Origin of the sequence: Phyllobacterium sp. SYP-B3895 (genome assembly GCF_009647635.1) — a bacterium.
GTDB lineage: Bacteria > Pseudomonadota > Alphaproteobacteria > Rhizobiales > Rhizobiaceae > Phyllobacterium > Phyllobacterium pellucidum.
In genome coordinates this window covers 226451-284121 of record NZ_WJIG01000004.1, presented here as the reverse complement: position 1 = coordinate 284121, position 57671 = coordinate 226451, and the positions used below count along the sequence as shown (strand labels likewise).

56 protein-coding genes (2 of these 56 running past the window's edge) are annotated in these 57671 nt (G+C 58.9%); 39 read left to right on the top strand and 17 right to left on the bottom strand.

What is annotated here, in order from left to right:
* Window positions 1–27, bottom strand: the start of a protein-coding gene (locus tag GF108_RS19055) for an SDR family oxidoreductase (RefSeq protein ID WP_153669925.1). Its footprint begins 762 nt before the window's first position; 27 of the gene's 789 nt are visible here — the first part of the coding sequence; it begins with the start codon at window positions 25–27; its stop codon lies off the left edge, out of view.
* 242 nt (window positions 28–269) lie between these two features.
* Here GF108_RS19055 and GF108_RS19050 point away from each other — a divergent pair, with 242 nt between their 5' ends.
* From GF108_RS19050 to GF108_RS18980, 14 genes are all read left to right on the top strand, one after another.
* A complete protein-coding gene (locus GF108_RS19050) occupies window positions 270–1499 on the top strand; it encodes a sugar ABC transporter substrate-binding protein (protein ID WP_153669923.1) in 1230 nt (409 codons plus the stop codon).
* A gap of 73 nt (window positions 1500–1572) precedes the next feature.
* Window positions 1573–2442, top strand: a complete 870-nt coding sequence (locus GF108_RS19045) for a carbohydrate ABC transporter permease (RefSeq protein ID WP_153669921.1) — start codon at window positions 1573–1575, stop codon at window positions 2440–2442.
* Window positions 2436–3263: a carbohydrate ABC transporter permease gene (locus GF108_RS19040; protein ID WP_370462257.1), complete on the top strand. Its 828-nt coding sequence runs from the start codon at window positions 2436–2438 to the stop codon at window positions 3261–3263. Before GF108_RS19045 ends, GF108_RS19040 begins: the two co-directional genes overlap by 7 nt.
* A 14-nt stretch (window positions 3264–3277) precedes the next feature.
* Complete coding sequence (locus GF108_RS19035; RefSeq protein WP_370462231.1) at window positions 3278–3646, top strand: RidA family protein; 369 nt, start codon at window positions 3278–3280, stop codon at window positions 3644–3646.
* 21 nt (window positions 3647–3667) lie between these two features.
* Window positions 3668–5137, top strand: coding sequence for a M81 family metallopeptidase (locus tag GF108_RS19030; protein ID WP_153669915.1), 1470 nt, complete (start codon window positions 3668–3670; stop codon window positions 5135–5137).
* Window positions 5138–5539: 402 nt separating this feature from the next.
* Window positions 5540–6283: an FCD domain-containing protein gene (locus GF108_RS19020; protein WP_036814732.1), complete on the top strand. Its 744-nt coding sequence runs from the start codon at window positions 5540–5542 to the stop codon at window positions 6281–6283.
* Complete coding sequence (locus GF108_RS19015; RefSeq protein ID WP_153669913.1) at window positions 6280–7467, top strand: PLP-dependent transferase; 1188 nt, start codon at window positions 6280–6282, stop codon at window positions 7465–7467. Before GF108_RS19020 ends, GF108_RS19015 begins: the two co-directional genes overlap by 4 nt.
* Window positions 7468–7516: 49 nt before the next feature.
* Window positions 7517–8788, top strand: coding sequence for a sugar ABC transporter substrate-binding protein (locus GF108_RS19010; protein ID WP_172982677.1), 1272 nt, complete (start codon window positions 7517–7519; stop codon window positions 8786–8788).
* Window positions 8789–8902: 114 nt separating this feature from the next.
* Window positions 8903–9835 carry a carbohydrate ABC transporter permease gene (locus GF108_RS19005; protein ID WP_172982696.1) on the top strand — a complete coding sequence of 311 codons (933 nt, stop codon included), beginning with the start codon at window positions 8903–8905 and terminating at the stop codon, window positions 9833–9835.
* Window positions 9835–10683, top strand: a complete 849-nt coding sequence (locus GF108_RS19000; protein ID WP_153669907.1) for a carbohydrate ABC transporter permease — start codon at window positions 9835–9837, stop codon at window positions 10681–10683. The genes GF108_RS19005 and GF108_RS19000 overlap by 1 nt, the downstream gene beginning before the upstream one ends.
* A gap of 15 nt (window positions 10684–10698) precedes the next feature.
* The gene (locus GF108_RS18995) at window positions 10699–11769 is read left to right on the top strand and encodes an ABC transporter ATP-binding protein (RefSeq protein WP_153669905.1); all 1071 of its coding nucleotides are present in this window, start codon (window positions 10699–10701) and stop codon (window positions 11767–11769) included.
* Between the two features lie 178 nt (window positions 11770–11947).
* Window positions 11948–12718 carry an amino acid ABC transporter substrate-binding protein gene (locus GF108_RS18990; RefSeq protein ID WP_153669903.1) on the top strand — a complete coding sequence of 257 codons (771 nt, stop codon included), beginning with the start codon at window positions 11948–11950 and terminating at the stop codon, window positions 12716–12718.
* Between the two features lie 99 nt (window positions 12719–12817).
* A complete protein-coding gene (locus tag GF108_RS18985; RefSeq protein WP_153669901.1) occupies window positions 12818–13498 on the top strand; it encodes an amino acid ABC transporter permease in 681 nt (226 codons plus the stop codon).
* A 2-nt stretch (window positions 13499–13500) separates the two neighbouring features.
* Window positions 13501–14274, top strand: coding sequence for an amino acid ABC transporter ATP-binding protein (locus GF108_RS18980; RefSeq protein ID WP_027232213.1), 774 nt, complete (start codon window positions 13501–13503; stop codon window positions 14272–14274).
* A 124-nt stretch (window positions 14275–14398) separates the two neighbouring features.
* Here GF108_RS18980 and GF108_RS18975 read toward each other — a convergent pair whose 3' ends face one another.
* The 4 genes from GF108_RS18975 to GF108_RS18960 all read right to left on the bottom strand — a co-directional run bounded on the left by GF108_RS18975 (window position 14399) and on the right by GF108_RS18960 (window position 18366).
* Entirely contained in the window at window positions 14399–15565 is a 1167-nt protein-coding gene (locus GF108_RS18975; protein ID WP_153669899.1) for a diphosphate--fructose-6-phosphate 1-phosphotransferase, read from the bottom strand.
* 65 nt (window positions 15566–15630) lie between these two features.
* Entirely contained in the window at window positions 15631–16527 is an 897-nt protein-coding gene (locus GF108_RS18970) for an NAD(P)-dependent oxidoreductase (protein ID WP_153669897.1), read from the bottom strand.
* 52 nt (window positions 16528–16579) lie between these two features.
* Window positions 16580–17581 carry an ABC transporter permease gene (locus tag GF108_RS18965; RefSeq protein ID WP_153669895.1) on the bottom strand — a complete coding sequence of 334 codons (1002 nt, stop codon included), beginning with the start codon at window positions 17579–17581 and terminating at the stop codon, window positions 16580–16582.
* 41 nt (window positions 17582–17622) lie between these two features.
* Complete coding sequence (locus GF108_RS18960) at window positions 17623–18366, bottom strand: ATP-binding cassette domain-containing protein (RefSeq protein ID WP_027232209.1); 744 nt, start codon at window positions 18364–18366, stop codon at window positions 17623–17625.
* A 498-nt stretch (window positions 18367–18864) separates the two neighbouring features.
* Here GF108_RS18960 and GF108_RS18955 point away from each other — a divergent pair, with 498 nt between their 5' ends.
* A complete protein-coding gene (locus tag GF108_RS18955) occupies window positions 18865–19854 on the top strand; it encodes a substrate-binding domain-containing protein (RefSeq protein WP_153669891.1) in 990 nt (329 codons plus the stop codon).
* A 111-nt stretch (window positions 19855–19965) separates the two neighbouring features.
* Here GF108_RS18955 and GF108_RS18950 read toward each other — a convergent pair whose 3' ends face one another.
* The 3 genes from GF108_RS18950 to GF108_RS18940 all read right to left on the bottom strand — a co-directional run bounded on the left by GF108_RS18950 (window position 19966) and on the right by GF108_RS18940 (window position 22936).
* Window positions 19966–20592, bottom strand: a complete 627-nt coding sequence (locus GF108_RS18950) for a hypothetical protein (RefSeq protein ID WP_153669890.1) — start codon at window positions 20590–20592, stop codon at window positions 19966–19968.
* Window positions 20593–20626: 34 nt separating this feature from the next.
* The gene (locus GF108_RS18945) at window positions 20627–22021 is read right to left on the bottom strand and encodes a selenium-binding family protein (RefSeq protein ID WP_153669888.1); all 1395 of its coding nucleotides are present in this window, start codon (window positions 22019–22021) and stop codon (window positions 20627–20629) included.
* Window positions 22022–22174: 153 nt separating this feature from the next.
* On the bottom strand, window positions 22175–22936 hold the full coding sequence (locus GF108_RS18940; protein ID WP_153669886.1) for an ABC transporter substrate-binding protein: 762 nt from the start codon (window positions 22934–22936) through the stop codon (window positions 22175–22177).
* A gap of 232 nt (window positions 22937–23168) precedes the next feature.
* On the opposite strand from GF108_RS18940, the gene GF108_RS18935 reads away from it, so the two are divergent.
* Window positions 23169–23372, top strand: a complete 204-nt coding sequence (locus GF108_RS18935; protein WP_027232204.1) for a hypothetical protein — start codon at window positions 23169–23171, stop codon at window positions 23370–23372.
* 171 nt (window positions 23373–23543) lie between these two features.
* Here the strand turns inward: GF108_RS18935 and GF108_RS18930 are convergent, their stop codons facing one another.
* From GF108_RS18930 to GF108_RS18920, 3 genes are all read right to left on the bottom strand, one after another.
* The gene (locus GF108_RS18930; RefSeq protein ID WP_153669884.1) at window positions 23544–25208 is read right to left on the bottom strand and encodes a dihydroxyacetone kinase subunit DhaK; all 1665 of its coding nucleotides are present in this window, start codon (window positions 25206–25208) and stop codon (window positions 23544–23546) included.
* A gap of 198 nt (window positions 25209–25406) precedes the next feature.
* Window positions 25407–25616: a DUF982 domain-containing protein gene (locus GF108_RS22790; RefSeq protein ID WP_370462256.1), complete on the bottom strand. Its 210-nt coding sequence runs from the start codon at window positions 25614–25616 to the stop codon at window positions 25407–25409.
* A gap of 379 nt (window positions 25617–25995) precedes the next feature.
* On the bottom strand, window positions 25996–27003 hold the full coding sequence (locus GF108_RS18920) for an AI-2E family transporter (protein ID WP_027232201.1): 1008 nt from the start codon (window positions 27001–27003) through the stop codon (window positions 25996–25998).
* A 282-nt stretch (window positions 27004–27285) separates the two neighbouring features.
* Here GF108_RS18920 and GF108_RS18915 point away from each other — a divergent pair, with 282 nt between their 5' ends.
* Together GF108_RS18915 and GF108_RS18910 are read left to right on the top strand one after the other, a co-directional pair.
* On the top strand, window positions 27286–27855 hold the full coding sequence (locus GF108_RS18915) for an ATP-binding protein (RefSeq protein WP_153669882.1): 570 nt from the start codon (window positions 27286–27288) through the stop codon (window positions 27853–27855).
* Window positions 27856–28075: 220 nt separating this feature from the next.
* Window positions 28076–28942 (top strand): class I SAM-dependent methyltransferase, encoded by an 867-nt coding sequence (locus tag GF108_RS18910; protein ID WP_153669880.1) that lies wholly within the window; start codon window positions 28076–28078, stop codon window positions 28940–28942.
* A 3-nt stretch (window positions 28943–28945) separates the two neighbouring features.
* Here GF108_RS18910 and GF108_RS18905 read toward each other — a convergent pair whose 3' ends face one another.
* Entirely contained in the window at window positions 28946–30538 is a 1593-nt protein-coding gene (locus GF108_RS18905; RefSeq protein WP_153669878.1) for an acyl-CoA synthetase, read from the bottom strand.
* Between the two features lie 18 nt (window positions 30539–30556).
* Complete coding sequence (locus GF108_RS18900; RefSeq protein WP_153670276.1) at window positions 30557–31405, bottom strand: IclR family transcriptional regulator; 849 nt, start codon at window positions 31403–31405, stop codon at window positions 30557–30559.
* A 206-nt stretch (window positions 31406–31611) separates the two neighbouring features.
* Between GF108_RS18900 and GF108_RS18895 the strand changes: the two genes are divergently transcribed.
* A complete protein-coding gene (locus tag GF108_RS18895) occupies window positions 31612–32466 on the top strand; it encodes a PCC domain-containing protein (RefSeq protein WP_153669876.1) in 855 nt (284 codons plus the stop codon).
* A gap of 16 nt (window positions 32467–32482) precedes the next feature.
* Here GF108_RS18895 and GF108_RS18890 read toward each other — a convergent pair whose 3' ends face one another.
* The gene (locus GF108_RS18890) at window positions 32483–33535 is read right to left on the bottom strand and encodes a LacI family transcriptional regulator (RefSeq protein ID WP_153669875.1); all 1053 of its coding nucleotides are present in this window, start codon (window positions 33533–33535) and stop codon (window positions 32483–32485) included.
* 300 nt (window positions 33536–33835) lie between these two features.
* On the opposite strand from GF108_RS18890, the gene GF108_RS18885 reads away from it, so the two are divergent.
* The 8 genes from GF108_RS18885 to GF108_RS18850 all read left to right on the top strand — a co-directional run bounded on the left by GF108_RS18885 (window position 33836) and on the right by GF108_RS18850 (window position 43384).
* Window positions 33836–35080, top strand: a complete 1245-nt coding sequence (locus GF108_RS18885) for an ABC transporter substrate-binding protein (RefSeq protein WP_153669873.1) — start codon at window positions 33836–33838, stop codon at window positions 35078–35080.
* Window positions 35081–35144: 64 nt separating this feature from the next.
* Window positions 35145–36050 (top strand): carbohydrate ABC transporter permease, encoded by a 906-nt coding sequence (locus tag GF108_RS18880; RefSeq protein WP_153669871.1) that lies wholly within the window; start codon window positions 35145–35147, stop codon window positions 36048–36050.
* Window positions 36047–36943 carry a carbohydrate ABC transporter permease gene (locus GF108_RS18875; RefSeq protein WP_153669870.1) on the top strand — a complete coding sequence of 299 codons (897 nt, stop codon included), beginning with the start codon at window positions 36047–36049 and terminating at the stop codon, window positions 36941–36943. Before GF108_RS18880 ends, GF108_RS18875 begins: the two co-directional genes overlap by 4 nt.
* Complete coding sequence (locus tag GF108_RS18870) at window positions 36940–38037, top strand: ABC transporter ATP-binding protein (protein WP_153669869.1); 1098 nt, start codon at window positions 36940–36942, stop codon at window positions 38035–38037. Before GF108_RS18875 ends, GF108_RS18870 begins: the two co-directional genes overlap by 4 nt.
* A gap of 27 nt (window positions 38038–38064) precedes the next feature.
* A complete protein-coding gene (locus GF108_RS18865) occupies window positions 38065–38811 on the top strand; it encodes a sugar phosphate isomerase/epimerase family protein (protein ID WP_370462230.1) in 747 nt (248 codons plus the stop codon).
* A 13-nt stretch (window positions 38812–38824) separates the two neighbouring features.
* A complete protein-coding gene (locus GF108_RS18860) occupies window positions 38825–39964 on the top strand; it encodes a Gfo/Idh/MocA family protein (RefSeq protein WP_153669868.1) in 1140 nt (379 codons plus the stop codon).
* Between the two features lie 79 nt (window positions 39965–40043).
* Window positions 40044–42365 (top strand): Tex family protein, encoded by a 2322-nt coding sequence (locus GF108_RS18855; RefSeq protein WP_370462229.1) that lies wholly within the window; start codon window positions 40044–40046, stop codon window positions 42363–42365.
* Between the two features lie 32 nt (window positions 42366–42397).
* The gene (locus tag GF108_RS18850; RefSeq protein WP_153669867.1) at window positions 42398–43384 is read left to right on the top strand and encodes an aldo/keto reductase; all 987 of its coding nucleotides are present in this window, start codon (window positions 42398–42400) and stop codon (window positions 43382–43384) included.
* A gap of 4 nt (window positions 43385–43388) precedes the next feature.
* Here GF108_RS18850 and GF108_RS18845 read toward each other — a convergent pair whose 3' ends face one another.
* Window positions 43389–44309 carry a sugar phosphate isomerase/epimerase gene (locus GF108_RS18845; protein ID WP_153669866.1) on the bottom strand — a complete coding sequence of 307 codons (921 nt, stop codon included), beginning with the start codon at window positions 44307–44309 and terminating at the stop codon, window positions 43389–43391.
* Window positions 44310–44504: 195 nt separating this feature from the next.
* On the opposite strand from GF108_RS18845, the gene GF108_RS18840 reads away from it, so the two are divergent.
* Window positions 44505–45227 (top strand): glutathione S-transferase, encoded by a 723-nt coding sequence (locus GF108_RS18840; RefSeq protein WP_153669865.1) that lies wholly within the window; start codon window positions 44505–44507, stop codon window positions 45225–45227.
* Between the two features lie 105 nt (window positions 45228–45332).
* Complete coding sequence (ggt, locus tag GF108_RS18835) at window positions 45333–47060, top strand: gamma-glutamyltransferase (protein WP_246664057.1); 1728 nt, start codon at window positions 45333–45335, stop codon at window positions 47058–47060.
* Between the two features lie 25 nt (window positions 47061–47085).
* Here the strand turns inward: ggt and GF108_RS18830 are convergent, their stop codons facing one another.
* Together GF108_RS18830 and gcvA are read right to left on the bottom strand one after the other, a co-directional pair.
* A complete protein-coding gene (locus GF108_RS18830; protein WP_153669862.1) occupies window positions 47086–48261 on the bottom strand; it encodes an aminotransferase in 1176 nt (391 codons plus the stop codon).
* 8 nt (window positions 48262–48269) lie between these two features.
* Window positions 48270–49313, bottom strand: coding sequence for a transcriptional regulator GcvA (gene gcvA, locus GF108_RS18825; protein WP_153669860.1), 1044 nt, complete (start codon window positions 49311–49313; stop codon window positions 48270–48272).
* A 214-nt stretch (window positions 49314–49527) separates the two neighbouring features.
* Here gcvA and speB point away from each other — a divergent pair, with 214 nt between their 5' ends.
* The 10 genes from speB to GF108_RS18775 form a co-directional block, all read left to right on the top strand.
* The gene (gene speB, locus GF108_RS18820) at window positions 49528–50589 is read left to right on the top strand and encodes an agmatinase (RefSeq protein ID WP_153669858.1); all 1062 of its coding nucleotides are present in this window, start codon (window positions 49528–49530) and stop codon (window positions 50587–50589) included.
* An 88-nt stretch (window positions 50590–50677) separates the two neighbouring features.
* A complete protein-coding gene (locus GF108_RS18815) occupies window positions 50678–51487 on the top strand; it encodes a transporter substrate-binding domain-containing protein (RefSeq protein ID WP_153669856.1) in 810 nt (269 codons plus the stop codon).
* 2 nt (window positions 51488–51489) lie between these two features.
* Window positions 51490–52158 (top strand): amino acid ABC transporter permease, encoded by a 669-nt coding sequence (locus GF108_RS18810; RefSeq protein ID WP_370462228.1) that lies wholly within the window; start codon window positions 51490–51492, stop codon window positions 52156–52158.
* A complete protein-coding gene (locus GF108_RS18805) occupies window positions 52155–52805 on the top strand; it encodes an amino acid ABC transporter permease (protein WP_027232179.1) in 651 nt (216 codons plus the stop codon). Before GF108_RS18810 ends, GF108_RS18805 begins: the two co-directional genes overlap by 4 nt.
* A gap of 73 nt (window positions 52806–52878) precedes the next feature.
* Window positions 52879–53967 (top strand): ABC transporter substrate-binding protein, encoded by a 1089-nt coding sequence (locus GF108_RS18800; protein WP_153669854.1) that lies wholly within the window; start codon window positions 52879–52881, stop codon window positions 53965–53967.
* A gap of 64 nt (window positions 53968–54031) precedes the next feature.
* Window positions 54032–55069 carry an ABC transporter ATP-binding protein gene (locus GF108_RS18795; protein WP_153669853.1) on the top strand — a complete coding sequence of 346 codons (1038 nt, stop codon included), beginning with the start codon at window positions 54032–54034 and terminating at the stop codon, window positions 55067–55069.
* Window positions 55066–55920: an ABC transporter permease gene (locus GF108_RS18790; protein ID WP_153669852.1), complete on the top strand. Its 855-nt coding sequence runs from the start codon at window positions 55066–55068 to the stop codon at window positions 55918–55920. The genes GF108_RS18795 and GF108_RS18790 overlap by 4 nt, the downstream gene beginning before the upstream one ends.
* Window positions 55917–56717, top strand: a complete 801-nt coding sequence (locus tag GF108_RS18785; protein ID WP_027232175.1) for an ABC transporter permease — start codon at window positions 55917–55919, stop codon at window positions 56715–56717. The genes GF108_RS18790 and GF108_RS18785 overlap by 4 nt, the downstream gene beginning before the upstream one ends.
* Complete coding sequence (locus tag GF108_RS18780) at window positions 56714–57493, top strand: carbon-nitrogen hydrolase family protein (RefSeq protein WP_153669851.1); 780 nt, start codon at window positions 56714–56716, stop codon at window positions 57491–57493. The genes GF108_RS18785 and GF108_RS18780 overlap by 4 nt, the downstream gene beginning before the upstream one ends.
* Window positions 57490–57671 carry the start of an FAD-binding oxidoreductase gene (locus GF108_RS18775; RefSeq protein ID WP_153669850.1) on the top strand. The gene runs 931 nt beyond the window's last position, so 182 of the gene's 1113 nt are visible here — the first part of the coding sequence; its start codon is at window positions 57490–57492; the stop codon falls past the right edge of the window. Before GF108_RS18780 ends, GF108_RS18775 begins: the two co-directional genes overlap by 4 nt.

The window sequence follows — 57671 nt, the reverse complement described above, 5'->3', positions numbered from 1 at the left end:
GAAGTCGTCGACACTTGCTGAAGTCATGCACCGGCCTATGAATCTGGACTAATTTGCGATCTGCTCGCTCCGCCCCAGCTAAGAACCGTGCGTGAAAAAAAGCAACACAAAAATCTTGCTTATGCGCAAAAATCCCACTTGCATGAAATTAAATTACATTTGAAGATGACGCCGCCGAAGAGCAAGCTGACGGAACGGTTGGAGCAAAAGTCCGAACAGCGTTGCAACGAGAAAGCGCTGCCGCGTGTAGCTTTAAAAAGGGGTTACCAATGACGATCAGACAAAAAATCTGCCTTCTTGCTGGAGCGAGCCTGATTGCTTTCAGCACCAGTGCACTTGCCGAGACGACGGTGCGCGTTACCATCGCCGAATACAGCAAGGGCACAGGCCCTTACTTCGAAGAGGCTGCAAAGGCATTCGAAGCAGCAAATCCGGACACGAAAATCCAGATCGAAGTCGTTCCGTGGGACAACCTGCAGCAGAAGTTGACGACGGACATTTCCGCAGGCGCAAATGCGGACCTTTCCATCATCGGCACGCGCTGGCTGCTCGACTACGTCAAGGAAGGCATCGCCGCACCGCTCGACGAACACATTACGCCCGACTTCAAGGCCCGCTTCATTGACACGTTTCTGTCGCCCTCGGTGATGAACGGCAAGGTCTACGGCCTGCCGATCGCCGCCTCGGCACGCGCGATGTATTACAATAAGGATATCTTCACAAAGGCCGGCATCGATACACCGCCGGCGACATGGGCGGATTTCAAGACGGACGCGGAAAAGATCAAGAAGCTCGGCGGCGAAACTTATGGTTTTGGCCTGCAGGGCAAGGAAATCGAGACCGATGTCTATTTTTACTACGGCATGTGGTCGAACGGCGGCGAGATCGTCAAGGACGGCAAGTCGGGTCTCGACTCCCAGGCGGCGATCGATACGGCGAAGCTCTACAAGAGCTTTATCGACGAAGGCCTGACGCAGCCTGGCGTTACCTCTTACTCGCGTGAAGACGTGCAGAACCTTTTCAAGCAAGGCAAGGTTGCAACCGTTATCACTGCACCGTTCCTTTCCAACCAGATCAAGACGGAAGCACCGAACCTGAAATATGGCGTCGCGCCTATCCCGGCCGGGCCAAGCGGCGACAAGGGCACCTATGGCGTGACCGACTCCATCGTGCTCTTTGAAAATTCCAAAAACAAGGAAGCTGCCTGGAAATTCCTCGACTTCATTTTCACCAAGGAGCAGCGCACCAAGTTCGACAAGGTAGAGGGCTTCCTGCCGGTCAATGCCGAAGAAGCAAAAGACCCTTACTTTGCCGACAATGCGGATCTGAAAGTCTTCACCTCGCTTCTGCCGAACGCCCGGTTCGCGCCGGTCATTCCAGGCTGGGAAGACATTGCGCAGACGACCTCCAATGCGATCCAGAAGATCTATCTCGGCCAGGGCGATCCCGAAGCAACACTCAAAGAGGCCGCTGCGAAGGTCAACGAGACGCTGAAGTAAGTCTGCTCTGGGAGGCGGGTCAAACCGCCTCCCGATTTCCCTTCACGCTCAACGCTCGAGGAATTCAAAGCCGATGCAACGGGCTACAGCACCCTATGTCCTGATCTTGCCGAGCTTCATCCTGGCCGCCGCCATCATCCTTTGGCCGCTCAAGGAAATCATCTCGCTGTCGCTGCACGATGTGAACCGCTTCGGCATGATCCGTGATTTCATCGGCCTGCAGCATTTCCGCGTTCTGTTCGCCGATCCCGATTTTATCGCAGCGACCTGGCGCACGCTTTTCTGGACAGCATCCGTGGTTATTGGAACGCTGGTCATATCGGTGCCTATCGCCCTTATTCTCAACGAGGATTTTTACGGCCGCGGTATCGCGCGCATATTGATTATGTTGCCTTGGGCGATCTCTCTGACGATGACGGCTATCGTCTGGCGCTGGGCACTCAACGGTGAAAGCGGAATGCTCAATTCGGCCTTGCGCGGCCTTGGCCTGATCGACACCAATATCCAGTGGCTGGCGGAAGCTTCGACGGCATTCCCGATGCAGATATTTATCGGCATCCTCGTTTCTATACCTTTCACGGTAACCATATTCCTTGGCGGCCTGTCCTCGGTGCCCGACGATCTCTATGAGGCTGCGGCAACGGAGGGTGCGGGGAGCTGGGATCAGTTTCGCTTGATCACGCTGCCGCTCTTGCGCCCCTTCATCAACATCGCTTTCGTCCTCAACACGATCTATGTGTTCAATTCGTTTCCGATCATCTGGGCGACAACGCAGGGCGGTCCGGCCAATTCAACCGATATCCTTGTTACCTACCTTTACAAGACCGGCTTTCGTGTCGGCAAACTCGGCGAGGCCGCGGCCGTTTCCCTGATCATGTTCGCAATCCTTCTGGTCTTTACGATTATCTATGTCCGGCTGGCGATGCGGGAGGCGAAATCATGAGCGCGAAACTCAAACGCTCCACTCTCTTCTGGATTTTGCTGTCGCCGATCGTCGTCGTGATCCTCTTCCCATACGCCGTGATGACGATCAGTTCGCTGAAATCCGCCACCGAAGTGCTGACGCCCAACTGGTGGCCGACCGAACTGCACTGGCAGAATTTTCCTGAAATGTGGCGGACCTCCGGCATAGCGCCGGCCCTCGCCAATTCGCTCTACGTTTCGGCGCTGTCAACGGCTTTGACGATCCTTGTCTCGATCCCGGCAGCCTATGCCCTGAGCCGCTACCAGTTTGCCGGGCGCGACGCCTTCCGCCAGTTCCTGCTGGTCTCGCAAATGCTTTCGCCGATCGTGCTGGTCATCGGCCTGTTTCGCCTCGTTGCCGGCGCCGGCATGATCGACAGCCTCAATGTGCTTGTCGTCATCTATACGGCGTTCAACATCGCCTTCTGCGTGTGGATGTTGCAGAGCTATTTTTCGACCATACCGCGCGATCTTGAGGAGGCCGCGTGGATGGAGGGTGCCAGCCGCTGGCGCACGCTTATCAGCGTGTTCCTGCCGCTCGCGGTGCCGGCGATGGTGGTCACGGCGATCTTCACCTTCATCAATGCGTGGAACGAGTTCGTCATCGCACTGACGATGTTGCGGACCGAGGGCAGCTACACTTTGCCGATCCGCGTTTTCTCGCTTGTCGCGGGCCGCTATACTGTCGACTGGCACTATGTCATGGCAGCCGCTTTCGTCGCTTCCGTTCCGGTTGCGGTCCTCTTTGCCTGGCTGCAACGCTATCTGGTGCGGGGCCTCTCGATCGGCGCCGTCAAATAACAGAAAGGATTTTCATGATGACGAAGCATCACTTCGGCACGTCCCACGTTCCGCTTTCACCTGCAGTGCGGGCAGGCGACTTTATTTACATTTCGGGCCAGGTACCGGTCGGGAGCGATGGCACTGTCATCGTTGGCGGTATTGAAGCACAGACGAAGCAGGTCATGGACAACGTCCAGTCGGCGCTTGCCCTTGCTGGCGCGGAGCTTTCGGATGTGGTCAAGACCTTCGTCATTCTTGAAGACGCCCGCGAGTTCGCCGCGTTCAACAAGACCTATGCCACCTACTTTCCGAAAGACCCGCCGGCGCGGACGACCATTGAATCGCGCTTGATGATCGACATCAAAATCGAAATCGAGGCGATCGCCTACAAGCCGCTCTGACACACTGAATACAGGCCCATCATGCGCATCTTTACCGCGTCGTTCGCGACCGAAACCAACACGTTCTCACCGGTACCGACAGACCGCGCCAGCTTCGAAATGGCGTTTTACGCCGCGCCGGGAGATCATCCTGAAACCCCGACGCTTTGCTCGGCACCCATGGTCGTGCTGCGCAAGCGGGCGCGCGAGGAAGGCTTCGAGCTTATCGAGGGCACGGCGACCTGGGCCGAGCCGGGCGGACTCTTGCAGCGCAAGGCCTATGAGGAGTTGCGCGACGAAATCCTCGGCCAGCTCCGCGCGGCGCTGCCTGTCGATGGTGTTATCCTCGGATTGCACGGAGCCATGGTGGCCCAGGGCTATGACGACTGCGAAGGCGACCTCCTCGAACAAATCCGCACCATCGTCGGTGCTGACGTGCTGATCGCCTCGGAATTGGATCCCCACAGCCATCTTACGGCCAAACGTGTCGATAACGCCGACATTCTCGCGGCCTTTCTCGAGTTTCCGCACACCGATTTCTACGAACGCGGCGAGCACGTGGTCGATCTTGCCTTGCGCGCGCTGAAGGGCGAGATCAAGCCGATAATTTCGACATTCGATTGCCGGATGATCGGCGTGTACCCGACGAGCCGGGATCCCATGCGCTCCTATGTCGACCGCATGAAAGCATTGCACGGCCGAAACGGCATTCTTTCAGTGTCGCTTATCCATGGCTTCATGGCCGGCGACGTGCCGGAGCTTGGCACGCAGGTAATGGTTGTCACCGACAATGATCCGGCTAAAGGTGCGGCACTGGCCGAAAAGCTTGGCATGGAACTTTTTGCCCTGCGCGGAACAACAGCAATGCCGATGCTCGACACCGAAGCCGGTCTTGACGCAGCGATCGCGGTCGCTGCCAGGAAATCAGGCAAGCCCGTTGTTGTCGCCGACGTCTGGGATAATCCGGGCGGCGGTGTCGCCGGCGACGGCACGCTCATCCTGCGCCGGATCATCGAGCGCGGCATAGACAATGTCGCGGTCGCAACCATCTGGGATCCCATCGCTGTCACCTTCTGCCTTGCGGCGGGGGAGGGCGCGCAGATTCAGCTACGCTTCGGGGGCAAGGCCGGGCCTGATGGCGGCGCGCCGATCGATGCCCGGGTGACAGTTGTGAAGGCCGTCGCGGAGGGATGGCAAAGCTTTGGCAAGAGCCGCGTTACGCTAGGACCCGCCACCGTTATCCGCCTCGAAGGCACCGACATCGAGGTTATCCTCAACACCAACCGGACGCAGACGTTCGAGCCGGATATTTTTTCCAATCTCGGCATCGACCCGATGCGCAAGGATATGTTGCTGGTCAAATCGACCAATCACTTTCACGCCGGCTTCGAGCCGGTGGCCGCTGAGATTATCTATATCGACGCCGGCGCGCCTTATCCTTCAAATCCGCGGAAAACTAATTACCGCAAGCTGGCGCGCGAGATCTGGCCGAGGGTGGAAAATCCGTTCTAGGTAAAACGATCAAGTTTGGCGGTTTCTGGCGGCGCGTGGCGATCGGATAGGTCATCCGCGTCGCCCGGAAATCCTGCAAGAAGCTGACCAAGGCTTGGTATCTTCGAAAGACGCTCGTATTCCTGGAATGATATCACAACGGCCACTTTGCGCCCTTGACGCAGGAACACGGTTGGCTCTCCCGCGATGGCTTGTCGACGATGGTCGACAGCGTTTCCTTGGCCTCATCCAGATCTGACTCGCACATATCCTCCACCTTTCCGCAACCCACTCACGGGCAATTTCCGGAGCCGCAATCAACACTATTATCGCCATTTCGCAAAAGCGCGAAACAGGGTTTGACTCCCATTGGCTTTCATGTTGAATTGGCACAATGGTCCAACCAATTTAGGCGTTGTTCGCGTGATCAGTCCGATCCTTGCTCCAGTGCATACATCATCCCGCGACGACGCGGTTTTGCACGCGCTGGTCGATTTCGTGACGGGTGAGAGGCTGAAGCCGGGCGATCGCTTGCCCACAGAACGCGTCCTTGCCGAGCATTTGAAGGTCAGCCGGACGACCGTGCGGGAGGCGTTGACGCGCTGGCAGGAACTCGGCCTCGTGGAGCGCCGCCAGGGGAGCGGCACCTACCTCAAGGCAGCCGTTACCCGCAACATGCTTCACCTGCCGCTGACCCTGCCTTCGGGCAACGACTTCAATAGCCTCATGCACACGCTTGAAATTCGACGCGGGCTGGAGGCGGAGGCCGCCACGCTGTGCGCCGAGCGCGCGAGCGACGCGGATATTGCGCTGATCGAGCAGAAGCTTATCCGCATGGAGAGAGTTTTCCACGAACGCAACGGCATGTCGGCGGAAGAGGACTGGGAGTTTCACCTTGCCGTGTTCCGTACGTCCGGCAATCCCCTGTTCGAGCAGATAATCGCTGCGATGTACGAGATGTTCCACCGCTTCTGGGAGCACCCGCTCGGGGTGCGCGATTTCGGACATGCGAGCTTCCCCTATCACCGCACGCTTTTCAACGCGATAGCGGCGCGCAATCCCATCGCTGCCCGCGGCGAGGCGCTGAAACTCATTGCGACCGTCGAGGACGACCTCAAGCGCGGCAACGCGAACCTTAAAAAGCAGACCAAGAAGAGCAAAGAATGAGCGACAATCCATATTTTCACGATCAGGAGATAATGGCGCAGGCGGCAACGCTTCTTGCCCATGACGAGCCATTCCCGGGTGGCTCGGTAGTGCCGCCGATCTACCAGACGTCGCTGTTCACCTTCGACAATTACGCTGCGATGGCCGACGCCTTTGCCGGGCGCAAGCGCCAGCCCATGTACTCGCGCGGTGACAATCCGACGGTGATGGAATTCGAAAGCAAGATTGCCGCGCTGGAAGGCGCGGAGGCAGCGCGGGCCTTTTCGAGCGGCATGGGCGCTATCAGCGCCATGGTGCTCGCCTTCGTCGGGGCAGGGGATCGGATCGTTGCCGTGCGCAACTGCTATGGCGACGCCTATCGCCTGTTCGAGCGCCTGTTGCCGCATCTCGGCATTAAGGTGGATTATGTCGACGGCTCGGATCCCGATGCGGTCGCTGCCGCGTTGCCCGGAGCCAAATTGCTCTATCTCGAAAGCCCGAGCTCGATGATGTTCGAGTTGCAGGACATCGCCCACTATGCGCGGCTCGCGAAGCAGCATGGCGTCGTTACAACCATCGACAACTCCTGGGCGACGCCGCTTTTCCAGAAGCCCATCACCCATGGCATCGACCTTGTGATGCATTCGGCCTCGAAATATCTCGGCGGCCACAGCGATACGGTTGCCGGCGTCGTTGCCGGATCGCGCGAGATGATCGACCGCATCAACGGCCGCACCTATTCCTATCTCGGCGCGAAACTATCGCCCTTCGAGGCATGGCTCCTGCTGCGCGGCCTGCGCACCCTGACCCTGCGCCTGCCGCACCACATGAAGAGCGGTCTTACCATCGCTGAGCGGTTAAGGGCGCATGAAGGCGTCGACCGCATCATGCATCCGGCCTATTCCAACCATCCGGGCAAGGCGACCCTCTCCGGCTACTCGGGACTGTTTTCCTTCGAGGTGACAGAAGACATCGATGTTCCGACCTTCGTCGATGCGCTGAAACTCTTCCGCATCGGCGTCAGCTGGGGCGGTCACGAAAGTCTCGTCGTACCGGCGCTGGCCTCGCTGCAGCAGACGCCGGACGCCAATTCGATCGGGCGCTTCGGCGTAAGCCCGCGAACCATCCGCCTGCATGTGGGGCTCGAAAGTGTCGAGGAACTATGGGCGGATCTTACCAACGCATTGGCAAAAGCCAAACGCTGAACTTCTGAACTGTCTAAAAAATGGGAGCTAGACAATAATGCAAAAACGAATGGGAACATTTCTGGCGGGCGCCATCGCGGCGCTGTCAATGACGGTATCGGCGGCCTTCGCCGATACGACGATCAAGATGGTGGAAGTGATTTCCAGCCCGCCGCGCACTGAACTTCTGAAGAAGCAGATCGCCGAATTCGAGCAGGCCAATCCGGGCGTGAAAGTGGAGCTCGTATCCCTGCCCTGGGGCCAGGCGTTCGAGAAGTTCCTGACCATGGTCCAGGCTGGCGATACCCCCGACATCGTCGAGATGCCGGAGCGCTGGATGGGCCTTTACGCCAATAATGGCCAGCTTGAGGATCTCGGGCCCTACATGGCCAACTGGAAAGACGCGGCAACGCTGGGCGACCGCGCCAAGCAGTTCGGCTCTGTCGTCGACAACAAGCAGTACATGATTCCATATGGCTATTACGTTCGCGCCATGTTCTGGAACAAGAAGCTGTTCGAACAGGCTGGCCTCAAGGAAGCGCCGAAGACCCTCGACGAATTCATGGAAGCCAACAAGAAGATCTCAGCGATCCAGGGTAAGTATGGCTACTGCCTGCGTGGCGGACCCGGCGGTTTCAATGGCGTGCAGATGTTCATGAACATCGCCAATGGCAAGGGTGGGTATTTCAACGCCGACGGTACCGCGACACTCAACGAGCCTGGCGCCGTCAAGGGCCTTGAAATGCTGGCCGATATCTACAAGAGCGGCTACGCGCCGAAGGATAGCGTCAGCTGGGGCTTCAACGAGGTTGTGACCGGCTTCTATTCCGGCACCTGCGCCATGCTCGACCAGGATCCGGACGCTCTTATCGGTATCGCCGAAAAGATGAAGCCTGAGGATTTCGGCGTTGCGCCGCTGCCTACCGGGCCGAATGGCAAGTCCTATCCGACCCTTGGCTATGCCGGCTGGGCGATGTTCGCCAATTCGAAGGTCAAGGACGAGGCCTGGAAGCTTATGGGCACCTTGCTGTCGCCCGAGGACAATATCGAGTTCGCCAAGAATGTCGGCGTCTTGCCGATCCACAACGGCGCGGACAAGGACCCCTATTTCGGTTCGGAAGCCTTCAAGGGCTGGTTCCAGGAATTGAGCGATCCGAAGACCTTCGAATTCGTCACGCCGCCGACGCATCTTGAAAACCTCGGCAATTTCTATGACTCGGTTTCGGTCAAGAATTTCCAGGAAGTTCTGCTCGGCCAGAAGACGTCGAAAGAGGTCGCCGACGAATGGGCTGCGTTCCTGACGGAGCAGCAGCAGGCCTGGATGGCCAAGAACAAGAAATAACGTCACTTGCAACGATGCTCCGGCGCCAACCGTGCCGGAGCATTTCTTTTGGTTCGCCAAGCCGGAAACAAGGCGGCGAATTCGAACGACATTGAGATGAGGGGTTCGATAGGTATGGTCATGCAATCGACAGCGGCAGGCTTGCCGCAGAAGGGCGGGAGGGCCGGCGAGAAGCGAAGCTTTGCCGATGCCTTCGAACCATGGGCCTATATGAGTCCGGCACTCGTATTTCTGCTCCTCGTTCTCGTGGTGCCGCTGATCTTCGGCATCAGCTATTCCTTCCGCAAGTTTTCCGCCTTCAAGTCTGAGTTTGTCGGGCTCGCGCAATATCAGGCAATGCTGCACGACAAGGTGCTGGGCGAGGCGCTGATCAACACCCTGTGGTGGACGGTCGCGAGCCTTTTCTTCCAGTTCTTCCTTGGGCTTGGCCTCGCGTTGCTCCTCGATCGCAATTTCGCCGGCAAGAAGCTGGTCCAGGCCATCGTCTTCCTGCCGTGGGCGGTTCCCTCGTTTCTTTCGGGTCTTACCTGGGCCTGGCTCTTCAATCCGATCGTCGGGCCTCTGCCACACTGGCTCTATGCGCTCGGGCTCAAGGCGGAGCCGACCAATATCCTCTCCGATCCCGCGACAGCAATGTGGGGGCCGATCATCGCCAATGTCTGGTTCGGCATCCCGTTCTTTGCGATTACCCTGCTGGCAGCGCTGAAGTCTATCCCGTCGGAACTTCATGAAGCCGCCGCGATCGACGGCGCCAATCCGTGGCAACGTTTCACCAAAGTGACCTTGCCGTTCCTTGCTCCAACCATCGCCATCACGGTCATGCTGCGGACAATCTGGATCGCCACATTCGCCGACCTCATCTACGTGATGACCGAGGGCGGACCGGCGGGTTCCACCAATACCGTCGCGACCTACATCTATGTCAGCGCATTCAAGACGCTCGACAAGGGCTACGCATCGGCGGTTGCCGTTCTCCTCCTCGCGCTCCTCATCCTCTACGCGGTCGTCCTGATCCGTATTCGCAAAGCACTCGTGAGGTATTCCTGATGATCGCCGGCCGCTCGCGCAATGCCCGGATTTTCGGCGCCATAGGTCTCTATGGCGCAGTCGGGGCCTATGTCATTTTTGCCCTGTTCCCGCTGTTCTGGACGCTGAAGATTTCGGTGACGCCGCAATCCCTGCTATATTCGGAAGGCATCACGATGTGGCCGTCGACATCGACGTGGGAAAACTACGTCACCGTGCTGCGTGCCACCGATTTCCCCCGCTACTTCCTCAACAGCGTCATCGTCTCGGTAATAACCGCTGCGCTGGTGACGGTCATAGCCTCGGCGGCGGGTTATGCCATGTCGCGCTTCTCGTTCCATGGCAAGACGACCGTCGCCGTGACGCTGCTCCTGACCCAGACATTTCCGCTAGTGATGGTCATTCCGCCGATCTACCGTATCATGGGTCAGCTTGGGCTTACCAATAGTCTCACCGGGCTCATCATCATCTACACCGCCTTCAACATTGCCTTTGCTACATTCCTGATGCAGTCGTTCTTCGACGGTATTCCAAAGGATCTTGAGGAAGCCGCGATGATCGACGGCTGCAGCCGCTCACAAGCGCTGCGCAAGGTCATCATTCCGCTGACACTGCCCGGTATGGGCGCAACCCTCGGCTTCGTCTTCACCGCCGCATGGAGCGAACTTCTGTTCGCGCTGATGCTGATCAGCAGTGACAGCCAGAAGACCTTTGCCGTCGGGCTCCTCACCTTCATCGGCAAATTCGCCGTGGACTGGGGGCAGATGATGGCGGCTTCGGTGCTCGCGCTTATTCCGGCCTGCCTGTTCTTCGCCTTCCTGCAACGCTACCTCGTCACCGGCCTGACCGCCGGCGCAGTGAAGGGCTAACCAAGGATAAATCCCATGGCTTCTGTCACCATATCGAATGTTCAGAAAAACTACGGCGCCATGAACGTGCTGTCCTCCGTTGATCTCTCGATCGCCGACGGCGAGTTTGTCGTCCTCGTCGGGCCATCGGGCTGCGGCAAGTCCACGCTGTTGCGCATGATTGCGGGGCTGGAAGAAATTTCTGCCGGCGAGATCAAGATCGGCGATCGTGTCGTCAACGATGTCGCGCCCAAGGATCGCGACATCGCCATGGTGTTCCAGTCCTATGCGCTCTATCCGCATATGGACGTAGCGGCGAACATGGGCTTCAGCCTCTTGCTGCGCAAGACGGCCAAGGACCTCGTCATGAGCCGCGTCGGCAGCGCCGCCAAGCGTCTCGGCCTCGACGTGTTCCTCGAGCGGCTTCCGCGCCAGCTCTCCGGCGGTCAGCGCCAGCGCGTCGCCATGGGGCGGGCGATCGTGCGTGATCCCAAGGTCTTCCTCTTCGACGAACCCTTGTCCAACCTCGACGCAAAGTTGCGCGTACATATGCGCACCGAGATCAAGGCGCTGCACCAGCAGTTGAAGACGACGTCCGTCTATGTCACCCACGATCAGGTTGAAGCCATGACCATGGCCGACCGTATTGTTGTGATGCACGATGGCGTGATCCAGCAGGTCGGAACGCCTCTCGAACTTTACGACCATCCGGCGAACCTCTTTGTTGCCGGCTTCATCGGTTCGCCCGGGATGAACTTCCTGCCGGCCGTTGTCACAAACCAGAACGGAACGAGTGCCGCGGAGCTTGCCGATGGTCAGTTCGTGCCGCTGCGGCAGGAACTCAACCTTACCGACGGCGACAGGATTGTCGTTGGCGTACGGCCGGAAAACATCGAGATCGGCGGGGCGGATTATTTGAAGGCCAGGATCGAGGTCATCGAGCCATTGGGCCTCTCGACGCAATTCTATACGAAGATGGCGGATCAGCAGGTTTGCATCTTCGCCATGGGGCGCACCGATCGCGCTCCGGGCGATATGATCGGCCTCGGCGTCAAGCCGGAAAATGTTCACGTCTTCCACGCCAAGTCGGGCATGAGATTGGCCTAAGGCGATCGTCGCCTTTAGCGAAAAATGGGTCTGGAATAATATTTCGCTGTTTCGGCGATTTCTGGTATTGCTTTCGCCGTTTAACAGATTTTGCTGGCTGGGAATGCCTATGCAGCAGCCAAGCAAAGTGACATTTTCCGATCATTCGCCGAAAGGCTAAAACAATGGATGGAAACAAATGAAGTGGCTGAAATCGCTCCTCGTCATCGGCGCTCTCGCAATCGTGCCCGCACAGGCCCATGCAGAATCGAATCTGGAAAAGATCAAGGCGGCGGGTGTCCTGAAGATCGGCACCGAAGGCACCTACGCGCCGTTCACCTATCATGACGCAGCCGGCAAGCTCGTCGGCTTCGACGTGGAGATCGGCGAGGCGATCGCCAAGAACCTCGGCGTCAAGCCACAGTTCCTCGAAGGCAAGTGGGATGGCCTCATCGCCGGTCTTGACGCGAACCGCTATGACACAGTCATCAACCAGGTCGGCATCACCGAGGCTCGCAAGCAGAAGTATGATTTCTCCGAGCCCTATATCGCCTCCAAGGCTGTTCTCATCGTCAAGGGCGACAATGCCGATATCAAGACCTTCGCTGATCTGAAGGGCAAGAAATCGGCGCAGTCCCTGTCGAGCAATTTCGGCAAGATCGCGCAGGAAGCGGGCGCCGAGCTCGTCGGTACCGATGGTTTCGACCAGTCGATCCAGCTCGTCCTCAACGGCCGCGCCGACGCAACGATCAATGACAGCCTGTCGTTCCTCGACTTCAAGAAGCACAAGCCGGACGCCAATGTGAAGATCGCCGCCCAGCAGGAAAATGCCGACTTTTCCGGCATCATCATTCGCAAGAACGAGCCGGATCTCCTGGCTGCGATCAATAAGGCGCTCGAGACGATCAAGGCGGACGGTACCTACAAGAATATTGCCGACAAGTATTTCGGCGAGGACGTCTCCAAGTAACACCCGTTTACGACCGGCGCGATTTGCGCTCTAAGAGGGCAGGGCATTTGTCCCTGCCTTTTTCCTATTAAAATACGGGCTCACCAGGGAGAACCGGATTTGACCCATTGGCTGACACTGATGCTTGAATCGCTGCCCTCGCTGCTCTGGGCAGGACTGGTTTTCACCATTCCCCTGACACTGCTATCTTTCGTCCTGGGGCTGGCTGTCGGCCTGATCGCAGCGCTCGTTCGCTTGTTTGCCCCGGCACCCTTTGCAGCGGTCGTCAAGTTCTATGTGTGGATCATTCGCGGCACGCCGCTTCTCGTCCAGTTGTTTCTGATCTTTTACGGTCTGCCAAGCGTCGGTATCGTCCTTGATGCGTTCACCGCCGCCTTGATCGGCTTCACGCTCAATATCGGTGCCTACACGTCGGAGATCTTGCGTGCGGTCATTTCCTCCGTGCCCAAGGGGCAATGGGAAGCTGCCTATTCGATCGGTATGAGCTGGGGGCAGGCTATGCGTCGCACGATCCTCCCGCAGGCCGCGCGGGTCGCCGTTCCGCCCCTGTCCAATACCTTCATCTCGCTGGTCAAAGATACTTCGCTTGCCGCCGCTATCACCGTGCCCGAGCTGTTCCAGGCAGCGCAGCGCATCGTTGCAACCACCTATGAACCACTGATCCTCTATGTCGAGGCGGCGTTGATCTACCTCGTGATGAGTTCCGTCCTGTCATCGCTGCAGGCGCGGCTGGAGACCCGCCTCAATCGCTATGGCGGCTTCCTGGAGGCGCGCTCATGAGCATGGTCGATCTCAAAAATATCGTGAAGCGTTTCGGCGACCTGACTGTGCTGAATGAGGTCTCGCTCAGCGTTGCTGAAGGCGCGGTCATGGCGCTCGTCGGCCCTTCGGGAGGGGGCAAGAGCACGTTGTTGCGCTGCATCAACCTCCTGGAAATTCCGACCTCCGGTTCCGTCGATATAGCTGGGGACAGGTTGGAGTTCCGACCGGACCTTCGCGTCAACAGCAAGGACGTTCACAGACTTCGCCGTCACACCGGCATGGTGTTCCAGAACTTCCAGCTTTTCCCGCACCGGACGGTCATCGAGAACGTCACCGAGGGGCTGACCACCGTACTGAAATGGCCGAAGGAGCGTGCGCGCGAACGGGCCATGATGCTTCTTGAAAAGGTTGGCCTCGCCCACAAGGCCGAGGTGTGGCCCTCGACGCTTTCGGGCGGCCAGCAGCAGCGTGTGGCCATCGCGCGGGCGCTCGCGCCTTCGCCAAAGGTCCTCCTTTGCGACGAGCCGACATCGGCGCTCGACCCCGAACTATCGGGCGAGGTTGTCGACGTCCTCGCGCAACTTGCCCGTGAAGGAACGACGATGGTGATGGCGACGCACGATCTGCGGCTCGCATCGAAAATCGCCAATGAGGTCATTGTTCTCGACGGCGGAGTCATCGTCGAACAAGGGTCTTCGCGCGATATCTTCACGCGTCCGCAACGCGAGCGGACAAAGCGATTCATCGCGACATTGACGCATGAGGAAAGAAACACCCAGGGCGAAGGGATCTGATTTCCCTACCCGGCAGGTTTTCAGGTCAATCCAGTGAATCCGTGTCGGCGGGAAGGTTGTGGCCTTCCCACTTATCCTGCATGGACGCGGACCGCGGCGCGCGCAATAGCTGTTCCAGGTAACTCTAGACAAACGGTTTCGCGAGCTTGAGCCGCCGTGGCAGCAACCGGTCGAAATAGGCCTTGCCGCCGGCAGCAAGACGCGTTCCCTGCGCAGACAGGAAGCCGGGGGGCAGGTGACGCGTCTTTCCCGCGACATTGGCGAGCGGCACCAGACGGATACGTGTTATGCCGCCTTCCTCCTGCAACGCAACCGAGCCTCCGCCCTGTGCTGCAGCTTCGACCGCAAATGTGCCCGCATCAAAAGCTTCTTGCGCATCGGTCGCGTTGATCATCCCGGCATTGCCGCGTGGCAAATAACCGAACGTGTCGACCCGGGCACGCACGCCGGGCAATCCGTCGCGCAAGGCCTGTTCCACCGCCATGCCGAGATCGCCGCCGGAGAGGCGGACATTGCCATGCGCGTCAAATTCAAGGCGCTCGCGCGGCACGAGATTTTCTACCACCGAACGGCCGTCCTCGGCGGTAACGCCTTCGGACATGGCAACGATGCAGCGTCCATGACGATCGATGACGGAGCGTACCTCCTCGACGAAACGCTTTGGCGAGAAGGCGAGTTCGGGAACATAGAGGAGATGCGGTCCGCTCTCGTCGTCAAATTGCCATGCGGCTGCTGCTGCGGTTAGAAAGCCGGCGTGCCGGCCCATGACGATGCCGACATAAATGCCCGGCAAGGCGCGGAAATCGAGATCGACGCTGGCGAAAGCCGTGGCGACGAACTCGGCGGCCGAGATGAACCCCGGAGTGTGGTCGTTCTCTTCAAGGTCATTGTCGATCGTCTTCGGCGCGTGAACGAAGGCGATATCGCCGCCTGACGCGTCATTCAGGATCTGTTGCGTCCCGGCCGTATCATTGCCGCCGATGTAGATGAAGGCCGTGGCGCCTGCCTGTCTCAGACCTTTCAGGACCTTTTCGCAATAGGCTGCGTCCGGTTTGTCGCGCGTGCTGCCCAATGCGGCGCTGGGCGTTGCGCCGAGCAAACGGAGCTGCTCCTCGGGAAGGTCGGAGAGGTCGACGAAATTGCCGTCGCGAATGCCGCTCACGCCGTGGAGCGCGCCTAGAATGCGCGCACCCTTATGGCGTTTGCGCGCCTCGATCACCGCTCCAGCCAACGTCTGGTTGATGACGGCAGTAGGGCCGCCGCCTTGCGCAATTACAAATGTCTCGCTCATGTCCGCCCTCCACTGCTGTCATCTTTGCCTTGACGAGGCAATTGGACTTTGAGGGGAGGGGGAAGTCAACTCTGTTTGACGTATTTCCGCCAATCGTGCTCTTCGCGGAACCCGAGGACTTCGCGTGTCTTGCGGTTGGACAATGGCGCTTCGAACTCGCCAAGTTCCCGGGTGATTGTCACGTTGGGGCAGTATTTGGCGAGGAATTCCTGCGTCGGCAGCGTCGCCGTGATCGTGTCGTTGACCGCATTGAACACCTGGAAGCCGAGACCGTTCTTCTGGATCGCCAGGTCGACGATCTGCCCTAGATCGCGGGCGTCGATGTAGCTCCACGCATTGCGTTTGCGCGACATCGGATTGGCGATGAAATCCGGGAAGCGATCATATTCATGCGGCTCGATCACATTGCCGATGCGCAGTGCGTAGATGTCCGCGCCGGTGCGCATGGCGAAGGCCCGCGCAGTTTTCTCGTTGACGAGCTTCGACAGTCCGTAGCTGTCCATCGGATCGATGTCGTAATCTTCTTCGAGCGGGAACGCGTGGAAATCCTTGTCGCCCTCGGCAAAGCAAACGCCATAGGTCGTTTCGCTCGAGGCGATGATGACCTTGCGGATACCGAGTTTGACCGCCGCCTCGATGACATTGTAAGTGCCGATCGTATTGACCCGGAACGTTTCGTTGTCGGGCTTGATCAAAACGCGCGGCACTGCCGCGAAGTGCACGACGGCATCGATCGGCGCCGGACCTTTGCCGGTCTCGAACCCATCGAAGCCGAAGTGGCTCGAAAGGGCGTTGAACATTTCGCCGCTGTCGGTGATATCGGCAAACAGGGTGTTGACGCCTGGATAATCCAGGGCAACGAGGTCGATATTGAGGACCTCATAGCCGTGCTCGACGAGGTAGGGAATGACGTGACGCCCCGCCTTGCCAGCGCCGCCGGTGAACACGATACGCTTCTTCATTCTGGTTTTCTCCATGTGCCGGGGCACCGCCGTCTGGGAGTCGGCAATGCCCTCAATTGTCGCTTTGGCGCAGGTTGCGCAGCCTGTCGAAGAGAACGGCGAAGAGGATTGCGCCGCCGATGAAACAGCCTTGCCAGAAGGCATTGATACCGAGAAGACCAAGGCTGTTGCGGATCACCTCGATCAGCGCCGCGCCGACTAGCGCGCCGAGCGCGGTGCCGACGCCGCCGGCGAGGGCGGCTCCCCCGATGACGGCCGCGGCGATGACCTGAAGTTCAAGACCCGTGCCGATATTGGTGGTGATCGCGCCGAGCCAGCCGGTCTGGATGATGCCGGCGATGCCGGCCGATAGCGAGGAGATCATATAGACGGCAACCTTGATGAGCCGGACCGGTACGCCGGTGAGGGTCGCCGCATGCTCATTGCCGCCTATCGCATAGACGTGGCGTCCGAACCTTGTCCAGCGCAGTACAAAGCCGGTCAGGAGCGCCAGTACGATCATGTAAAGGACAGGATTGGCGATGCCAAGGAACCACGCGCCGCCGCCGAGCGCGAGCAATTTGTCATGGTCCGGCCCGAACTGGAACACGACCGTGTTGCCGGAGGCAACCATGGCGAGACTGCGCGCGATCGACAAGGTGCCGAGCGTGACGACAAAGGGGGGCATGCCAATATAGGCAATCAGGATGCCATGACACCCACCGATGGCGAGGGCGGTCGCGATGGACGCGGCAATGCCGATTTCGATGCTGTAGCCGGCATGCATGACCACGCCGAGGATCATGCTGCATAAACAGAGGACCGATCCGACCGAGAGGTCGATTCCTCCCGTGATGATGACCAGTGTCATGCCGAGCGCGATGATCGCGACAAAGGTGACGTTGCGGGTGATGTTGTAAAGGTTCTTTGTCGTCGCGAAGGAATCCGTGGCGAACGAGAGGAAGATACAGGCGAGGATAACGGCAATCAGTACCCAGAACGTCTGGCTTCCCAGGACGGACGAGAGCCAGTTGTGCTGCCTTTGGTTGATTGTCTGATCAAGTGTGATGGCCATGGTCGACCTCGGTTCCTCCAAATGATTCGATGCCCGACGGATCAGGCAAGCTGTTCGATCGCGCCGGTGATCAATCCCGTGACTTCTTCAGGCGACGTCGCCCCGATCGACTTGTCAGCAACCTTCCTGCCGCGCCGCATCACTATGACCCGGTCGGCCACATCGAAGACGTCGGGCATGCGGTGGCTGATGAGGATCACTGCAATTCCCTGATCGCGCAGGTTGCGGATCAGGTTGAGGACCTCGGCAACCTGGCGGACCGAGATTGCCGCTGTCGGCTCGTCCATCAGCACGATCTTGGCCTCTGATAAACGCGTACGTGCAATAGCCACAGCCTGGCGCTGCCCCCCGGACATCTGTTTGACCAGGTCGCGCGGCCGCGTCTCGGATTTCAGTTCAGCGAAGATCTGGCCGGCGCGCTTGTACATGTTGGCGTAGTCGAGGATGCGGATGGGACCGAAACCCCGCCGCAGTTCGCGCCCAAGAAAGACGTTTGCCGCCGCCGAGAGATTGTCGCAGAGCGCAAGATCCTGATAGACGATCTCAATTCCATGCTGACGGGCATCGATCGGCTTGTGCATGATGAGTTCGGCACCATCCATACGCATGGTGCCTTCGCTCTGGCGGAAATTTCCGGCGATCATCTTCACGAGCGTTGATTTACCGGCGCCATTGTCCCCCATGAGGCCGACGACCTGGCCGGGTTCAATCGCGAATGAAACATCATTCACCGCTTGTATCGCGCCGAAATGCTTCGAAATATTGATGAGTTCGAGAACCGCCACCAGCTAACCTGCCTCCCTTTTTCTGTACGCTCGCTATCCCGCTCGTTCACGCGGATATTGTCGCGACCTTCCATCCCCTCCCAAGGAAAGCGGTAGGTCGAATTTACGCAAACGCTTAATCAAGCGTCAATAAACTTTCGGGTGATTGCAAGCCCATACAACCAAAAATAGTTTTATATTACAAATACCCGTTGACGGGGAAACGTTGGCGTTATTAGCTAGCGTCAGGGAGGAATATCTGATCACGAAAGCGACGGGGCAAGTCGGGCGGAACCCGTTCGCGGTCAATGCGGTAACGCGTACTCGCCGCTCGTTCGAGGTTCGAACCGGAACCTGGAAGACATCGGGATCAGGCAAAGGTCGCCTGCATCGGACTGAAATAACTATCGACTGGTTTCCGCGATACGTGTGATTGCAGAACAACCTCGTATTGTCTGGCATCCAGATTGATCTGTGTGGCGGGCACGCTCGTGTCCGTTGGGTTCAAGGGAGGAACAAATGAGGAAATCAATTCTATTGTTAGCCGCCGCTGCGCTCGCGCTCGGTGCCGGACCAGCTATGGCGAAGAAGCAGCTTGTCATCGTCGTCAAGGGTCTCGACAATCCATTCTTCGAAGCCATCAACCAGGGCTGCCAGAAGTGGAACAAGGAAAACGCGAGCTCGGAATATGAGTGCTTCTACACCGGTCCAGCTTCGACATCCGATGAGGCAGGTGAGGCACAGATTGTCCAGGACGTCCTTGGCAAGGCAGACACGGCCGCGATTGCCATTTCACCATCTAACGCCAAGCTAATCGCGCAGACGATCAAGACCGCCAATCCGACGGTTCCGGTCATGACGCTCGATGCCGACCTTGCTGCAGAAGACTCTGCCCTGCGCAAGACCTATCTTGGCACAGACAACTACCTGATGGGCGCCAAGATCGGCGAGTACATCAAGAAGGGCAAGCCGAGTGGCGGGAAGATTTGCACGATCGAAGGCAACCCCGGTGCGGACAATATCTTGCGCCGTGCGCAGGGCATGCGCGACACGCTCAGCGGCCAGAAGGGCTTGACCGCCCTGAAAGGCGAGGGCGGCTGGACAGAAGTTGCCGGTTGCCCGGTGTTTACCAATGACGACGGCGCCAAGGGCGTCCAGGCGATGACGGATATCCTCGCCGCCAATCCGGACCTTGACGCATTCGGCATCATGGGTGGCTGGCCGCTCTTCGGTGCGCCTCAGCCGTATCGTGACCTGTTCAAGCCACTGGCTGACAAGATCGCCAAGAATGAATTCGTCATCGGCGCGGCCGATACGATCGGCGACGAAGTCGCCATTGCCAAGGAAGGCTTGGTAACGGCTCTCGTTGGTCAGCGGCCTTTCGAAATGGGCTACAAGGCGCCATCGGTCATGATCAACCTGATCGAAGGCAAGACCGTCGAGGATCCGGTTTTCACCGGTCTTGACGAATGCACCAAGGATACTGTCGATACCTGCATCCAGAAGTAACCTTCAGGCGAGGAGGGCGCGTCATTGAGTCCTCCTTGCTTTGCGTTCAACTAATTCCCGGATGTGCAGAGGGCTTTGAGCTGAAAGCATAGGCTCGGCAAAGCTGGTGCGCTAGGCAATCAGGATAAGGCCGGTCGCCGTCAGCGCCGCGATCCATATGAGATCGAAGTTGATCCACCCGCGCCGCAGGAATGCGAGTCCAAACCAATCATAAACCGTGAGCGCGATAACGAGAATGACCGCCAGCATTGCGGCCATGTGGATGCCGACCGCTGCGAGCGCGATCAAGAGTGACCCCGAAGCCGTCAGGTCCTGCCCAGGCATCGACGTAAGGCAAAGCGGGATCACCACCGGCACAAGCATGAGCCCGGCGCCATGCGCGCTCGCCATCAGGAACGACCAGAAGCCGAGACCGACCATCCCCGTGGTCATGCCGACACGCACGCGGTGCCGGTGACCATAGGCGGCCTGATATGCCGCCCAGGCGAGCAGCAGGATACCCGCCGCGATTTCGAGCGGGCGCTGGTCGAAAATGAAGCCGAGCAATACGGCAACGACGGCAACCACCGCGATCGAGGCAGCGTGGCCAAGCGCAATCGGCACGAGCGACCGCAAGACAACCATGCGACTGCCGCGGTGAAGCCCGAGCGCTACCGCGAACAGCCAGCCCATCGCCGGGTTGAGACCATGAAAAACGCCAAGGCCGGCGAGCACCAGCCATGGAGAGATGGATGTCATTCTGCGTGTCTGATCGTCGTTTGACCTGATGCCGTCATGGATAGCAGTAGGAATCCGACGAACAATCGCCACCTTCGAGCCGCACCTGGTGCGGCCGGTGGCTCTTCGGCCAATCGATGAAGAAGTTCTCGTCGAATGTGATGCCGCCATTCTCGCCGACATCGAGCTTCACCATCCAGCCCTCGAGACCTTCCGGATAGAACTGCGGATCGATGGGTCCGTAGAGCGAGTTGGTGAAGTAGACCCGCTTGCCGTCGCGGCTGATTTCCACCATCTGCGGCCCGCCGTTCAGGGCACCGTTCTTCGCTTTCGGATGCGTCGCCCGCGAGACGATGCCGCCGATGCGGACCCGGCCGGTTTCCTTCGGATTGAAAGGGTCGGAGACGTCATATTGGATCATGTCGCCCGTGCCCCAGCAGGAGACATAGAGGAAGCGGTCATCCATAGAAAGGTCGATGTCGGTGACAAGCGGCGCGACCGCGCCGAACCCCTTCAGCACGGGCGGCAACAGGTCGGGGTCGGCCGGCTCGGCAGGGATTTCGATGATTTTCTTGACGGCCCACTTGTCGCCGTCGCGATACCAGGTCCAGATCGACGCGGAAAGATCCTTGAGGCTGATGACGCAGCCGACAAAGCCATAGGCCTTGGTCGGGTTGTGCGCCGGGCGAAGTTCGAACACCAGCTGGTATTCTTCACCGAGATCGATTTCCTGCAGATGCTTGCGCTTATGGAGGTCCCAGAAGTGCAATCTGCGTCCGTACTTGCTTCCGAGCAGTATCTCTGGAACGAGACCGTTCTCAAACGTGTCGGGCGTTCCCCATTCGCTGGTTACCATCGTGTCATGCCCGAGGTGCCACCAGAAATCATAGGCGAGTTTTTGCGGGCCGCGGTCCATCTCCCACTGTCCCAGAACATCGAAACTCGTGGGGTCAAGGAGGAAGATGCCTCCCGGCGCCTTGCCTTCGGCATTGCCGAGCGCGTTCACATAAATACCCTCGGGCCCGCAGTGAATGGTATGAAGGCGGGAGTAGCCTGCCTTTTCGGCGACTTCCTCCGGCTCGATGACGCGGGTTATTTTCGGGTTCTTCGGATCGGGCTTGGTATCGATGATATGGAGCCGCGAGGAACGCAGCCCGGGTACGACCAGATAGCGGCGCTCCATATGCGGATGAGGGGCATTCGGGCAAAGGCACGACGAGCAGGCATTCCAGCCGAAGTGATGTAACTCATCGCCGGCATTTGGCATATCGACCTGGCCGACAATCTGCGAATAGGTGGGGGATTTTGGATCGACGTCCACGACGGTAATGGCGTCGGGGATTTTTCGTTCGGGATCGAAGGCGGCGACATAGGCCAGTTTTTCGGCCGGCGCTTTCGCCGCCATGCGCGGCGAGGGATAGAAGGAAGGATCAGGTTGCCAGGTTGCCATGATGATGCTCTCCTCGTGATCGATGACAGAGTGTGCTGAGCGGTCCCCAATGCGACTTTCGTATCAATCTTGGCATCTGGCCGCTGTGCTGTCCAATCAAGTCATTTGATGCGAGCGGGGCCACCCGGCCGGGGCCGGATGGCTTTGTATTGATCAATAGATATCGAAGGGGAAATACTTCGAGACGATTGTCTTGTAGGTCCCATTGGCTACGATGGCATCGATCGCCTTGTTGAATTTCTCGCGCAGCGCGTCGTCGCCCTTGCGAATGCCGATGCCGGCTTCAGTTGCCGTTCCCGGAACGTCTGCAAGCATCTTGCAGCAATCCTTGCCGGCATTGTTGAGCCAGTCGACCACGACGAATTTGTCTGAGATCAGCGCGTCGATGCGCCCGTTCTGGATGTCGGCGGCCGCTTCTTCCTGCGTCGGGTAGAGCTTCACGTCCACGCCGGCCTTCCCGTAGATGTCGGTCGCATAGTTGCCTTGAGTCGTTGACGCCTGCGCGCCGACGCTCTTGCCCTTCATGTCTTCGACGCCGACGCCGGCGAGCGTGCTATCCTTCGGAACGATGACCGCCAAAGGCGTGGTATAGTATTTGTTGGTGAAATCGATTTTCTGCTTGCGCTCTTCGGTAATGCTCATGGACGCAATGATGGCGTCATACTTGTTGGCCATGAGACCCGGGATGATACCGTCCCAGTCTTGCGCAACAATGGTGCATTTTGCCTTCATCTCGTCGCAGAGCGCATTGGCGATATCGACATCGAGGCCAGCCAGCGTTCCATCGGCCTTCAGGGTATTGAAGGGCGGATAGGCGCCTTCAGTGGCGATGCGGATTTCCTTCCAATCCTGGGCTGCTGCGTTCGATGCAAAAGCGACGATGGCCGCAGCGATCGTCAGAAACGTTTTATTCATGTTCCATCCTCTTGGGTACCTGGCCTTTTGGCCCGCCAACACATTAGCCGAAGCGGAATGGATGCAAAGGATATTTTCACGCAAGAGTTGAATCAGCTCGCCGGACTGGCGGCTCTTCGAGACAGCGGCAAAAGCGGCGATTGAGCAATGCCGCAACCACTGCTAGCATGGACTGCCGTCGTGTGTACGGCCAGGCGAACTTCGTTCAAGCCTGCAACGTCGGAGGTTTGACATGGCCTTAAACGATGACAGACCGATTTCACTCTTCAAGAAGCTGGGCGGATTGATCGCCATTATACTGGGTTTCCTGATCACTGCGTCAGGCTACCGCTACGGTTCGACAGAGTTCCTTACCATTGGCATCGCGTTCATCGCGCTTGGCATCATCCTGCTCGTGCTCATGATTGTCCGACGCAACCAGAGCGGGCACGTGTGACGCCGAGCAGGCCGACAGCTAGAGAGGTGCCTCGACCACTCGGGCGCGCGTGTAGTACTAAGTAATTGATATTTTACAACAATTTGCAATTTATGGCATAAGAGTAGTTATGGAACTCACGCTTCGCAGGTCAGGCGAGAAAGTGGCAATTGATCCGGGCCGTACGCCCGGTCATGGACGGTGCATCGTCTTGCCGTGCACCATAACGGCGGCAGCGGCCTCGAATGCTGCTGCAACTGCTTCTGCACCGGGGTCGACTATGCCATCAAGATCGCGCGCGCCGACATAAGACGAGCGACCCGCTTTTGCCGTGGTCATCGATGCCGTTGCCTGGGCTCCGGACCTTGCAGCAACGGCAGCTTCTTGCGCTCCGCTGGCGGCAAGTGCATTCAGTGCGGGATCGAGCGCGTCGATCATCGTGCGATCGCCGGGTTTGGCGCCGCCGTAGAATGTCATGCGATCGAGCCCTGAGAGCAGTGCTTCCGGTACGTTTGCGCCTGCCGCCATCGACTTCGATGCCGCCGTAAAGAATATGGACAGAAGCACGCCGCTCGAACCGCCCATGCTGGTAGCGAGGATCGATCCGATGGCTGCAAATGTCGCCGCCTTGTCGGCGAGGGGCAGTGTATCGATCCGCGCCAGGATGCCGCGCGCGCCTGCTGCAACCGTGGAACCGGTATCGCCGTCACCAGCACGAGCATCAAGCCGGTTAAGGTCCGGTTCGAGCGCGACAAGCCTGTTGCAAACGGTCGCGAGCATTTCTTCGACGTCTGCGTCGCGGCTGGCGGCCATATGTTCGATTTCGCTTCGCACTGCGGGCGCGGGTACGATGGCCAGCTCATGGCGTTCGACAGGAGTTAGCCATGCGTGCGGTGCAACCTCCGCGAGAAGAGCCGCTTCGCGCGCCAGATCAAGCTTAATCAGCGACAGCGAAAAGCCGTTCATGTTGAGCGCTGTCATGATCGGCCCCGGGCCAATGATGAGCTTCACTCTGCCGCCAAGCGGTGTTGCAAGAACATTGCGCGCGATCAGGTTCATCTCGACCGGTGGCACGGCACCAAGGTTGTTGATGAGCAAAGCATATTCCCCGCCAGCGGGAATAGCGGCACTGAGGCGTTCGGCCATGATGCCGACGATACTCGCCCCAGCCTGGACCGGGATGCGCTCGACGCCCGGTTCCCCGTGAATGCCGAGCCCGAGTTCGCCTTCATTCTCGCCGAGCCGCGACTCGTGCGGCTGGCCCGGAATTGAACAAGTGGAATAGGCAACGCCGAGCGAAACGATCTCTGCCGCTGCCGTGGTGGCGGCCGCTGCGATGTCCTGCAACGCGTCACCACGCTCGGCGAGAAAACCTGCGATCTTGTGCACGAACAGCGTGCCGGCGATACCGCGGGGCTGTGCGAGGTCCGGGAGCGCTATGTCATCGGCAACGATGACCATCTCGACGTTGAACCCTTCGGCGCGTGCCCGCTCAGCGGCAAGACCGAAGTTCAGCCGGTCGCCCGTGTAATTCTTGACGACAAGAAGGCAACCTGCAGGGCCAGTAACGGCACGTATGGCCGTGAGCACCGCATCAACGCTTGGCGATGCGAAGATTTCCCCCGAGACTGCGGCCGTAAGCATGCCCCGCCCCACGAAGCCGGCATGGGCAGGCTCGTGGCCTGCGCCGCCGCCCGAAATGACGGCGACTTTCGACCTGTCCCAATCGGACCGCACAATGACCTTGATGTCCGGATATGAGTCGAGGCGGGCCAGCAGACCCGGGCGGCTGGTCAGCAGGAGGCCGTCGAGCGCCTCGGTGACGATGTTTTCCCTGCGATTGAAGAAGTGGCTCATCGGCATACCCAGTCTGTTGAATCATCAGGTCATAACCCGACCTGATGACACCAGTACTACGGTTTCCATCCTTGGCAAAATTGCGCACGATTGCGCGTGGCCATTTGGAAGCCACAGCCACGTTGGCAAGCGGGAGAGCGGCACGTGCAGTTGCGCCTCGATCGCCTGCCGCTCAAGTCAGGTGCGCAACGCAAAGACCTATTTGTTCGTCCGGTCGTCGATGAAGACCCCGGCGCGTTGCGCTGCCTGGACAAAGGCCTGCCTGGCTTTTGCCGGCGTCATCCACCCTTCGAGGGCATCGCGATTGATGCGAACGGCACGCTTGTATTCAAGCCCATCCTGCTGCGGCCATTGATTTCGGAGACACTCAAGAGCCTCCCAAGCCGTCGCAACCAAACGGAGCCCCATGGCGCCAAGACTTATTCTGACTGGCGATGAAAACGACTTGTCGTCCATTACACCCTCCCCCTACCACTTTGCCCGATGCCCCGAACGAAGCATCGATGGGAGTGCGGCGCGTTATGCGACAGGATCTGCGGGCCGGTATCCACTGGACATTGCTGGACTGCTGTCCGGCATGTTGCGGAATCCGGGATGTAAACGATGTCGGCATGACTGGAATGTGAAAGCATAGTTGAACTCCAAAACAGAATTGCGAACTATGTTTCCTCCTTTACCCCATTCTTTTTTGTTTGCTGTTCAGGGCTGTCATTACGATCTCAGATTTGAATCGCATTCGCAATACCAAATTCGGCGAATGCCGGTATATCTCAAGGTGCAATCGCCGTCAGATCAGCTGGCGGAACTTCAGCTCATCCTTCAAATAGGCGTAGTAGATCGGCGCAGCGATCAGGCCGGCAATGCCATACCAGGCCTCCAGGACAATCATCGCCAAGAGCAGCTCCCACGCGCGCGCCTTGATGCGTGAACCGATGATCTTTGCATTGAGGAAGTACTCGAGCTTGTGGATGACAATGAGAAAAGCCAAGGATCCGAGTGCCGCAAACAGCGATACGCTGAGGGCTACAATGACGATCACGGTGTTCGAGATCAAATTGCCGATGACGGGCAATAGACCGGCGATGAAGGTGACCGCGATCATGGTTTTGACGAGTGGAAGGTCTACGCCGAAGGAAGGTAGAATGAGGACGAGGAAGATACCGGTAAAGAACGTGTTCAATGCAGAGATACGCAGCTGCGAGAAGACGATGTTGCGGAACGCGTCGCTGAAGTGATCGATACGATCGGTAAGTGCGATCGCCAGCGGGCCAAGCTGCCGTGACGGCGCAACCGAACTCAGTGCGACCATGCCGCCGATGATCATGCCGATGATAATCCTTATGAGAAGGACACCGAACTCCCTGCCGACCAGCTGCAACTGTCCGGCATGTTCACGCAGCCAGACGGCGGCAACCGATTCCAGCTCTTCAAGGTTAGACGGGAAATAATCCCGCGCCCAGCTCGGCAGATGTACCTGCGCCGTATCGATGATTTCCGCCATCTTCTTGAAAAGTGACGCGATGCCTTCCGAGCCGTCACTCAGAAATGCGACGCCGCCGAGCACGGCCGCCACGATCAAAAGGATGAAGACGAGGGCAAGCAGCGCCAGAGCTACCGTTTTGGCAATTCGGCCATCGACCCCTGCCCTGCCGAGCAGCGGTGCCGAAAGGTGCACGACATTATAGACGAGGAGGCCGGCAAGAAGCGCCGAAAGCAGTCCCAGTTCGAGCACGGCGATAAGCGCTATGAACGACAAGACATAAGATGCAATTGTAAGCCGGTTGGCGGTAAGCAAGCGGTGCCCCTAGGAAGGCGTTATTCATTGCCCACGTTCCTACCCTTGAAGGCCGATGCGATGCAAGCACAACCGATGGACAGCTCAGCGTTTCAACAAAATAGATTGAAAAATATAGTACTTTAAGATTAGATAAAATCTCACTTAAAACGTTACTGCAAATGACAAGAAAATATTGACACCGGATCATGATCTTGTTTAGACGGCATAAGTAGGCCTTGGCGATGCGAGGGTAAATTACTGCTTTGCATCGTGCCAACCCCGAAGGGAGCGACTATTGCCATGGCGAAGACGCGGCGAGAATTCATAGAGCGGATAGACACGGCTGCCGGTAGAACGAACTTTGTCTTGCAGGGTGAAAGACCCGCCCAACGCGTGAACGAGACGGTGGATCGGATCCGGGCAGAGCGCGGGCTCAATCGGGAAGCACTGCGCGGGTCGTCGGGCGCACGTCCAGTTCTTCTCACCGGCGGTGACATTGCATCCAGGCTCGGTGCGTCCGCCATCATTGCCGCAGGACTGGGCCTGGAACTCTTCCGCGTCAATCTCTCGGGCGTCGTCAGCAAGTACATCGGTGAAACCGAGCGCAATCTCAAGCGGCTGTTCGATGAGGCGGAGCGAAGTGGCGGTGTGCTGCTCTTCGATGAGGCGGACGCACTCTTCGGCAAGCGCTCGGAAGTGAAGGACGCGCATGATCGCCACGCAAATGTCGAGGTGGATTACCTGCGGCTCATGATTGAGAACTACGATGGGGTGGTGATCTTGGCGACCGGCTCGCAGGATTGTTTGCCAAAGCTCAAGGCCTTTGCCGGGTATACGGTAGAGCTTGCACCCGATAGTGGCGCTTGCTGAACGCAGTCTAGGTGGGCAAAACCCTTGCAGCGGTCCACATGGCGGCAATGGAACATTTCAAGACGAATTCGAGTTAAATGTAGAGTCTATTTACAAAATTAAGTTATATTTCAGGAGAGAAAGGTGGGCGGAACCTTGTCAAATGCGCCAGGCGTTCGACTAAAATCGTTTAAACCAGCCCCTCATTGCCACGCCACCCCCGGCAGTGCAGTCCCCTCGTTTGGAACTCGATATCGGCGTGCGGCGTCCCATGCGTGAGGAAGCCGAGAATCATCATGATTTCAAGGGATTGACGACCGACTACTTTGATCGCCGGAGCGAGACTTACGACCAGGACGCGATTTTTCCGAAACTCGCTTTTGTGATCATTCGACATGCCGATATCGAACCGGGGCATTGCGTGCTCGACATCGGCACGGGCACCGGGCGGCTGGCGCTGCAGGCCGCGAAAATGGTTGGGGATGAAGGTGGCGTTGTCGCCATCGATCTATCGGCGGAAATGCTCACGCAGGCGCATTTCAAGGCCGGGATGGATAATCTCAGCAACATTCAGTTCATTCAGGGCGATGTCGAGGAGGCGACGTTTGATAATAACGCGTTCGACAGGATCCTGTGTTCCTCGGCGTTCGTACTTCTGTCCGATCCACACGCGGCGCTCAGGCAATGGAACCGCTGGCTGAAGTCAGGCGGGATGGTGACTTTCGATGCACCGGGCGAACCCTTTGGCATTAACAGCATCATTGCCGAAGTCGCGGAAGCGCATGGAATTGACCTGCCCTACGCCACGATCGCCAATACCGTCGAAAAATGCAAAGAGCTGCTGGAGAATTCCGGATTTGAGGTGGCCGAGATCAGCCCGGAATTGATGCAGGAGCATAGAATGTTGACTGAGGAAGCGTTGTTCGTCTGGGAGAAATCCCTCGCGCATCCCGCCTGGCACCAACTCAACCTGCTACCGGCTAAAGAGCTTGAACAACTGCGAAAAAACTTCGAAACGAAGGTCCATTCCAAGGCTAAAGATGGAACCATCGTCAGCAAGATCATTATGCACGTCGTGACGGGCCGAAAGAAAACTGACGGCGTATGAATGCTAAGCGGTCGGGCGTTCCAACTCGCCGCGCCGGATCAATTCTTCACGGATCAGTTTCTTGGCTATCTTGCCATAGGCCGATTTCGGCATTTCTGGCCAGAAGACAAAGCGCTTTGGATGCTTGTAGCGCGCCATCTTGCCGTCAATCCAGGCGATCATCGCATCAGTGTCCGGACTGGCACCGTCACGCGGTACGCAGACGGCAAGACCAACCTCGCCCCACATCGGATCTGGTATGCCGAGCACCGCAACCTCGCTGATGTCGGGATGGCTGAGGATCTTTTCCTCGATCTCGCGTGGATAGATGTTTGAACCGCCCGAAATATACATGTCGGACGCGCGCCCGGTGATGAAGAGATACCCGGCCGTGTCCATATGGCCGAGATCCCCGGTGCGGAACCAGCCGTTGCGGAAGGCCTTCGCATTGGCTTCCGGATTTTCGTAATAACCGGCAAAGACTGCCGGGCCGATCACGCAGATCTCGCCGGTCATCCCCGGCTCCAGTTCGTTGCCGGCGTCGTCCTGAATCGAGATCTGCATACCCGTGCGCGCATAGCCACAAGTGCCAGGACGCGTATCATCCGTCTCTTCTATGTGATGTTCGCTGGCCGGAAGAACGGTGATATTGCCCGTAACTTCCCCAAGCCCAAAATATTGAACGATGACCGGTCCCAAGGCTTTTAACGCGTGAACCTGATCCGTGCGATACATCGGTGCGCCGGCATAGATCACATAGCGCAATGACGAATGGTCTCGCTCGTCGACCGACGGGTGCTCGGCAAGCAGTTTGAGGATCGTCGGCACCGTGAACATGTTGCTGACCTGCCAGGTTTCGACAAGGCGCCAAGCCTCGGCAACATCGAGCTTTTCACCGGGAAGGAGCACCGTCTTCGAACCGCGGGCGACCTGAGTCAAAAGGTGGATGCCCGCGCCGTGCGATAACGGGGCGACAACAAGCGACGCGTCCAGGCGCGTCGTCGCCGGCATCAAGTCGCAAAGGTGGTTGGTTACAACGAAAGCCATCTGACCATGCGTAAGCACGGCTGCCTTCGGCCGCCCGGTTGTTCCTGAGGTAAAAAAGAACCAGCACGGGTCGTTATGATCGACAGGTGCCGTCTCTACCGTCTCGCCCTCAAAGCGTTCGATAATCGCGTCATAATCCTCGCCGAACGGAGCGTTGCCGATGGCGATAGCGAAGGCAAGGTCGGAGCTGGCAGCCCGGCAGGCGGAAACATGCTCCGGAAACCCAATACCGCAGATCATGCCCTTCGCGCCGCTCGCCGCGGCAAGATAAGCCACTTCGTCGGGCGTCTGGCGGAAGTTGGTTGGAACCCATACCGCACCGAGCTGAAAGCAGGCGAACATCGATTCGAGCATCTGGTTGCAGTTCTGCGACTGGACGAGGATGCGATCGCCCTTCCCTACCCCGTACTCCCTCTGCAGCGCCGCCGCCATGGCATTGACCCGGCGGTGTATCCCGCTCCACGTCCAGTTTTGGTCGCGCCACACCAGTGCCACTTCATCGGGAAATCGCGCCGCCGTTTGAGCAAGAAACCCCGAAAGATTCATCACCCGATTCGACATGCGTTTCATGGTTCTTCCCCCGATAATCTAGGTCCGCGGCTGTGTCGACCGTCCTTTGGTTGCCAAGTCGTGTGGCCTATCATTAGCCGGTTGCAGATGGGCAAGCCGTGCTTCGATCTTTCGTGCCTCACTGCGCATGAGCGAGGCAAGTTCGACCTGCCTATCGGGCTGCATGCGGCTGTCGATGGCGGCGATGCTGAGCGCTCCCGCCGGCCGCCCGTCCGGATAACGTATGGCGAGGCCGACGCCCCAGGAGTTCGGCAGTATGCGGCCCGGGTTCAAGGAAAAGCCGCGTTCCCGCGCAGTCGCGATATCCGCGCGGATTTGCGGCGGAGCAAGTTCGGGGAACTCTTTGAGCAGTTCTGGCTCGTTGGCGGAAAGGGCGGCCTCGATCTCGTCGTCGTCAAGCGCGGCAAGAATGGCGAGTGAACCCGCGCCGACACCAAGCGGGTGGCGATAGCCGGCCTGTAGCGCATGGGTTCTGATTGGATAGGTTCCCTCTTCCCGGTGCAGGCAGACCACGTGATGATCGCGCTGGATCGACAGGAAGCTCGTATCCTGCGTCTTGCCCGAAAGGACGCCGAGACTATCGCGGGCGATCTGCAGAAGGCCGTACCGGCGTGTGGCCAGGGTGCCGAGTACATAGGCCTCCTGCCCGAGAAAGTAGCGACGGGATCGCGCATCCTGTTCCAGCAACCCGGAGCGGATGAGGGCCAGGAGCAGTCGCCTTACGGTCGGCTTGTTAAGTCCGCTTTGCTCGACGATTTCGCTGAGGGCGCCACCCTCGTCACCAAAATAGCTGACGAGACTGAGCAGGCCGAGGGCCCGATCGACGCTCTGCGAGCCGTTGTGAGCCGGTGCTACCGTCTGTTCCATCATTGTGACCTGCGATCCATATTGTGGATCAGCCTATCAGCGGAATTTGCGAAAGGCAAAATTGAATCCCGGGTGGCCCCAAATTGCGAGGGAAATATTCACTTGAGCCGGAGCGTTCACTCTATAATGTGGACCGATGATCTGCGTCCGGTTCGCTCTCCTGAAATTGTCTCCTCCTCGGGAGCGCCTGATTGCGCTTGCGGGCCATGTTTGAGCGACGTTTGCGTCAGCCGGGCCCGGCGGCCACGGCCCCCTTCGAAAGTTTAATCGGCTCCGGGGAATACCTGCAATTTACCCTCAAGTCGGGCCTCAGTATCAATGAGGCCATCGCCCTCCCCCTCGCGGAGGCTGGGCTGACGGCAGCTTCAATCGTCCTTGAGGGTGGAAGTTTCGCGCCCCTCCACTATCTGATGCCGGCGCTGTCGACAGATGGCCACCATGCAGCCTGGTATAGCGAAACGAATTCACCCGAAGGCGAGGCGCAACTCGAACGCGGCAATGTGACTTTTGGGGAAAGGGACGGTCATCCCTTCATTCACTGCCATGCAACATGGATCGAGGCCCATAGCGGGAAGCGATGTGGTCATGTCCTACCGAACGAGACGATCGTGGCAAAGCCAATCCGCGCCACCGCCTGGGGCACGAAACAGGTGCGTATGGTATCGGAACCCGATGCGGAGACGGCGTTCACCCTGTTTCATCCGATAAAGGCTGCACAGGTTCCAAGGGCTAACGAGCCTCGCATCGTAGTGGCACGTGTCCGGCCTAACGTCGACATCATCGAGACGCTCGAAGAGATGTGCCGGGCGAGTGGTTTTTCCAATGCCCGATTGCGCGGCGGTGTCGGCAGCCTGATTGGCGCGCGCTATGCGGATGGAACGTCCGTTGATGACATTGCAACCGAGGTGTTCGTCATCGATGGCTTTGTCTCGACGCAGCCGAATCTCACAAGGCTCGAGATCGTCATGGTCGATACAATGGGAAGGATAACGCAAGGGCAGCTCCTTCGCGGAGAAAACCCCGTTTGCATTACCTTTGAGCTCTACCTTGAAGAAGCTTGAAGTCCGACCCGGGTGATCAGTCGTGGCCTTCGCCCGGATAGCTCAACGTCTGCAATTCGCTGGCATCGATGCCGGCAATACGCCGAAGCACGGCGCTTGCGAGTTCCCGGCCGGCCTGGCGTACGTCCTCATTGAAGACGATGATCTGGGGGCGGAACCACTTCAGCACGTCCGTCGACTGCTTGGAGGCAAGGTCAACGTCTTTGCCGATCTCCAAACCTGCCGCCTCGATACCGGCCACGATGGCGATCGCCGCGCTGCCGCTGCAGCATACGATCCCATCGGGACGGGACGGTCCGGTCATGATTTCAACCATGCGGTCGCGAATGCCGGCGAGCGATGTATCGACATCGAAGCCGGAAAAAGACAATGAGTTCACGCCGCCTTCGCTGATGGCCCGGGCAAACCCTCGCTCGAGGTGCCTGTAGTACGTGACCGACGGCGAAGGTCCGGCAAGCATGGCGATCCTGCGGCGCCCCCGCTCTACCAGACTTTTGACCGCAATATAGGCGAACGTCTCATTGTCGAAGTCATGAAACGGATGTTCGATGCCCATTTCCGTGCGCCCATGGGTGGCGAAGGGAATGCCGTGCTCAGTCAGGTAGCGAACGCGCGCATCGTTGGGCTCGGTGCGAGACATGATGATCCCGTCCGCCGAACCGGTCTCGACAATATAGCGGATCGGCTGCATCGGGTCGTTCTCGACCGAGTAGGGGGTCACCGTCAAATGGTACGGCGTCTCCGACAATATTTCGGTAATGCCGTAGACGAGGTTTGACGTGAGCCCCATGATCTCCGACTGCGCATTGAGAACAAGACTGATGACATTGGTTTTTCCAGTTCGCAGCCGGACCCCCGCGCGATTGGGGCGGTAGCCGATCTGCTTGGCAATGAGCTGAACGCGATTCTTCGTTGCCTGCCCGATTTCGGGCGCATCCTTGAGCGCCCGCGATACTGTGGTGACGCCGAGGCCGGCCATGAAAGCAATGGTCTTCAGCGTCGGACGCTCGCTATCTGCGGGTGGTCCGGCGTCCTGTGGAGTGGATCGGGCGCTTTTCTTTGGCTTCATTGCCGCTTGGCCACAACCTTCAAGTTGATATCGGCTGTATCGTTTCAAAATTTGAACATAATGTACAGAGCCATGCGACGACTTTTTCGATGCGGAAATCAGTTCTCTATTCCGCTCGACCCTGGCAGCTCAACCCATCAGCCAAGATTTTGCGGAAAGGAAAAATAAGAAAAATCAATGCTATAGTTACGATCTGGGTCAGAGTGAACGGGAACCCAATAAAAAATCATCGCTCGGGAATTGCATCGTGCGGGAGTTTGAACTAGCCTACCTGTAACGTTTCAGATTTGGGAGGATAGGATGCGTTACCGCTCGATGCTGGCCGCTTTCGCGGCTTCGACTTTGCTTTTTGCTGCAGGCTCGGCGCGAGCCGTTGATCTCGAAGTCACCCATTGGTGGACATCCGGCGGCGAAGCGGCGGCGGCAAAAGTCCTTGCGCAATCCTATGACAAGCTTGGCGGTGACAAATGGGTCGATGGCGCCATCGCCGGCAGCGGCACCACAGCTCGCCCAATCATCGTCAGCCGCATTCTCGGCGGGAATCCCATGGGGGCGACGCAGCTGAATACCGGCCGTGACGCCGAAGATCTCGTCAAGGCAGGACTGATGACCGACCTTTCCGAGCTTGCAGCCAAGGAGGGCTGGGCCGACTTCATCCGCCCTTCGAAGCTCCTCGACTCCTGCAAGTATGAAGGCAAGATCTACTGCGTGCCGGTCAACATTCACTCGTGGCAGTGGATGTGGATCAACCCGGGCGCGTTCAAGGAAGCGGGTGCGCCGGTTCCCACCAATTGGAGTGAGTTCGTGGCAGCGGCGCCGAAGCTCAAAGAAAAGGGCATCATCCCACTTGCCACCGGCGATGCGTGGCAGGTCGACGGTATCTTCCGCGTGATGCTCGCCACGCTCGGCGGCAGGGACCTCTATCTCAAGATCATGGACGACAAGGATAAGGACGCGGCGGCAAGTCCTGAAATGAAGGCGGTCTGGCAGGCTTTCGCCAATGCGCGCGATCTTGCCGATCCCGGCTATGTCGGCCGGCAGTGGAACGAGGCAACCTCACTCGTGCTGACAGGCAAGGCCGGCGGGCAGATCATGGGCGACTGGGTACAAGGTGAATTCGGCGTTGCCGGCAAAGTCGCCGGAACGGACTATGACTGTCTGCCGGGCCTCGGCGTCCACCCGATACTCGATACGGGCGGCGATGCGTTCTATTTCCCGAAGAATGCCAATCCCGAAGTCACGCGCGCCCAGCTGAAACTGGCGAGCATGCTTGTTTCGAAAGAGACGCAGGTGGCCTTCAACCTTGCCAAGGGTTCTTTGCCGATACGCGGCGATATCGACATGGAGGCAGCCAACGCCTGCATGCAGAAGGGCATCAAGATCCTGGCTGACGCTAACAATGTGCTTCCCTCGATCGAGCAGGCGCTTTCTTCCGACGCGCAGGGCCAGCTCGAAGATTTGAATACGGAATTCTTCGCCAACAAGGATATGTCGGTCGACGACGCGCAGGCGCGTTTCGTCGAAATCATCAGCCAGGCAAAGTGAACCATGACGCCCTGATGGCGACCGGCCGCAAGGCCGGCGCCTATCGCAAGGTTGGAGACACTTCATGGCCGCGACCCGCCCCTTTGCCCCTTTGCGCAATTTGAACGCGAAGATTGCTGCGGTTCCGATGATCGCAACGGTGCTCGTCGTGTTCATTGGCTGCACACTCTGGACGGTGGTCTATTCGTTCACCTCATCGCGGTCGCTGCCGACACTGGATTTCGTCGGAATCGATCAGTACAGGCGACTGTTCACCACCTCGCGGTGGATCGTATCGCTGCGAAACCTTGCCATATTCGGCGTCCTCGCGCTCAGCTTTTCGTTGGTGTTAGGTTTTATCCTCGCCGCGCTGATGGACCAGAAGATCCGCTTCGAAAACACGTTCCGCACGGTCTTCCTTTATCCCCATGCCCTGTCGTTCATCGTCACCGGCCTTGTCTGGCAATGGATCTTGACGCCCGCCTACGGCGTGCAGAAAGTCGTGCGCGACCTCGGCTTCGAGACGTTCAATTTCCCGATCCTGACCGATGGGCGCTTTACGATCTACGCGATTGTCATCGCCAGCCTATGGCAGGGCACCGGTCTTGTCATGGCGCTGATGCTGGCCGGGCTTCGCAACATTGATGACGAGATCTGGAAGGCGGCACGTGTCGACGGCATTCCCACCTGGAGGACCTATCTCTTCATCATCATTCCGATGATGCGTCCGGTCTTTGCGACGACCCTCGTGATCATCGCCGCCACAATCGTGAAAGTTTACGACCTCGTCGTCGCCATGACCAATGGCGGTCCGGGCATCGCCTCGGAAGTTCCGGCGAAATACGTTTACGATTTCATGTTTTCGCGCGGCAACCTCGGACAGGGCCTCGCCGCTTCGACGATCATGCTGACGACGGTACTGATCATCCTCGTTCCGTGGGCGCTCTATGAGTATCGGCCGAGAAACCGGACGCTGGGAGTGGGCAAATGAGCCTCGTCAATCCTGCAGGGCCGCGCGGACGGCGTCCTCGTCGCATCGTGTCGCCCACCTCGATCATGATCTACGGGATCCTCATCGTCGCAGCGGTCTATTACCTCATTCCGCTCTACGTCATGGTCATGACTTCGCTGAAGGGCATGCCGGAAATTCGCCTCGGCAACATCTTCTCGCCGCCGGTCGAAGTGACATTCCAGCCATGGGCAACAGCGTGGAACAGCGCCTGCACCGGGCTCTACTGCGAGGGGATCAAGGTTGGCTTCTTCAATTCGATGAAGATCTTGATACCGAGCGTGATCTTCTCGATCATTATCGCCTCCGTGAACGGTTATGCATTGTCGAACTGGCGCTTCAAGGGCTCCGAGCTGTTCTTCACCGCGTTGATCTTCGGCGCGTTCATCCCCTATCAGGTGATGCTCTATCCGCTGGTCATCATCACCCGCGAACTTGGGATATTCGGCACGCTCACCGGTGTCATCGTCATCCATACGATATTCGGCATGCCGATCCTGACGCTGCTCTTTCGCAACTATTTCGTTTCCCTGCCTCCTGAACTCTTCAAGGCCGCGCGTGTCGACGGTGCCGGCTTCTGGCGGATATTTCTGCAGATCATGCTGCCCATGTCGTTGCCGATCTTCGTTGTTGCCGTGATCCTGCAGGTAACCGGCATCTGGAACGACTTCCTTTTCGGGGTGATCTTCGCCGGGACCAAGAATTTTCCGATGACGGTGCAGCTCAACAACATCGTCAACTCGACGCAGGGCGTGAAGGAATACAACGTCAACATGGCGGCCACCATTCTGACCGGCGCCGTCCCCCTCCTCGTCTATTTCTTCTCAGGCAAGTATTTCGTCAGGGGCATTGCCGCTGGCGCCGTCAAAGGATGACCCAGTTGCACAGCGTCTCGATCAAAGATCTCTCGCTCAATTTCGGTTCGGTCGGTGTCCTGAAGGACCTCAATATCGACGTGGCCGATGGCGAGTTCCTGGTCCTGCTTGGACCATCCGGGTGCGGCAAGTCCACGCTGCTGAATTGCATTGCGGGTCTTCTCGATATTTCCGAGGGGCAGATCTTCATCAAGGGCAAGAACGTAACCTGGGAAGAGCCAAAGGATCGTGGCATAGGGATGGTCTTCCAGTCCTATGCGCTCTATCCGCAGATGACGGTCGAAAAGAATCTCTCATTCGGGCTGAGGGTCGCCGGACTTCCGAAGGCGGAAATAGCAAAGCGTATTGCCGCCGCCGCGGAGATCCTGCAGATCGGTCCATTGCTGCATCGCAAGCCGGCTGAGCTTTCCGGCGGGCAGCGCCAGCGTGTTGCGATCGGGAGGGCCCTGGTGCGCGACGTCGATGTATTCCTCTTCGACGAGCCCTTGTCCAATCTCGACGCCAAGCTTCGCTCGGAACTGCGCGTTGAGATCAAGCGACTGCACCAGAAGCTCGCCAATACGATGATCTATGTCACGCACGACCAGATCGAGGCGCTGACGCTGGCAGACCGGATCGCGGTGATGAAGGGCGGGCTGATCCAGCAGCTCGATGACCCGCTGACGATCTATAACCGCCCGCGCAACCTGTTCGTCGCGAGCTTCATCGGTTCGCCAGCCATGAATTTCCTGAAAGGCGAGATTGGCGGCAACTGTGCTGGTCCCGTTTTCAAGGCCAATGGTCTCGATATCTCCCTCGCTTCCTACGCCGCGCAACAGCCTCTGCCCTTTGGCCGCGCAGCCATCTTCGGCTTCCGGCCTGAGCATATCGCCATAGGCGACGCACCCGGTCCGGCCGGGCGGTCATCTCCCGCGACCGTCGATCTCGACGAGCCGATGGGCGCCGATAGTCTCGTCTGGCTCAAGGTCGCGGGTAAGCCGATTTCGGTCCGCGTCGATTCGGGCCGCCGCTATCAACCCGGAGAGAAGGTGTTCCTGACCTTCAATCCCAACCTCGCTTCCGTCTTCGACGCCGAAAGCGAAATCCGCATCTAGTCCCCCCATGAATCCTGGAGAACCGCAGTGACCGATTTTTCCTATCAGCTCTATAGCTCGCGCAACTTCCCGCCGCTTGAAAAGACCTTTTCCATGCTCAAACGCCATGGTTATGCGCAGGTTGAAGGCTTCGGCGCAGTCTATGCCGATCCGAAAGCAACGCGAGCGGCCCTCGACGCCAACGGACTTGCCATGCCAACGGGTCACTTCAGTATCGACCTTCTGGAGAACGAGCCGCAGAAGGTGCTCGACATTGCCGGTACGCTGGGCATGAAGGCGATTTTTTGCCCCCACCTTGCGCCGGATCTGCGGCCCGCGGACCGGGAAGGCTGGCTTGCTTTCGGCGAGCGGCTCGAACGCGCCCACGCAACCTACAGCAAAGCGGGCTACGTTTTCGGCTGGCACAACCACGATTTTGAATTCAAGGCGCTCGCCGACGGCAGCTTGCCGCAAGATGCCATCTTCGCGGCCGCGCCAAGTATCGCATGGGAAGCCGACATGGCCTGGATTATCCGTGCGGGCGCCGATCCCGTGCAGTGGATCGAGGATCACGGCGACCGAATTGTCGCGGTTCACGTCAAGGATATTGCGGGGCCGGGCGAAAATGCGAACGAGGACGGCTGGGCCGATGTCGGCCACGGCACTGTCGACTGGAAAGGATTGATGGGAACCCTGCGCGAGACGCCCGCGCAATATTTCATCATGGAGCACGACGATCCGTCGGATGACGAGAGGTTTGCCCGCCGTTCCATTGCCACCGTCAAGTCGTACTGAGGAAAACAGCATCATGGCCAGGTCACTTGGTATCGGGATTATCGGCGCCGGCAATATTTCATCGACCTATCTCAATCTCGCACCACTCTTCAAAGGCATCAAAGTGCAGGCTATCGCCGATATCAATGCTGTAGCCGCGCAGCATCGCGCCGGCGAACATGGCATTGAGGCCCGCTCAATGGACGCGCTGCTTGCCAGCGACGACGTCGACATCGTTGTCAATCTCACGGTTCCCGATGCGCATTTTGACGTATCCAAACAAATCCTGAGCGCGGGCAAACACCTTTATTCGGAAAAGCCCCTGACGTTGTCGCTGAAAGACGGACTTGAGCTTCAAAAGCTTGCGGAGAAGAAAAAGCTCAAGGCGGGTTGCGCGCCCGATACGTTTCTCGGTGGAGCGCACCAGTTGGCCCGCAAGCTGGTCGATGATGGCGAGGTTGGAACTATTACCTCAGGCACGGCTCATGTCCTCAGCCATGGCATGGAACATTGGCATCCAAATCCTGATTTCTTCTTCCGACCCGGCGGTGGTCCCATCCTCGATCTCGGTCCCTATTACATCGCCAATCTCGTCAACCTGATTGGACCGGTCAGGCGCGTCGCAGCGCTCACCTCGATGGCTTCAACAACACGAACGATTTCGAGCCTTCCCCGCAAGGGTGAAGTCATCGACGTGACGACACCGACGACTATCCAGGCTCTGCTGGAATTCGCGAACGGTGCAACCGTCACCCTGTCTGCAAGCTGGGACGTCTGGGCGCACCATCACCCTAACATGGAGCTGTACGGCACTGATGGGTCGATCTTCCTTCCCGATCCGAATTTCTTTGGCGGCGAGGTCAAGCTGGCGAAGCCGGGCAAGAAGGTCAAACCCGTGAAGGCATGGTCGCATCCGTTCGGCATCGCCAACCAGAAGCACGCGGCCGGCATGATGGCCAATTACCGGACCGCGGGCCTGGCTGACATGGCAGCGGCGATCATCGAGGGCCGCGACATCCGGTGCTCGCTCGAACGCGCGCTCCACGGGGTGGATGTGATGGTATCGATCCTTCGCTCCGGCGAAGAAAAGAAGTTCATCGACATCAGGACAAGCTGCTCGCGGCCGGAGGCACTCGGCATAAAGGATGCCAAATCGCTGTTGAAAAAGCCCTGACGCGAAGCGTCTCGCGCATTGCGGTCATGATCGGGCAGTCCTATTGTCGCCGCCCGATCATAAGTGATGGAAATGCCCCGTGACCGCAAATAGTGCCAACACCGCCCGTATTGCCCGCCTCATCGCAGCCGAGATCAATGCGAGGCCCGAACAGGCAAATGCGGCGATCGAGTTGCTGGATGGCGGCGCTACGGTTCCCTTCATTGCGCGCTATCGCAAGGAGGTAACGGGCGGGCTCGACGACACACAATTGCGTACGCTCGACGAGCGTCTGCTCTACCTGCGGGAACTTGATGCCCGCCGCGATACGATCATCGAGTCGATCCGAAGCCAGGGCAAGCTCAACGATGAACTCGAAGGCAAGATCGCGGCAGCCGCGACGAAGGCAGAGCTTGAGGACATCTATCTGCCTTACAAACCAAAACGGCGCACACGGGCCGAGATCGCTCGCGAGCGTGGCCTCGGGCCCTTAGCGGAAGCGATCCTCTCCGATCGAGCCTCGGTTCCGCAGCAACTTGCAACGAACTTTATCAATGACGATGTGCCGGATGTGAAGGCAGCGCTCGAGGGAGCGCGCGACATATTGGTCGAGACTTTTTCAGAAAATGCCGATCTGGTCGGCCGCCTGCGCAACTACATGCAGGACCGTGCGGTATTGCGCGCCAAGGTAGTCGACGGCAAAGCCGACACGGGCGCGAAATTCGCGGACTATTTCAATCACTTCGAGCGCTGGTCGGCCGTCCCTAGCCACCGGGCGCTCGCCATGCTGCGTGGCCGCAATGAAGAGGTTCTGTCGCTAGAGATCGAAGTGGACGCCGAGGATACGGCTCCGGTGAAGCCGGTTGAACGGATGATCGCAAATGCCTATGCGATCTCCGACAAGGGTGACGCCGCCGATACCTGGCTGATGGACGTGGTGCGCTGGGCGTGGCGAATCCGCTTCTCGCTCAACCTCTCGATCGACCTGATGACAACAATGCGCGAACGGGCCGAAGAGGAGGCCATCCGCGTATTTGCGCGTAACCTGAAGGACCTTCTGCTCGCGGCACCTGCAGGATCGCGCTCGACAATGGGGCTCGACCCCGGCATCCGCACCGGCGTGAAAGTAGCGGTCGTTGATGGCACCGGGAAACTTCTCGAGACGACGACTGTCTATCCTTTCCCGCCACGCAACGACGTGCGCGGCACCCAGGCCGAGCTTGCGCGATTGATCGTCAGCCACAAGGTGGAACTCGTTGCCATCGGCAACGGAACAGGAAGCCGCGAAACGGAGCGGCTCGTGGCCGACATGCTCGCAGCGATGCCGTCGCCGAAGCCAATGAAGGTCATCGTCAGCGAGGCGGGTGCGTCCGTCTATTCAGCCTCGGCGACCGCAGCGGCCGAATTCCCCGACCTCGATGTTTCGCTGCGCGGCGCGGTGTCGATTGCTCGCCGCCTGCAGGATCCGCTGGCCGAACTCGTCAAGATCGAACCGAAATCGATCGGCGTTGGCCAGTATCAGCACGATGTCGACCAGTATCGTCTTGCGCGTTCGCTCGAGGGTGTCGTCGAAGACGCGGTCAATGCAGTCGGCGTCGACCTCAACACGGCATCGGCGTCGTTGCTCGCTCGCATTTCCGGACTCGGCAACGCGCTTGCCGAAGCGATTATTGCCTATCGCAACGAGGTCGGACCGTTCAAAACGCGGCGTGATCTCCTGAAAGTGGCTCGCCTCGGGCCGCGCGCCTTCGAGCAATGCGCCGGGTTCCTGCGCATCCCCGATGGCACCGAGCCGCTCGATGCCTCGGCCGTGCATCCGGAAGCCTATGGTGTCGCCAAGAAAATCGTCAGCGCCTGCGGCCGTGATGTGCGCGCCTTGATGAATGACGGCGCTGCGCTGCGGGCGCTTGATCCGCGCGTTTTCGTCGACGACCGCTTTGGTCTGCCGACCGTGCGCGATATCATTGCCGAACTGGAAAAGCCGGGGCGCGACCCGCGGCCGGAGTTCAAGACGGCATCCTTTGCCGACGGCATCGATGACATCAAGGACCTGAAGCCCGGCATGCTGCTCGAGGGGACCGTTACCAATGTCGCGGCCTTCGGCGCCTTCGTCGATATCGGCGTGCACCAGGACGGCCTTGTCCACCTGTCGCAGCTCGCAGATCGGTTCGTCAAGGACGCGCACAAGGTGGTCAAGGCCGGTGATGTCGTCAAGGTCCGGGTGGTCGATGTCGACGTCAAGCGCAGCCGTATCGGACTGACGATGCGCAAGGATGGCGGTGCGCCTGCGCAGCGCGGGCCAAGACCCAGCGACGCGCCATCGTATAAACCCCGCTCAAACGCGCCTGCGCCAAAGCCGCAGTCCGCGCCGCCGCAGGGCGCATTCGGTGCGGCGCTTGCCGATGCTCTGCGCAAGAAATAGCGTAACGATAATCAATGGTTCGGGAGGACGTCTTGGATATCCGCAAAATTGGCAATACATCGCTCGCCGTCACCGAGTTCGGATTTGGCGGCGCGGCGATCGGCGGTCTCTACCGCGAGTGCACCCGTGAAGCTGCCATGGAAACGTTGCAGGCTGCCTGGGATGCGGGCCTGCGTTATTTCGATACCGCGCCATTCTATGGTTTCGGCCTGTCCGAGCGGCGGACCGGCGATTTCCTGCGCGACAAGCCGCGCGAAACTTACGTCCTCTCGACCAAGGTTGGGCGCCTGCTTCGTCCGGTTCCAGAGGATCAGGTGCCGGATTATTCCTACGTGAATCCCCTGCCCTTCACGGTCGATTACGACTACAGCTATGACGGGATCATGAGCTCGTTCGAGTTCAGCTATGCCCGTCTCGGGTTGAACAGGATAGACATTCTCTACGTTCACGATATCGGCGCGTATACGCATGGGGCCGAGAAGAATGCCGTCTACTTGCGACAGCTTCTCGATAGCGGCATGCGGGCGCTGGAAGAACTCAAGGCATCAGGCGCCATTTCCGCTTACGGCCTCGGGGTCAACGAGGTCGACGTCTGTCTTGACGTGATCGCGCGCAGTCCAATCGATTGCATTTTGCTTGCGGGACGCTATTCGTTGCTCGACCGCTCGGCCGAACGCGGGCTTCTGGATGCCTGCCGCAAGCAGAACATTTCGTTGGTGATCGGCGGTGTGTTCAACTCCGGCATATTGGCGACCGGTCCGGTTCCGGGCGCGAATTTCGATTATGGCCCGGCATCCGACGACGTGCTGACGCGGGTTCGCGCCATGCAGGATATTGCGGAAGCCAACGCTATTCCGCTCGCTGCCGCGGCCATTCAATTTCCATTGCGCGAACCCGTTGTCGCCAACGTCCTTATCGGAACGGCGAAGCCCTCAAGCCTTACGCGAAATATCGAGCTCCTGTCGGTCAAGGTGCCTGACGCGGCCTATGCCGCTTTCGAGCCCTTCACCATACGTTGAGACATCAGGCGGCAAGTCGCCGATCATTGACAAGGGCGGCAAGCTTGTTGGCGAGCGCAAGACTCTCCGCCTGTTCAGCCTTGAACCTGTCTTCAGTGATTTCGAGGATGAGCATCGTATCGGGCAGGAAGGTTAGTTCTGCAAAGATTTCCTCCCACGGAATGTCGCCCCAGCCGACCGGCAGATGCAGATCGCCGATGCCGAGTGCAGTCGCTTCCGCCGGGTGATAAAACTTCGTCATGGTGTAGGGGCGGCCAAAGCTGTCATGGACGTGCAGGTGGCCGGTGACGGGCGCCATGGCCTTGATCTCCGCGCGCCAGTCGAGGCCGAGGCGCGTGCATTCGATGTAGGCGTGGCTGAAATCGATAAGCGCACAGACATGCGGGCTGTCAACGGACCTGACCGTTTCTCCAACTTGCGAAGGCGTCTGGCGATATTCGTTGTCGCTCAGAGCGAAGATGTTTTCGAGCGCGATGCGCACGCCATAGTGGCCGGCCACTTCCGCCATCTCGGCGAGCGCGTCGCGCTCCATCGCATCGAGCGCACGGTTGCGGGTGGCCGCTTGCATCTTCGCCTGGCCGGAATGTTGAACCAGCACGCCCGCCTCGATGCGGTTGCATAGTTCAAGCATGGCGCGGACAACTGCTTTCTGCTCCGCGAGGTGCTCTCTGTCCATGAAGTTGGATACGATCTGGCCGTGGACGCTGTAATGCAGATCGAACTGCTTGGTAATTTGCACCAGGCGCTCGGCGCGGCTTGGGATAATACGGCCGCCGGCGATGATCTCCTCACCGTAAAGCGAGAGCTCGGCAGCGGTGGCGCCGAGGTCGGCGATTGTACGGATCGACCCTTCAAGCGTGCTGAAATCGCCCCCCTCGCTCGTATAAGTGCAGAAGCCGACGGATGAAATTATGGGGAGGCTCATTTTCAGTTCTCGCGGTTGTAGGGTACTTGCGATGATAGGGCCGCTGCTTGACCGTTTCACGACAATGCTGGCGGTAAAAGCTTTTGCTCGCCGATCGGTGAAGTCAATTGCATTCTCGCAAGGCTCAAAGGAATTGCTGCCATAATCGCATGCTTGGCTTGCGACTTGGAACGATAGCGGAGGCAGGAGGTGATCATGGCGTATGAGCTTTATTATTGGGATGGTCTGCAGGGACGCGGCGAGTTCATTCGTCTCGCTCTCGAGGAAGCCGCCGCTGACTACATCGATGTGGCGCGCCAGTCTGATGGCATGGCGGCCATGATGCGATTTCTCAAAAGCCGGACCGAGCCGCATATCCCTTTCGCGCCGCCATTCCTAAAAGACGGTGACTTGATTGTCTCGCACGTTGCCAACATCCTTCTCTATCTCGGGCCAAAGCTCGGTCTTGCGCCGCAAGATGAATCGTTGCGCTTTGTGGTAAACGGGCTGCAACTTACCATCACAGATTTCGTCGCCGAGGTGCATGACACGCACCATCCGCTCTCGACCAACGCGTATTACGAGGACCAGAAGGAGGCGGCCAAGCATCGCTCCGCTGATTTCATCGAGCATCGCATACCCAAGTTCCTCGGCTATTTCGAACGCGTGCTGAAGCAGAATCCAGCCGGAAGCGGGCACGCGGTGGGCGGCAGTCTCACTTATGTCGACCTTGCGCTGTTCCAGGTTTTCGAGGGCCTGCGTTACGCTTTCCCGCGCGCGACGCGAAAGCTTGCCAAAGACTACCCTGCCGTTGCCACCGTGCACGACATGGTACAGAAGCTCCCCAACATCAGCCGATATCTTGAATCGGACCGCCGCCTCGATTTTAATGAATCCGGCATATTTCGCCACTATGCCGAACTCGATCAGGACGCATAAGCAGGAAGTACTATACTTTTGCTGGACACGCCGCTCGGGCTGCCTCCATTATCTCTCCTCTTGTCACGATCTTTGGGAGGAATGATCATGGACTATCGCTTAACGATGGCGAGCGCTCTCACGCTCAGCGGGGTACTGGCAACTGCGGGGACGACAGGCGCCTGGGCCGCTTCGCCCGAGCCCGTGAAGGCCGAGCACGGCATGGTCGTAACAGCACAACATCTCGCTTCCGACGTCGGAGTGGAAGTGCTGAAGAACGGCGGCAATGCCGTCGATGCGGCGGTCGCTGTCGGCTATGCGCTGGCGGTGGTGTATCCGACCGCAGGCAATATTGGCGGTGGTGGCTTCATGACCATCCGTATGAAGGACGGCAAGACGGCATTCCTCGATTTTCGCGAACGCGCACCACTCGCTGCGAAGCGCACGATGTATCTCGATGACAAGGGGAATATTGTGAAAGGGGCAAGCACCGATGGCTATCTCGCCATCGGCGTGCCGGGGTCGGTGATGGGCTTCGAAACGGCCCGTGCCAAATACGGCACCAAGCCGCGCGAAGAGCTGATCGGTCCCGCGATCCGCTTTGCTCGTGACGGCTTCGAACTCGATCAGGGCGACGTCGCGTCGCTGCAGGACGGTGCCGAGACCCTTGCCAAGGACAAGACGGCGGCCGCTGTCTTCCTGAAGCCGGACGGAAAAACCTATTCCATCGGTGAAACACTGGTCCAGTCTGATCTCGCCGCGACACTCTCCGCCATTTCCGAAAAGGGCCCTGACGCGTTCTACAAGGGAGCAACCGCCGATGCCATCGTCAAAGCGAGCGAGGCGGGTGGCGGTGTTCTGGCGAAAGCCGATTTCGAGCAGTACAGCGTGCGCGAACTCGAGCCGGTCAAATGCAACTATCGCGGCTATGACATCGTATCCTCGCCTCCGCCAAGCTCGGGCGGGGTGATCATCTGCGAGATACTCAATATTCTCGAAGGATATCCGCTCGGCTATCTCGGCTATGGTTCGGCAGAAACCGTGCATACCATGGTCGAGGCCATGCGCTATGCCTATGTCGACCGCAATACGACACTTGGCGATCCCGACTTTGTCGACAACCCTGTCAGCAAACTGCTGGACAAGAAATATGCCAAGGAAATCCGCGACAAGATCAGCCCGTTCAAGGCCGGTGTCTCGCAGAAGTTGATGCCGAAAGGCTTCGGCGAAAGCAAGGAAACCACGCACTACTCCATCGTCGATGACGAAGGCAATGCTGTTGCCGTCACCTACACGCTGAACGGCTCGTTCGGTGCCGGGGTGATGGCGCCGGGTACGGGTGTTCTGCTCAACAACGAGATGGATGATTTTACCTCGAAGCCGGGTTCGCCCAACCTTTACGGGCTCGTACAAGGCGAAGCCAATGCAATCGAACCGAAGAAGACGCCGCTTTCCTCGATGAGCCCGACCATCGTCTCGAAGGACGGCAAGCCATTCATGGTGATCGGCAGTCCAGGGGGCGCCCGCATCATCACGATCACGCTTGAGGCAATTGTCAACGTCATCGACCACGGCATGAACATTCAGGAGGCGATCGACGCCCCGCGCATCCACCACCAATGGCTGCCGGATCGCGTCTACATGGAGCCTTATGCCCTCTCGTCGGATACGCGCAAGTTGCTGGTGGAGATGGGTCACGATGTCAATATCGACAAGGACTGGACCATCTGGGGCGAGGCCGCCGGTATCCTCGTCGGCGGCGCCAGTCTTTCGCAAATCGAAGAAGGCGGCGGAGCGCGGTATAACGGCGCCATGGATAGCCGCGCTGCTTCCGGAGCGGCCAAGGGTTACTAGGCATCAACGATGGTTTGCAGGTGCGTCAGATGCTGAAACCATGCATTCTGCCGTGCAACTGGCCGATCGTCGCCGCATTGGCATTGGCAAAGGCGAAGCGCAGGAACTGATCCTGCCCTTCGCCGAAATACTGTCCTGGAATAGCAAGGATGCCGGCCCGCTTTGCGAGGTGCTCGGCGACTTCGGTCGATGATCTGCCTTGGAATGGATGGCGCACGAAGGCAAAGTAGGCGCCGATCGCCTCAAGCTTCCACTCGTTTAGCCCGGCCATGACATCGCGCAAGGCCTGCGAGCGCATTTCGATTTCGTGGCGATTGCCGGCCCGCCATTCCGCAAGTGCCGGCAACGCCTGTGCGACCGCACCCTGGGCGGCCCGCGGCGCGCAGATTTGCAGATTGTCCATGATCTTGGCGATTTCCTCGACGACGCGCGGGCTTGCCGTAACGGCGCCAAGGCGGTGGCCAGGGATGCAGAACGATTTTGAAAAACTGTAGAGCTGGATCAGGTGGTCCGGCCAATGCTCTTCGCGAAGGAGCCCATGCGGTGCGCCATAGTGTTCCGGAAGAAAGTCGCGGTAGGTTTCGTCGAGGATGAGCCAGATGCCGTTGCGCTTGCACGCCTCGAAGAGGGATTTTAGCCGGTCGGGCGGATAGATCGCGCCGGTCGGGTTGTTTGGGGTCACCAGCGCGAGTGCGCGGACCCCGGGTACGATTGCGTCGATGAGGGCTTCGACCGTCGGCACGAAGCCTTCGCTCGCATGGCACGCGACAAGTTCCGTTTTGATGCCGAGCATCGCCAGCGTCGTCTCGTGATTGAAGTAATAGGGGTTGCTCACCAAAATGGTGTCGCCCGCCGCAGCCACCGCCATGGCAGCGCACATGAAGGCCTGATTGCAGCCGGAGGTGATATGAATATTCTCGGCCCCAATTCTGGCGCCATAAAGCTCGGCTACATGGGCGGCGTAAGCGTCACGGAGCGCAGGCTCGCCTTCGATCGCGCCGTAATTGGTATAAGCAAGGGATGCCGCTGCCTCGCCGAGCCATTGCAGCATGGCGGGGTGCGGCGGATAGCCGGGAACAGCCTGTGAGAGGTCGATCAGCGGCCCAAGGGCGCCGCCATAGGACTTGCCCCAGGACTGCACGGCTGGAATTGGCGGGGGCGAGAGACGCGTTATGAGCAGGTTGAGTGGCGCAACTGGCATGGTCGTTCCTATCGTGTATCAAGTTTGGCCCGCCGCTTCTGCGAGCGCTCGGGGCGTCGCGGGCGGGTTGCCGGAATGGGTAATTCGACCAGTCGCTCCGGCGCGCTCACCTTGCCGCTGCGGCGGCGGATAATCCGGCGGGCTGATGTTTGCGGTTCGGTGATGGTATCCGCCTCCAGCGAAGCGAAGAGCCAATCGATAAACACCTTGACGATCGGGGCGTTGCGAACCTCGTTGCGACAGGCGACATAAAAAGCGTTGTTGGCCGGAACTGTGAGGTCGAAAGGCACGATGAGTTCGCCCTTGGCAATGAGCGTGCTTGCGGTGATCGTATCGCCGAGCGCCACCCCCTGCCCGTAGACCGCGGCCTCGGTCGACAGGCGCGCATCGCTCATGAAATGCTGCGCGCCCCGCGCATGCTCGGTGGCGTCGGCAGCAGCAAGCCAGGTATTCCACTCGCGCCCGTCATCGCCATGCAGGAGAACATGATTGCGCAGATCACGCACGGATCGGAGCGGGCGCATGTTAAGGAGTGTCGGGCTCGCTACGGGAAAAAGTTTGAGCGTAGTCCACAGGCGGGACCAGCAGTCGGTCCAGTTACCGTGACCGTAGAGCACGCAGACATCCACGTCCGACGAAAACAGATGATCGGAATCGTTCGACGCGATCAGCGTCAGTCTTATGTCTGGATACTGCTCCGTGAACTGGTTCATGCGCGGTATCAACCACAGCGAGAGCAATGCGGGAACGCAGGTCACTGTCAGTTCTCCGCTTGTGGTCGGCCGCTTGATCAGCGCCGTCGTCGCGGCAATATCTTCGAAAGCCTTCGAGACCGTCGGCAAAAGCAGTGCGCCTTGCGAGGTCAATTTCAGCCGCTGCGCACCGCGCTCGAACAACTGGACGTCGAGCATTGTCTCCAATGCCTTGATCTGGTGACTGATCGCGCCGTGGGTAACGTTCAACTCCCGCGCTGCCGCCGTAACGGACCCATGCCGCGCCGCCGCCTCGAAGGCGCGCAGTGGGTTGAGCGGGGGCAGGCGACCAGGCGTCATAGAACTCCATTAGCGCTCAACTGCGGGAAAGTCATGTGAGATATTTTCACAGGCCATGCTATAACAATGTCAATTGCTTTTCCATCTGGTTTGGATCGATAATGCATTGAAAGAGGCAAAATGCCCGGGGAACACAGACCAGCGGATATCCTGAAAAATCGACAATGCGAATCCGCGCCGATCGCCCCGAGCATGAAGACTATGGGACACGATCATGGCATCATGGGACAAGAACAAACTCGACGAACTGCGCGCCAAATATGGCGAAAGCCACGGCGGCGAGCTGTTCGACGCAAAATTCCGCAAAGTCGCGGACAAGATTTTCTCCAAGAGCGGTACGCGTCTTGCACCCTATGCGGGCGTTCCGACCTTTCTGACCGCGCCGCACATGCCGGTCGACGCAGCAAATCCCGATTTCGGCAATTTGCAAGTGGCCATGGTAGGCGTACCGATGGATCTCGGTGTTACCAACCGCACCGGATCGCGCTTTGGTCCCCGCGCTTTGCGAACAATCGAGCGCATCGGTCCTTATAATCATGTTCTCGAATGCTCGCCGGTCTTTGATCTGCGCGTGGCCGACATCGGCGACGTGCCATTTGCCAGCCGCTACCGCCTCGAACAGAGCCATGTCGATATCGAGCGGCGGATCAACCAGATTGTTGATGCCGGCGTGGTTCCGCTTTCCATCGGCGGCGACCATTCGATTACCCATCCGATCCTTAAGGCAGTCGGCAAGGATCGCCCGGTTGGAATGATCCACATCGATGCCCATTGCGATACGGGTGGCGCCTTCGACCAGACCAAATTCCATCACGGCGGCCCCTTCCGCAACGCGGTTCTCGATGGCGTGCTCGAACCGAGCCGAACCATCCAGATCGGCATTCGCGGTTCGGCCGAATATCTGTGGGAGTTTTCGTACGAATCCGGCATGACTGTCATTCATGCCGAAGAGGTAAGCGGTCTCGGCATCCAGGCGATTATCGAAAAGGCAAAGGCGATCGTGGGCGATGGACCGACCTACCTGTCCTTCGATGTGGACAGCCTCGATCCAAGTTTCGCGCCGGGCACCGGAACACCGGAAGTCGGCGGCCTGACGACCCGCGAAGTACTCGAACTCCTGCGCGGGCTAAAAGGGCTTAACCTTGTCGGCGGCGATGTCGTCGAGGTGGCTCCCCAATACGATGCGACAACCAACACCGCGCATGCCGGCGCACAGGTACTCTTCGAGATCCTGTCGCTCATGGTGTTCAGCCCGTTCGTCCAGGGAAAGCGCTGACGACGACAAGTTCGAGAACGATGCGCCGACTGGCGCCTCGGCATTTTTGGAAGACCAACAGACAACAACAACAATGAAGGGGAATACGATGACAACTCATACCAAGCTGCGATCATCATTTGCGGCGCTGCTGCTCATCGGCAGTGCCGGTTTCGGCCTTGCCACACAAGCGGCCAAGGCCGATGCAGTCGACGACATCACCAAGGCGGGCGTCGTCAACATCGGCGTCTTCGCCGACTTCCCGCCCTTTTCGTCGGCGAGCGCGGACATGTCGCTCAAGGGCTATGACATGGACGTGGCTCAGGCGATTGCCGATGCGCTCAAAGTGAAGCTCAATGCGGTCGCGGTGACTGGACAGAACCGCATTCCCTATCTCACCGAACACCGTGTCGATCTGTTGATGAGCGTCGGCTACAGCAAGGAGCGCGAACAGGTCATTGATTTTGCCGCCGCCTATGCTCCCTACTACATCGCCGTCATCGGTCCGAAGGCGGTCGAGGTGAAAGACAAGGATGGACTTGCCGGCAAGACCATTGCCGTCAACCGCGGCACGCTCGAAGATACGTCGCTGACCGAAGCGGCTCCTGCGTCGGCCGACATCAAGCGCTTCGACAATTACAATGCCGTCATCCAGGCCTTCATCTCGGGCCAGACCGAACTCATGGTTGTCGGCAACGATGTGGGCGCGCAGGTTCTCGCCCGCCAGGAAGCACTGGCACCTGAGCAAAAGTTCCAGCTTTTGACCTCTCCCTCGCACATCGCGCTCAACAAGAAGGAAGATCGCCTGAAGCAGACGATCAATGATACGGTCGCCAAGATGCTCTCTGACGGCAGCCTCAACAAGAGCTCGGAAGCCTGGCTCAAAACGCCGCTCAATCCCGAAAACCTCAAGGATTGACGGTGGGCTACGCCCTCGATTTCGGCTGGCTCTATGGCGCCATTGGCATGATTGCCAGTGGCGCCGCCATGACGCTCTTTCTGATCGTCGTGACGTCTGTGGCAGGCGTAACCTTGAGCATCTTCGGGGCGGCCGCCAAGCGCAGCCGTCACGCGATACTGCGCAAGGCAATTGCCGCTTATGTCGAAATCGTGCGCAACACGCCCTTTCTCGTGCAGTTGTTCTTCATCTTCTTTGGCTTGCCCCGGCTCGGCATCCGGCTTGACCCGGTCGTTTCGGCCATGCTCGCCATGACCTTGAACATGACTGCCTATACGACGGAAATCGTCGGCGCCGGCCTTGACGCGGTTCCGAAAGGGCAGCGGGAAGCGGCGGCGGCGCTCGGCCTCCAGCCATGGCTGGTTTTCGTCAAGATTGTCCTGCCGCAGGCGCTGAAAGTCATCTTCCCGGCACTGACCAGCCAGATCATCATCATGATGCTGGAATCCGCTGTGGTGTCGCAGATCGCGGTGCGTGAATTGACCTATGAGGCCGACATGCTGCAGGCACGCACTTTCCGCGCCTTCGAAACCTATTTCGTGGTGACGCTGGTTTACCTCGCGATGAGTATCGGTCTGCGCAGACTGCTCTTTGCTGCCGGAAGGCGCGCGATTGCGGGGGGTATGGCATGATCGAGTTCACCTTCTGGGACATATTGCGCAACCTGCTTCTCGCTGCCCGCTGGACCATTCTCCTGTCAGTTGTCGCCTTTATCGGCGGCTCGATTGCGGGCTTAGCTATCTTGCTGCTGCGCATTTCGAAGCGGCGCTGGCTGCGGCGCGCCGCAGAATATTACATCGGGCTCTTCCAGGGAACGCCGCTGCTGATGCAGCTTTTTCTGCTGTTTTTCGGGCTGCCGCTGCTTGGCCTGCGCATCGAGGCATGGACAGCCGCAGTACTGGGCCTGACGCTCTGCGCGAGCGCCTTTCTTGCCGAGATCTGGCGCGGCGGTGTCCAATCGCTACCGACAGGCCAATGGGACGCGGGTAGCAGTCTTGGCCTGCATTATGTGGCCCAGCTGCGACTGATCATTCTGCCGCAAGCATTCGCCATCACGCGTGCGCCGACTGTCGGGTTTCTCGTGCAGTTGATCAAGAGCACGGCGCTGACGTCGATTATCGGGTTCGAGGAACTGGTGCGCACCTCCAACGCGATCAACAACGCGACGTTCGAACCCTTCACCGTCTATGGCCTGGTCGCGCTGATCTATTTTGTTCTGTGCTATCCGCTGACGCGCTATACAAAGACATTGGAGCTTCGCGCTGCTCGCCAGCACTGAATGGCAAGCTGCGCATCTAAATAAGAAGAGTGGGAAATCGCCAGTACTGGCTTCAAAAATAAGGAGAATGATAATGAGCAATATTCTGCAAAAAGGTGTCAGCCGCCGCGTGGTGCTCGCCACCGGCGCGATCGCGGCGGGTACCTTGGCGATGCCGTCGATCTTGCGGGCGCAGGACAAGTCGCTGAAGGTCGGCGTCTATGGCGGCTACTTCAAGGACTCGTTCGACAAGAACATTTTTCCCGAATTCACCAAGGCGACCGGTATCACGGTTGAGTCCGTTGCCGAGCCGACTGGCGAGGCCTGGCTGGTGCAGCTTGAACAGGCGGCGAAGGCTGGCGCGGCACCCGCCGACGTTTCGATGATGTCGCAGGTCGCGATGCTCAAGGGGCAGACCACGAAGCTCTGGACCCCAATCGACATGGCGAAGATCCCGAATTCGAAGAATCTGCTCGACCGTTTCATCAACAAATATCCGGATGGCGGCGTTGCCGGCATCGGCGCGGTTTCCTGGTACATCACGCTCGTGACCAACACGGATGTCTACAAGGAAGCGCCGACGACCTGGGCCGCGTTCTGGGACAAGGCGAACGCGGACAAGCTCGGACTTCTCGCCCTCGTCTCCAACTCGTTCCTGCTGGAAATCACGGCAAAGACGTACTTCGGTGGCACAAACGCGCTTGATACTGAGGAAGGGCTTTTGAAAGCCTTCGACAAGCTCGCCGAAGTTAAACCGAATGTGCGCCTGTGGTACCGTGACGAGGCGCAGTTCGAGCAGTCGCTGAAGTCGGGCGAAATTCCGATGGGCCAGTATTATCACGACGTCACCGGACTTGCTGCGTCCGAAGGACACCCGGTTCGCTCGACCTTCCCCAAGGAAGGCGGCGTTCAGGACTCCGGCTGCTGGGCGCTGTCGCGCGCCTCGAAGAAGGTGGATGAAGCCCATTCCTTCATCGACTATATGAGTCAGCCGGCGATCCAGGCGACCCTCTCACGAAAGGTCGGCACATCCCCGACCGTCAAGCGGGAATTGCTCGATCTCAATGAGAAGGAGTTTGCCGCTGTTTCGTCCGATATCGAGCCGATCATCCCCCGTTACGATCTGTACACCACCAAGTCGGATTGGCTGAACCAGAAGTGGACCGAACTCATCGTCGGCTGAATAGACAAAGGCACCACCCTTCGCCAGAAGGGTGGTGCTTAACAATCGAGATAATGAGGAGCAGATGTCCGGACTGGTATTGAACGATGTCACCAAGCGGTTTGGGACATTCGCCGCCGTCGAGAACGTGCGCCTTTCGGTGCCGCACGGCACATTTGTGTGCCTGCTCGGGCCTTCAGGTTGCGGAAAGACCACGTTGCTGCGCATGATTGCCGGCCTTGAGGACCCGACCAATGGCGCCATTCTCCTCGACGGGGCCGACATCACGAACGTTCCAACCCATAAGCGCAATCTCGGGATGGTGTTTCAATCGCTGGCGCTTTTCCCGCATCTGACTGTCGGGGAAAACATTGCCTATCCGCTTCGCATCCGCGGCAAGCCGCGCGAGGAACAGAAGAAGCGCGTCGATGAATTGCTGTCTCTCATCCATCTGCCTGGTTATGGAGACCGGCCCGTCTCGAAGCTCTCGGGTGGCCAGCGCCAGCGCGTCGCGATCGCACGGGCGCTCGCGCTGTCGCCGCGCCTGTTCCTGCTCGACGAGCCGCTGTCGGCGCTCGACGCCAAGCTGCGCGAAGCGATGCAGGTGGAGCTGCGCCAGTTGCAGCAGAAACTTGGCATCACCACCATTGTCGTTACCCACGACCAGCGCGAAGCCATGACCATGGCCGATACGGTCGTCGTCATGAACGGCGGACACATCAGGCAGGCCGCCTCCCCCGTCGAGATCTATCGCAAACCTGCCGATACGTTCGTCGCCGATTTCATCGGATCAACCAATCTGATCGAGACCGCCGCCGATAGTTCGGGAGCGGCTACGATCTTCGGACACCGTGTGCAAGGTCTGGCCCTGCCAGCGGGCACGCAGCGTGCAACGATATCGGTGCGTCCTGAAGACGTGCATCTGACGGCTCCCGGCAGCGGAGCGATCGACGGTACGGTGACCTTCGTTCGCGATCTCGGCGGCACGATCGAAACCTTCGTCGAAACGGGCGGACAGCAGATCATCGCCGTCTCCACGCCGCGCGAACGGCCCGACGTCGCCGCCGGCCAGAAGGTGGGCATAACGCTTTCGCCGGATGTTTGCGTGGTGCTCAAGCAATGAAGCGGGAACGGCCCCAATCCATTGCCGACTACGGCCCGCTATTCTTTCCGGCGGGCATGCTGCTCATTTTCTTCGTTGTTCCGTTCGGCACCATGATCACGGTCAGCTTCTTCCAGCGTCAGGAGGGCGGCTTCTATACGCCGGCGTTCGTGCTTTCCAATTATGAGCGGTTCCTGACGCCTTTCTTCGGCGGTGTCCTCAGCTTCTCCCTGATACTCGCCGTTACCGTCGCCATCTGTTGCGTCGTTCTGGCCCTTCCGTTCACTTATTTGCTCTCGCGGCTTTCGCGTCGTCTGCAGGTCTTTTGGCTGGTCGCGCTGCTTTCGATACTGTCCCTCTCAGAGGTCATCATCGGTTTTGCGTGGTCGACGCTCCTGTCGCGAACGGGTGGGCTCAGCAATCTCCTCGTCGCAGTTGGCTTGCTCAACCAGCCCGTCGCCCTGTTCCCGAGTTTTGGCGCCGTACTCACCGGCATTATCTACCAGGCCTTGCCCTATACGATCCTCGTTCTCTATCCCGCGATCGTGCGCCTCGATCCCACCTTGATGGAAGCAGCACGAACGCTTGGGTCTTCGCCGGTTCGCGCCTTCTTCAATGTGCTTGTGCCTGCGCTGCGCAATACAATCATGGCAACGCTGATCATGGTATTCATCTTTGCGCTTGGCTCCTACCTGCTGCCGCAAATCCTGGGTCGTCCGCAGCACTGGACCCTTTCGGTGCTTATTACCGACCAGGCGATCTACCAGTCGAACATGCCGTTTGCAGCGGCAATGGCCGTGTTCCTCGTTCTCGTGACGCTTGGGCTCGTCGCGCTCACCCTGCTCGTTGGCCGCAAGGGAGAAAAGGCATGACCAACGCGTTGCGCCGCCTCTATTTCGTGCTGATAGGCCTCTTTCTGGCGATGCCGCTCATCGTTGTTGCCGGAGTGTCGGTCAATGCCAAGCAGACGCTAGCGTTTCCGCCGCAAGGATTTTCGCTGAGCTGGTACGGCCAGATATTCACCAATCCCGAATGGCGCAGCGCGCTCGTCGCCTCGGTTATTCTCGCAACCACCTCGGCCGCCCTCGCGGTGCTGATCGCCCTCCCCCTCTCATGGTTTTTGTGGCGGCGCATTGCGCCATGGGCGAATATTTTCCAGGTCCTTGGGATAGCGCCCTTCACGCTGCCTCCCGTCATTACCGCGCTCGGGTTCCTGACGTTCTGGGCAACCACCGGCTTCTACGGTCAGGCGTGGACCGCGGTCATCGGCCATGCGATCTTCTTCGTCACGCTGCCGCTTGTGACCCTCTCGCTCGGCTTTTCCGCTATCGACCGGTCACTCGTCGAGGCCGCCGCTACCATGGGCGCCGACGACCGGACGATATTCCGCACAGTCGTCCTGCCGCTGATCCGCCCCTATCTGGTATCCGGCTATGCATTCGCGTTCGTCCTGTCGCTGAATGAATATATCGTTGCCTACATGACGGTTGGATTTACCCTCGAAACGTTGCCGATCAAGATCTTCAATGCCTTGCGCTATGGCTATACGCCGACCATGGCATCAGTGACGATCCTGTTCGTCGCGACAGCGGCAGTGATTTTCTCGCTGGTGGCCAAATTCGGCGACTTGCCGAAACTGCTCGGTGCCATGGCTTCGGAGGAGAAATGATGCGGATCGCGGCATTGCAGATGCAGTCTGCTCCCGGTGACGTGGACACCAATCTTGCCCGGATCGAACAAGCAGCGCAGGAGGCCGGGCAAGGCGGTGCCGACCTACTGGTCACACCTGAATTGTGCGTCACCGGCTATGGCGCGGGGGATATAATCAAGAGCCTCGCGGAACCGGCAACCGGCAGTCAGCTCAAAAGGCTTCAGAAGATTTCCACGGAAAGCGGAGTGGCCATTATTGCAGGATTTGCCGAACGCGACGGCGCTCACATCTTCAACAGCGCCGCATTCGTCAATGGGGATGGCGAGCCCGCCATCTATCGCAAATCGCATCTTTACGGACCCTATGAGCGCAGCCTGTTCAAACCCGGAAACCCCGACAACTGTATCGTCGAGTTGGGGCGTCTCAGGTTGGGACTGCTCATCTGCTACGATGTCGAATTTCCGGAAAATGTCCGCAGGTTGGCGCTCGCCGGCGCAGATGCGGTGCTCGTGCCGACAGCGCTCCCGAGGGGTCCGTCAGGCACGTTCATCACCGACCACATGATCCAGGTGCGCGCTTTCGAGAACCAGATTTTCGTCGCCTACGTCAATCAAGTTGGGAATGATGGCCGCTTCACATTTGCCGGCCGTTCGCGTATCGCTGCGCCCGATGGCAGTCTGCTTGCGGAAGGCCCGGAGGACGCGGAAAGCATGATGTTTGCGGATATTGACCCCGGCGCGTTTTCAGCATCCATAGCCGACAATACCTACCTTGAAGATTTGGGATCAGCATGACCGACACAATCAAAACGGATGTTCTTGTCATTGGCGCGGGGATCGCCGGTATTGGCGTTGCCGCTGCCCTGGCTTCGACGCATCGCGTGATCGTGATCGAGCGTGAGGATCAACCGGGCTATCATTCCACTGGCCGGTCGGCGGCAATCTTTCTACCCAACTATGGCGACGACGTTAT

Bases quoted from the DNA above. Each gene is read 5' to 3' on its own strand.
- GF108_RS18935 (WP_027232204.1), top strand. From the start codon at position 23,169: ATGGCCTTAAACGATGACAGACCGATTTCACTCTTCAAGAAGCTGGGC.
- GF108_RS22790 (WP_370462256.1), bottom strand. From the start codon at position 25,616: ATGGGGCTCCGTTTGGTTGCGACGGCTTGGGAGGCTCTTGAGTGTCTC.
- ggt (WP_246664057.1), top strand. From the start codon at position 45,333: ATGGCGAGCGCTCTCACGCTCAGCGGGGTACTGGCAACTGCGGGGACG.
- GF108_RS19030 (WP_153669915.1), top strand. From the start codon at position 3,668: ATGCGCATCTTTACCGCGTCGTTCGCGACCGAAACCAACACGTTCTCA.
- GF108_RS18805 (WP_027232179.1), top strand. From the start codon at position 52,155: ATGATCGAGTTCACCTTCTGGGACATATTGCGCAACCTGCTTCTCGCT.
- GF108_RS18860 (WP_153669868.1), top strand. From the start codon at position 38,825: ATGGCCAGGTCACTTGGTATCGGGATTATCGGCGCCGGCAATATTTCA.
- GF108_RS18870 (WP_153669869.1), top strand. From the start codon at position 36,940: ATGACCCAGTTGCACAGCGTCTCGATCAAAGATCTCTCGCTCAATTTC.
- GF108_RS18955 (WP_153669891.1), top strand. From the start codon at position 18,865: ATGAGGAAATCAATTCTATTGTTAGCCGCCGCTGCGCTCGCGCTCGGT.
- gcvA (WP_153669860.1), bottom strand. From the start codon at position 49,313: ATGACGCCTGGTCGCCTGCCCCCGCTCAACCCACTGCGCGCCTTCGAG.
- GF108_RS18795 (WP_153669853.1), top strand. From the start codon at position 54,032: ATGTCCGGACTGGTATTGAACGATGTCACCAAGCGGTTTGGGACATTC.
- GF108_RS19010 (WP_172982677.1), top strand. From the start codon at position 7,517: ATGGGAACATTTCTGGCGGGCGCCATCGCGGCGCTGTCAATGACGGTA.
- speB (WP_153669858.1), top strand. From the start codon at position 49,528: ATGGCATCATGGGACAAGAACAAACTCGACGAACTGCGCGCCAAATAT.
- GF108_RS18780 (WP_153669851.1), top strand. From the start codon at position 56,714: ATGATGCGGATCGCGGCATTGCAGATGCAGTCTGCTCCCGGTGACGTG.
- GF108_RS19035 (WP_370462231.1), top strand. From the start codon at position 3,278: ATGATGACGAAGCATCACTTCGGCACGTCCCACGTTCCGCTTTCACCT.
- GF108_RS18970 (WP_153669897.1), bottom strand. From the start codon at position 16,527: ATGAAGAAGCGTATCGTGTTCACCGGCGGCGCTGGCAAGGCGGGGCGT.
- GF108_RS18950 (WP_153669890.1), bottom strand. From the start codon at position 20,592: ATGACATCCATCTCTCCATGGCTGGTGCTCGCCGGCCTTGGCGTTTTT.
- GF108_RS19000 (WP_153669907.1), top strand. From the start codon at position 9,835: ATGATCGCCGGCCGCTCGCGCAATGCCCGGATTTTCGGCGCCATAGGT.
- GF108_RS18830 (WP_153669862.1), bottom strand. From the start codon at position 48,261: ATGCCAGTTGCGCCACTCAACCTGCTCATAACGCGTCTCTCGCCCCCG.
- GF108_RS19050 (WP_153669923.1), top strand. From the start codon at position 270: ATGACGATCAGACAAAAAATCTGCCTTCTTGCTGGAGCGAGCCTGATT.
- GF108_RS18895 (WP_153669876.1), top strand. From the start codon at position 31,612: ATGTTTGAGCGACGTTTGCGTCAGCCGGGCCCGGCGGCCACGGCCCCC.
- GF108_RS19015 (WP_153669913.1), top strand. From the start codon at position 6,280: ATGAGCGACAATCCATATTTTCACGATCAGGAGATAATGGCGCAGGCG.
- GF108_RS19005 (WP_172982696.1), top strand. From the start codon at position 8,903: ATGGTCATGCAATCGACAGCGGCAGGCTTGCCGCAGAAGGGCGGGAGG.
- GF108_RS18815 (WP_153669856.1), top strand. From the start codon at position 50,678: ATGACAACTCATACCAAGCTGCGATCATCATTTGCGGCGCTGCTGCTC.
- GF108_RS18790 (WP_153669852.1), top strand. From the start codon at position 55,066: ATGAAGCGGGAACGGCCCCAATCCATTGCCGACTACGGCCCGCTATTC.
- GF108_RS18915 (WP_153669882.1), top strand. From the start codon at position 27,286: ATGGCGAAGACGCGGCGAGAATTCATAGAGCGGATAGACACGGCTGCC.
- GF108_RS18890 (WP_153669875.1), bottom strand. From the start codon at position 33,535: ATGAAGCCAAAGAAAAGCGCCCGATCCACTCCACAGGACGCCGGACCA.
- GF108_RS18875 (WP_153669870.1), top strand. From the start codon at position 36,047: ATGAGCCTCGTCAATCCTGCAGGGCCGCGCGGACGGCGTCCTCGTCGC.
- GF108_RS18900 (WP_153670276.1), bottom strand. From the start codon at position 31,405: ATGGAACAGACGGTAGCACCGGCTCACAACGGCTCGCAGAGCGTCGAT.
- GF108_RS18965 (WP_153669895.1), bottom strand. From the start codon at position 17,581: ATGGCCATCACACTTGATCAGACAATCAACCAAAGGCAGCACAACTGG.
- GF108_RS18785 (WP_027232175.1), top strand. From the start codon at position 55,917: ATGACCAACGCGTTGCGCCGCCTCTATTTCGTGCTGATAGGCCTCTTT.
- GF108_RS18885 (WP_153669873.1), top strand. From the start codon at position 33,836: ATGCGTTACCGCTCGATGCTGGCCGCTTTCGCGGCTTCGACTTTGCTT.
- GF108_RS18905 (WP_153669878.1), bottom strand. From the start codon at position 30,538: ATGAAACGCATGTCGAATCGGGTGATGAATCTTTCGGGGTTTCTTGCT.
- GF108_RS18845 (WP_153669866.1), bottom strand. From the start codon at position 44,309: ATGAGCCTCCCCATAATTTCATCCGTCGGCTTCTGCACTTATACGAGC.
- GF108_RS18980 (WP_027232213.1), top strand. From the start codon at position 13,501: ATGGTCGATCTCAAAAATATCGTGAAGCGTTTCGGCGACCTGACTGTG.
- GF108_RS18975 (WP_153669899.1), bottom strand. From the start codon at position 15,565: ATGAGCGAGACATTTGTAATTGCGCAAGGCGGCGGCCCTACTGCCGTC.
- GF108_RS18945 (WP_153669888.1), bottom strand. From the start codon at position 22,021: ATGGCAACCTGGCAACCTGATCCTTCCTTCTATCCCTCGCCGCGCATG.
- GF108_RS18940 (WP_153669886.1), bottom strand. From the start codon at position 22,936: ATGAATAAAACGTTTCTGACGATCGCTGCGGCCATCGTCGCTTTTGCA.
- GF108_RS18995 (WP_153669905.1), top strand. From the start codon at position 10,699: ATGGCTTCTGTCACCATATCGAATGTTCAGAAAAACTACGGCGCCATG.
- GF108_RS18990 (WP_153669903.1), top strand. From the start codon at position 11,948: ATGAAGTGGCTGAAATCGCTCCTCGTCATCGGCGCTCTCGCAATCGTG.
- GF108_RS19045 (WP_153669921.1), top strand. From the start codon at position 1,573: ATGCAACGGGCTACAGCACCCTATGTCCTGATCTTGCCGAGCTTCATC.
- GF108_RS18880 (WP_153669871.1), top strand. From the start codon at position 35,145: ATGGCCGCGACCCGCCCCTTTGCCCCTTTGCGCAATTTGAACGCGAAG.
- GF108_RS18840 (WP_153669865.1), top strand. From the start codon at position 44,505: ATGGCGTATGAGCTTTATTATTGGGATGGTCTGCAGGGACGCGGCGAG.
- GF108_RS18930 (WP_153669884.1), bottom strand. From the start codon at position 25,208: ATGAGCCACTTCTTCAATCGCAGGGAAAACATCGTCACCGAGGCGCTC.
- GF108_RS18800 (WP_153669854.1), top strand. From the start codon at position 52,879: ATGAGCAATATTCTGCAAAAAGGTGTCAGCCGCCGCGTGGTGCTCGCC.